Annotated in this window: 49 protein-coding genes and 1 tRNA gene (2 of these 50 cut by a window edge); 25 read left to right on the forward strand and 25 right to left on the reverse strand. The window is 43.8% G+C overall.

The window, feature by feature from the left end; genetic code table 11:
- Nucleotides 1–868 carry the 5' portion of an ABC transporter substrate-binding protein gene (locus IP510_RS01150; RefSeq protein ID WP_194362964.1) on the reverse strand. 173 nt of this gene lie to the left of the window's left edge, so only the first 868 of its 1,041 coding nucleotides appear in the window; its start codon is at nucleotides 866–868; its stop codon lies beyond the left edge, outside the window.
- 426 nt (nucleotides 869–1,294) lie between these two features.
- Between IP510_RS01150 and IP510_RS01155 the strand changes: the two genes are divergently transcribed.
- Nucleotides 1,295–1,684, forward strand: a complete 390-nt coding sequence (locus IP510_RS01155; protein WP_194362965.1) for a hypothetical protein — start codon at nucleotides 1,295–1,297, stop codon at nucleotides 1,682–1,684.
- Between the two features lie 93 nt (nucleotides 1,685–1,777).
- On the opposite strand, the gene metG is transcribed toward IP510_RS01155, so the two are convergent.
- Complete coding sequence (gene metG, locus IP510_RS01160; RefSeq protein ID WP_194362966.1) at nucleotides 1,778–3,883, reverse strand: methionine--tRNA ligase; 2,106 nt, start codon at nucleotides 3,881–3,883, stop codon at nucleotides 1,778–1,780.
- A gap of 488 nt (nucleotides 3,884–4,371) precedes the next feature.
- Nucleotides 4,372–5,787: a GntP family permease gene (locus tag IP510_RS01165; RefSeq protein WP_194362967.1), complete on the reverse strand. Its 1,416-nt coding sequence runs from the start codon at nucleotides 5,785–5,787 to the stop codon at nucleotides 4,372–4,374.
- 410 nt (nucleotides 5,788–6,197) lie between these two features.
- On the opposite strand from IP510_RS01165, the gene IP510_RS01170 reads away from it, so the two are divergent.
- The 6 genes from IP510_RS01170 to dcd all read left to right on the forward strand — a co-directional run bounded on the left by IP510_RS01170 (nucleotide 6,198) and on the right by dcd (nucleotide 12,340).
- Nucleotides 6,198–7,538 carry a short-chain fatty acid transporter gene (locus IP510_RS01170; RefSeq protein ID WP_194362968.1) on the forward strand — a complete coding sequence of 447 codons (1,341 nt, stop codon included), beginning with the start codon at nucleotides 6,198–6,200 and terminating at the stop codon, nucleotides 7,536–7,538.
- A 255-nt stretch (nucleotides 7,539–7,793) separates the two neighbouring features.
- The gene (locus IP510_RS01175) at nucleotides 7,794–8,495 is read left to right on the forward strand and encodes a CoA transferase subunit A (protein ID WP_194362969.1); all 702 of its coding nucleotides are present in this window, start codon (nucleotides 7,794–7,796) and stop codon (nucleotides 8,493–8,495) included.
- Nucleotides 8,496–8,598: 103 nt separating this feature from the next.
- Entirely contained in the window at nucleotides 8,599–9,228 is a 630-nt protein-coding gene (locus IP510_RS01180; protein WP_194362970.1) for a 3-oxoacid CoA-transferase subunit B, read from the forward strand.
- 128 nt (nucleotides 9,229–9,356) lie between these two features.
- Nucleotides 9,357–10,157, forward strand: a complete 801-nt coding sequence (locus IP510_RS01185) for a 3-hydroxybutyrate dehydrogenase (protein ID WP_194362971.1) — start codon at nucleotides 9,357–9,359, stop codon at nucleotides 10,155–10,157.
- 204 nt (nucleotides 10,158–10,361) lie between these two features.
- Nucleotides 10,362–11,588, forward strand: coding sequence for an iron-sulfur cluster carrier protein ApbC (apbC, locus tag IP510_RS01190; RefSeq protein WP_194362972.1), 1,227 nt, complete (start codon nucleotides 10,362–10,364; stop codon nucleotides 11,586–11,588).
- A gap of 176 nt (nucleotides 11,589–11,764) precedes the next feature.
- Entirely contained in the window at nucleotides 11,765–12,340 is a 576-nt protein-coding gene (gene dcd, locus IP510_RS01195; protein WP_010199897.1) for a dCTP deaminase, read from the forward strand.
- 98 nt (nucleotides 12,341–12,438) lie between these two features.
- Here dcd and IP510_RS01200 read toward each other — a convergent pair whose 3' ends face one another.
- From IP510_RS01200 to IP510_RS01225, 6 genes are all read right to left on the reverse strand, one after another.
- Nucleotides 12,439–12,876, reverse strand: a complete 438-nt coding sequence (locus IP510_RS01200; RefSeq protein ID WP_194362973.1) for a ClpXP protease specificity-enhancing factor — start codon at nucleotides 12,874–12,876, stop codon at nucleotides 12,439–12,441.
- Nucleotides 12,877–13,026: 150 nt separating this feature from the next.
- On the reverse strand, nucleotides 13,027–13,641 hold the full coding sequence (locus IP510_RS01205; RefSeq protein WP_194362974.1) for a glutathione S-transferase N-terminal domain-containing protein: 615 nt from the start codon (nucleotides 13,639–13,641) through the stop codon (nucleotides 13,027–13,029).
- A gap of 195 nt (nucleotides 13,642–13,836) precedes the next feature.
- The gene (locus IP510_RS01210; RefSeq protein ID WP_194362975.1) at nucleotides 13,837–14,553 is read right to left on the reverse strand and encodes a cytochrome c1; all 717 of its coding nucleotides are present in this window, start codon (nucleotides 14,551–14,553) and stop codon (nucleotides 13,837–13,839) included.
- Nucleotides 14,553–15,758: a cytochrome b gene (locus tag IP510_RS01215; protein WP_194363251.1), complete on the reverse strand. Its 1,206-nt coding sequence runs from the start codon at nucleotides 15,756–15,758 to the stop codon at nucleotides 14,553–14,555. Before IP510_RS01215 ends, IP510_RS01210 begins: the two co-directional genes overlap by 1 nt.
- Before the next feature lie 22 nt (nucleotides 15,759–15,780).
- Entirely contained in the window at nucleotides 15,781–16,365 is a 585-nt protein-coding gene (gene petA / locus IP510_RS01220; protein ID WP_194362976.1) for a ubiquinol-cytochrome c reductase iron-sulfur subunit, read from the reverse strand.
- 527 nt (nucleotides 16,366–16,892) lie between these two features.
- On the reverse strand, nucleotides 16,893–18,830 hold the full coding sequence (locus tag IP510_RS01225) for an ATP-binding cassette domain-containing protein (protein WP_194362977.1): 1,938 nt from the start codon (nucleotides 18,828–18,830) through the stop codon (nucleotides 16,893–16,895).
- A 250-nt stretch (nucleotides 18,831–19,080) separates the two neighbouring features.
- On the opposite strand from IP510_RS01225, the gene IP510_RS01230 reads away from it, so the two are divergent.
- From IP510_RS01230 to IP510_RS01240, 3 genes are all read left to right on the forward strand, one after another.
- Nucleotides 19,081–19,338, forward strand: a complete 258-nt coding sequence (locus tag IP510_RS01230; protein ID WP_194362978.1) for a SlyX family protein — start codon at nucleotides 19,081–19,083, stop codon at nucleotides 19,336–19,338.
- A gap of 213 nt (nucleotides 19,339–19,551) precedes the next feature.
- On the forward strand, nucleotides 19,552–21,051 hold the full coding sequence (locus IP510_RS01235) for an OmpP1/FadL family transporter (protein ID WP_194362979.1): 1,500 nt from the start codon (nucleotides 19,552–19,554) through the stop codon (nucleotides 21,049–21,051).
- A gap of 378 nt (nucleotides 21,052–21,429) precedes the next feature.
- Nucleotides 21,430–22,860 (forward strand): outer membrane protein transport protein, encoded by a 1,431-nt coding sequence (locus tag IP510_RS01240; protein WP_194362980.1) that lies wholly within the window; start codon nucleotides 21,430–21,432, stop codon nucleotides 22,858–22,860.
- An 813-nt stretch (nucleotides 22,861–23,673) separates the two neighbouring features.
- Here the strand turns inward: IP510_RS01240 and putP are convergent.
- Both putP and IP510_RS01250 read right to left on the reverse strand, forming a co-directional pair.
- Nucleotides 23,674–25,173 (reverse strand): sodium/proline symporter PutP, encoded by a 1,500-nt coding sequence (putP, locus tag IP510_RS01245; RefSeq protein WP_194362981.1) that lies wholly within the window; start codon nucleotides 25,171–25,173, stop codon nucleotides 23,674–23,676.
- 459 nt (nucleotides 25,174–25,632) lie between these two features.
- Nucleotides 25,633–26,505: a LysR family transcriptional regulator gene (locus tag IP510_RS01250; protein WP_194362982.1), complete on the reverse strand. Its 873-nt coding sequence runs from the start codon at nucleotides 26,503–26,505 to the stop codon at nucleotides 25,633–25,635.
- A 345-nt stretch (nucleotides 26,506–26,850) separates the two neighbouring features.
- Here IP510_RS01250 and leuC point away from each other — a divergent pair, with 345 nt between their 5' ends.
- The 5 genes from leuC (at nucleotide 26,851) to IP510_RS01275 (ending at nucleotide 32,684) form a co-directional block, all read left to right on the forward strand.
- Entirely contained in the window at nucleotides 26,851–28,269 is a 1,419-nt protein-coding gene (leuC, locus tag IP510_RS01255; protein ID WP_194362983.1) for a 3-isopropylmalate dehydratase large subunit, read from the forward strand.
- A 135-nt stretch (nucleotides 28,270–28,404) separates the two neighbouring features.
- Entirely contained in the window at nucleotides 28,405–29,055 is a 651-nt protein-coding gene (gene leuD / locus IP510_RS01260; RefSeq protein WP_194362984.1) for a 3-isopropylmalate dehydratase small subunit, read from the forward strand.
- Between the two features lie 133 nt (nucleotides 29,056–29,188).
- The gene (locus IP510_RS01265) at nucleotides 29,189–29,917 is read left to right on the forward strand and encodes a hypothetical protein (protein ID WP_194362985.1); all 729 of its coding nucleotides are present in this window, start codon (nucleotides 29,189–29,191) and stop codon (nucleotides 29,915–29,917) included.
- Between the two features lie 45 nt (nucleotides 29,918–29,962).
- Nucleotides 29,963–31,066 (forward strand): 3-isopropylmalate dehydrogenase, encoded by a 1,104-nt coding sequence (leuB, locus tag IP510_RS01270; protein ID WP_194362986.1) that lies wholly within the window; start codon nucleotides 29,963–29,965, stop codon nucleotides 31,064–31,066.
- A gap of 460 nt (nucleotides 31,067–31,526) precedes the next feature.
- Nucleotides 31,527–32,684 carry a L,D-transpeptidase family protein gene (locus tag IP510_RS01275; protein WP_194362987.1) on the forward strand — a complete coding sequence of 386 codons (1,158 nt, stop codon included), beginning with the start codon at nucleotides 31,527–31,529 and terminating at the stop codon, nucleotides 32,682–32,684.
- Between the two features lie 278 nt (nucleotides 32,685–32,962).
- Here the strand turns inward: IP510_RS01275 and infA are convergent, their stop codons facing one another.
- The 7 genes from infA to dinB form a co-directional block, all read right to left on the reverse strand.
- Nucleotides 32,963–33,184: a translation initiation factor IF-1 gene (infA, locus tag IP510_RS01280; protein ID WP_021814850.1), complete on the reverse strand. Its 222-nt coding sequence runs from the start codon at nucleotides 33,182–33,184 to the stop codon at nucleotides 32,963–32,965.
- Nucleotides 33,185–33,305: 121 nt separating this feature from the next.
- The gene (gene truA, locus IP510_RS01285; RefSeq protein ID WP_194362988.1) at nucleotides 33,306–34,145 is read right to left on the reverse strand and encodes a tRNA pseudouridine(38-40) synthase TruA; all 840 of its coding nucleotides are present in this window, start codon (nucleotides 34,143–34,145) and stop codon (nucleotides 33,306–33,308) included.
- Between the two features lie 42 nt (nucleotides 34,146–34,187).
- A complete protein-coding gene (locus IP510_RS01290; RefSeq protein WP_194362989.1) occupies nucleotides 34,188–35,288 on the reverse strand; it encodes an asparaginase in 1,101 nt (366 codons plus the stop codon).
- Nucleotides 35,289–35,549: 261 nt separating this feature from the next.
- Nucleotides 35,550–37,172: a FimV/HubP family polar landmark protein gene (locus IP510_RS01295; protein ID WP_194362990.1), complete on the reverse strand. Its 1,623-nt coding sequence runs from the start codon at nucleotides 37,170–37,172 to the stop codon at nucleotides 35,550–35,552.
- Nucleotides 37,173–37,223: 51 nt separating this feature from the next.
- Complete coding sequence (locus IP510_RS01300) at nucleotides 37,224–38,975, reverse strand: FimV family protein (RefSeq protein ID WP_194362991.1); 1,752 nt, start codon at nucleotides 38,973–38,975, stop codon at nucleotides 37,224–37,226.
- A gap of 110 nt (nucleotides 38,976–39,085) precedes the next feature.
- On the reverse strand, nucleotides 39,086–40,267 hold the full coding sequence (gene queA, locus IP510_RS01305) for a tRNA preQ1(34) S-adenosylmethionine ribosyltransferase-isomerase QueA (protein WP_227669406.1): 1,182 nt from the start codon (nucleotides 40,265–40,267) through the stop codon (nucleotides 39,086–39,088).
- 223 nt (nucleotides 40,268–40,490) lie between these two features.
- Complete coding sequence (gene dinB, locus IP510_RS01310) at nucleotides 40,491–41,576, reverse strand: DNA polymerase IV (RefSeq protein ID WP_194362993.1); 1,086 nt, start codon at nucleotides 41,574–41,576, stop codon at nucleotides 40,491–40,493.
- 506 nt (nucleotides 41,577–42,082) lie between these two features.
- Here dinB and IP510_RS01315 point away from each other — a divergent pair.
- Nucleotides 42,083–42,325, forward strand: a complete 243-nt coding sequence (locus IP510_RS01315) for a hypothetical protein (protein ID WP_227669407.1) — start codon at nucleotides 42,083–42,085, stop codon at nucleotides 42,323–42,325.
- 108 nt (nucleotides 42,326–42,433) lie between these two features.
- Here the strand turns inward: IP510_RS01315 and IP510_RS01320 are convergent.
- Together IP510_RS01320 and IP510_RS01325 are read right to left on the reverse strand one after the other, a co-directional pair.
- Nucleotides 42,434–42,519, reverse strand: a tRNA-Leu gene (locus IP510_RS01320).
- A gap of 146 nt (nucleotides 42,520–42,665) precedes the next feature.
- Nucleotides 42,666–43,439, reverse strand: a complete 774-nt coding sequence (locus IP510_RS01325; protein WP_194362995.1) for a ferredoxin--NADP reductase — start codon at nucleotides 43,437–43,439, stop codon at nucleotides 42,666–42,668.
- 450 nt (nucleotides 43,440–43,889) lie between these two features.
- On the opposite strand from IP510_RS01325, the gene tsaA reads away from it, so the two are divergent.
- Both tsaA and IP510_RS01335 read left to right on the forward strand, forming a co-directional pair.
- Nucleotides 43,890–44,786 (forward strand): tRNA (N6-threonylcarbamoyladenosine(37)-N6)-methyltransferase TrmO, encoded by an 897-nt coding sequence (tsaA, locus tag IP510_RS01330; protein ID WP_194362996.1) that lies wholly within the window; start codon nucleotides 43,890–43,892, stop codon nucleotides 44,784–44,786.
- 66 nt (nucleotides 44,787–44,852) lie between these two features.
- Nucleotides 44,853–46,640: a GspE/PulE family protein gene (locus IP510_RS01335; RefSeq protein WP_194362997.1), complete on the forward strand. Its 1,788-nt coding sequence runs from the start codon at nucleotides 44,853–44,855 to the stop codon at nucleotides 46,638–46,640.
- A gap of 41 nt (nucleotides 46,641–46,681) precedes the next feature.
- Here IP510_RS01335 and IP510_RS01340 read toward each other — a convergent pair whose 3' ends face one another.
- Nucleotides 46,682–47,347 (reverse strand): acyltransferase, encoded by a 666-nt coding sequence (locus IP510_RS01340; RefSeq protein WP_194362998.1) that lies wholly within the window; start codon nucleotides 47,345–47,347, stop codon nucleotides 46,682–46,684.
- A 167-nt stretch (nucleotides 47,348–47,514) separates the two neighbouring features.
- Between IP510_RS01340 and IP510_RS01345 the strand changes: the two genes are divergently transcribed.
- The 6 genes from IP510_RS01345 (at nucleotide 47,515) to gspK (ending at nucleotide 52,735) form a co-directional block, all read left to right on the forward strand.
- Nucleotides 47,515–48,303, forward strand: a complete 789-nt coding sequence (locus tag IP510_RS01345; protein WP_194362999.1) for a TatD family hydrolase — start codon at nucleotides 47,515–47,517, stop codon at nucleotides 48,301–48,303.
- 224 nt (nucleotides 48,304–48,527) lie between these two features.
- Nucleotides 48,528–49,211, forward strand: coding sequence for a TetR/AcrR family transcriptional regulator (locus tag IP510_RS01350; RefSeq protein WP_194363000.1), 684 nt, complete (start codon nucleotides 48,528–48,530; stop codon nucleotides 49,209–49,211).
- Nucleotides 49,212–49,413: 202 nt separating this feature from the next.
- Nucleotides 49,414–50,232 carry a prepilin-type N-terminal cleavage/methylation domain-containing protein gene (locus tag IP510_RS01355; RefSeq protein WP_194363001.1) on the forward strand — a complete coding sequence of 273 codons (819 nt, stop codon included), beginning with the start codon at nucleotides 49,414–49,416 and terminating at the stop codon, nucleotides 50,230–50,232.
- A 41-nt stretch (nucleotides 50,233–50,273) separates the two neighbouring features.
- Nucleotides 50,274–50,726 (forward strand): type II secretion system minor pseudopilin GspI, encoded by a 453-nt coding sequence (gene gspI, locus IP510_RS01360; protein WP_194363002.1) that lies wholly within the window; start codon nucleotides 50,274–50,276, stop codon nucleotides 50,724–50,726.
- Nucleotides 50,723–51,565 (forward strand): type II secretion system minor pseudopilin GspJ, encoded by an 843-nt coding sequence (gene gspJ, locus IP510_RS01365; protein WP_194363003.1) that lies wholly within the window; start codon nucleotides 50,723–50,725, stop codon nucleotides 51,563–51,565. Before gspI ends, gspJ begins: the two co-directional genes overlap by 4 nt.
- A 69-nt stretch (nucleotides 51,566–51,634) precedes the next feature.
- The gene (gspK, locus tag IP510_RS01370) at nucleotides 51,635–52,735 is read left to right on the forward strand and encodes a type II secretion system minor pseudopilin GspK (protein ID WP_194363004.1); all 1,101 of its coding nucleotides are present in this window, start codon (nucleotides 51,635–51,637) and stop codon (nucleotides 52,733–52,735) included.
- A gap of 71 nt (nucleotides 52,736–52,806) precedes the next feature.
- Here gspK and IP510_RS01375 read toward each other — a convergent pair whose 3' ends face one another.
- The 4 genes from IP510_RS01375 to ychF form a co-directional block, all read right to left on the reverse strand.
- Complete coding sequence (locus IP510_RS01375; protein ID WP_194363005.1) at nucleotides 52,807–53,487, reverse strand: TetR family transcriptional regulator; 681 nt, start codon at nucleotides 53,485–53,487, stop codon at nucleotides 52,807–52,809.
- A gap of 104 nt (nucleotides 53,488–53,591) precedes the next feature.
- Nucleotides 53,592–55,022 (reverse strand): deoxyguanosinetriphosphate triphosphohydrolase, encoded by a 1,431-nt coding sequence (locus IP510_RS01380; protein ID WP_194363006.1) that lies wholly within the window; start codon nucleotides 55,020–55,022, stop codon nucleotides 53,592–53,594.
- A gap of 79 nt (nucleotides 55,023–55,101) precedes the next feature.
- Nucleotides 55,102–55,584 (reverse strand): hypothetical protein, encoded by a 483-nt coding sequence (locus IP510_RS01385; protein WP_194363007.1) that lies wholly within the window; start codon nucleotides 55,582–55,584, stop codon nucleotides 55,102–55,104.
- A 130-nt stretch (nucleotides 55,585–55,714) separates the two neighbouring features.
- Entirely contained in the window at nucleotides 55,715–56,806 is a 1,092-nt protein-coding gene (gene ychF, locus IP510_RS01390) for a redox-regulated ATPase YchF (protein ID WP_194363008.1), read from the reverse strand.
- A 426-nt stretch (nucleotides 56,807–57,232) separates the two neighbouring features.
- Here ychF and IP510_RS01395 point away from each other — a divergent pair, with 426 nt between their 5' ends.
- Nucleotides 57,233–57,671, forward strand: the 5' end (the start) of a protein-coding gene (locus IP510_RS01395) for an ATP-dependent helicase (protein ID WP_194363009.1). The gene runs 1,742 nt beyond the window's last position; the window shows 439 of its 2,181 coding nt (coding positions 1–439); it begins with the start codon at nucleotides 57,233–57,235; the stop codon falls past the right edge of the window.

Consider the following 57,671-nt stretch of genomic DNA (forward strand, 5'->3'; position numbering starts at 1 on the left):
CCATTTTGCCAGTCTTGCGACCAAAGTCATAGTCATTAACGCCTAAAGCAGCCGTCGCCCCGCGTTGTACACTAAACTCATCAGAGGCCACAATCGGCATTTTTAGCTCATTTGCCGCTTGTGTCATGGCTTCAAACGCAGAGGCCACGTTATTGTCCATTGAGGTATAGATGATATCAGCGCGCCCTTGTAGACTGCGCGTTGCCATACCGATATCGGTTGGGCGATTGGCAGGTATGTCTAAAATAGACAAGCCACGCGTTGGCAACATCTCTTTTAGCCTGTCACGCAGAGCTACTGAGTTGGCTTCACCAGGGCTATACACATAACCGATGGTTTTGGCATTTGGTTTGATTTGTTGTAATAAGTCAATTTGCGGCTCTAAAGGTAACTGGCTCGACAATCCCGTCAAGTTAGCTTGAAACGGGGTGCCATCTGCATTGATGAGCTTGGCTGCGAGTGGGTCTGAAACCGCTGTATATACAATCGGCACACTCGTGGTCGACGCCACAACGGATTGTGCTGATGGGGTAGATATGGCCACGATAGCATCTGGATTGTCTCCAGCAAACTGCTTGGCAATCTGACCAGCTGTTGCAGTATTGCCTTGTGCGCTTTGGAAATTAATGGTCAGATTTTGGCCTTCAATATAACCATTGTCTGCCAACTCATCAATGATGCCGCGGCGCATGTCATCTAGTGAGGGATGCTCAACAATCTGTGTGATGGCCAGCGTTTTGGCTGGTTTATCGGTTGTTGCCGTGTTATCAGTGGTTGCCTTATCGTCAGCGCTTGAGCAGCCGATTAGGCCAAGCGTACTGATGGCAATGCTGCATAAGCTTAGGCGTATAGTAGAAGCAATGGTCATTATTAGTCTGGCTCATAGGTTAGAGAGTGCAGGTCAGCCGAATGACAGCAATATCAGTCCTGTAATGTCAGTTCTGTGATGTCAAATCTGCGATAGTAGGCTAACTTCGAGGCGATCGATTCCTTGATCATTATGGCTATATTATGACAGCAATGTAACTTATCGCAATAAAAAATTCAGTCGTGTTCGTCACAGGTGTTAATAAGGAGTAGGTTGGCTATCTTATTCAGTAAAATCGCCATCAAAAATCTTACAAGCTAGCAACGCATCTATTACGGACTGCCTTCATAATTCACGTAAGCTAATTTTTATACGAGAATCATAATGAGTCTGAAAGTCATATCATCATTATGATGACATAGTGAATGTACAACACACTCTACTGTTTATCTGATTTTTTCGAATGAATATTTTAAGGATAATATTATGAATACTGCTAATCTTAAGTTATTAACCATTGCTGGTATCACGGCTACTTCATTAGTTTGCTTGCCTGCTATGGCAAAAGACAACCATGGTAACGGGCATGGAAATGCCAAGGGTAACTCCGCTCATATTAGTAAAGATTATAAGCATAGTGGCAATGCCCACCCTAATATCAACGCTTATCGCAATGCTAGCCCTAATGCCTCGTTTAAGCGTGATCTTGATAAGTATGGTTATAGAGTAGTCGGTAAGATTGATAGAAGAGATTATGATCGTTCTGTCGTTTTAGACCGTTACGATGACCGTTACGTTCGTATTCGCACGCCAGAAAATAACATTGTGATAGTGATTAATGATACGTTGCAGATCATCGATGTTTTAACCAGATAAATATAAGATTCGATTTTTAACTGTTGTATAAATCAACCATAAAAAAGATGCCGCTAGGGCATCTTTTTTATTTTTTACTACTAAAAATAACCGTTAAGCTAGCACGTCACCAACGACACAAGCATCTGGCAAGGTAACGACCGTTAATCCTGTCTTCGGATCGCCAGTTGATAGTACCATGCCTTCTGATACGCCAAATTTCATCTTACGCGGGGCAAGGTTGGTCACACAAATGACTTTCTTATTGACCAATTGCTCAGGCTCATAGAACTTGCGAATACCGCTAAACACATTGCGCGGCTTGTCTTCACCTACATCTAAAGTAAACTGTAATAGCTTATCAGCACCTTCTACATGGTTGCAGGCAACAACGTGAGCCACTTTCATCTCAACTTTGGCAAAGTCTTCGATACCAATATAGTCAGCTTGTTCAGCATCAGTACTAGCATCTGTTGCAGATGCTTTGTCTTTTGCGGTAGGCTTACTATTATCAGTCGCAGCAGGAGCGTCTGCTTGAGTTAATGATGCTTTAGAATCTTCTACCATCGCTTCAATATCTTTTTCTTCGATACGTTGCATCAGTGGTTTGAACTTATTAATTTTATGACCAAGTAACCACTGGTTACGGCTAGCGAAGTCTAAGCTGTCAATGTTTAAGAATGCTTTGGCATTATTGGTCAGCTCAGGCAATACAGGTGCTAGATACACCATCAACTGACGGAAGATGTTAATCGCGACTGAGCAGACGTCTTGAACTTCTTGTTCAGTGCCCTCTAATTTCGCGAGTGACCATGGCTTCTTGGCATCGATATATTCATTGGCTTTATCCGCACACTGCATGATTAAACGCATAGCACGTGAGAATTCACGATTCTCATAGGCAGCAGCAATCTCATCGCCCGTTTTGGTGATGTCTTCTAAGAGCTCTGACTCGACGCAAATCTCTGACAGCATACCGTCGTACTTCTTAACCAAGAACCCAGCACTACGACTGGCGATATTGACGACTTTACCAACCAAGTCAGAGTTGACCTTTTGCATAAAGTCTTCTAAATCTAGATTAATATCTTCGACTTTGTCAGACAGTTTGCTGGCGAAATAATAACGCAGGTATTCAGGATGCAGATGCTCAGCATACGTCTCGGCCTTAATAAAAGTGCCGCGTGACTTACTCATTTTTTCGCCATTGACCATCAAGAAACCATGGGCAAAGACGCCAGTCGGCGTACGTAATTCGCTACCAGCTAGCATCGCTGGCCAAAACAGCGCATGGAAGTAAACGATGTCTTTGCCAATGAAGTGATAAACCTCAGTTTTGTGCTCGTTTTCTTGCATCCAATAACGGTCAAAATCAAGCGCGTTATCAGTCCCTGCACGCTTATCACACAGGTTTTTAAAGCTTGCCATGTAGCCGACTGGCGCATCTAGCCACACATAAAAATACTTGTCTGGCTCATCGCTTGGGGTATCTGGAATTTGGAAACCAAAATAGGGCGCATCACGTGAGATGTCCCAAGTCGCCAAACCTGCTTCAAACCACTCTTGCAATTTATTGGCGACCGACGTTTGCAAACGGTTGTCGCTGCGTGTCCAGTCTTTTAAGAACTGCTCAAACTCTGGCAAATTAAAGAAATAATGCTTGGAGGTTTTGAGTATAGGCGTTGCACCAGACAACGTAGATTGTGGATTTTTAAGTTCGGTGGCATTGTATGTGGTGCCACACACTTCGCAGTTGTCGCCGTATTGGTCGGCTGATCCACATTCAGGGCAAGTGCCTTTGACAAATCGATCGGCTAAAAATAACTGCTTTTCAGGATCAAATAACTGCTCAACATCTTTGGTACTAATATGACCTGCACTGCTTAAACGACGATAAATCAGCTCAGAAAATTCTTTGTTTTCTTCTGAATGGGTAGAATGATAGTTATCAAAATTAATCAAGAATTTGGCAAAGTCGGCTTCATGTGAGGCTTTCACTGTGGCGATTTGCTCTTCTGGTGTGATACCGTTATCTTGTGCCTTTAGCATGATGGCGGTGCCATGAGCATCATCGGCGCAGACATAAGTGACCTGATGGCCTTGCGCTTTCATCGCACGTACCCAAATGTCTGTCTGAATATACTCTACAAGATGCCCCAAATGAATGTAGCCGTTGGCGTAGGGCAAGGCACTGGTTACTAAAATCTCACGCACTTTCATCACCTATATTTTTATATGAACGGGTTGGTTATAACAGGCTTTACGCCATCAGCTGTTGTTGGCAGATGCACTATTATAAAGTCTAAACATTATGAAAATTAAAAATGGTGTCTATGATACCGTAATTCAGCCAAATTTGTGCCATTGCTTGGTAATTAACTCTGTCAGCACAGGCGTTGACCACGCACTTTTTAGCCAGCTCTACTTAGGGCGTGTCATCAATTAGCACATTAACGCATTTAGGGGCCTTAAAATGGCTAAATTTTGCTAAACATCGTCAGTAATTTTGTCAATATGTTCATATTAACGGCAATTTCTTCCTTGTTTATCTACAATTTTTCTCATTTTAAGTCTCACAATCTGATTGATGACACGCCCTAGGTCAGGGATTCACCATAAAAATGCGCCAGTAAAAACCCCACTCAGCCAGTTACTGAGTGGGGTTTTTATTTTAATATTAAAAGTAATGCTTGGATATTGTGTGTGCGTTAGAACGAGCCAAACATCGTACCCAAAATAATGACCACTGTCACAGCGACCAATGGAATAACCATTGTCACCATGGCCAAGTTCAAATAAGACTGCTTGTGTGTTAATCCGCAAATAGCGAGTAGGGTGATGACAGCACCACTGTGCGGTAGCGTATCAAGACCACCCGCTGCCATGACGGCCACGCGATGCATCAGCTCAGGGTCGATACCAGCATTGACTGCCATTCTGAGATAGTCCTCACCCAATGTCGACAGCGCAATACTCAAACCACCAGAGGATGAGCCTGTGATACCAGCCAGCGTAGTCATTGCGACTGCTTCTGATATCAAAGGGTTGTCAGGGGTTAAGTTTAGGATACTGTCACGAATGATAAGGAAGCCTGCGAGTGACGCGATAACCGCACCGTAGCCCACTTCTGATGCGGTATTAAAAATCGGCAACATAGAGTCGTAAGTACCACGGTTAATGGTTTTTTGTAGATTATTCCAATGTCCGATACGTAGCAGAATCAACACCACACAAGCCACGACCAATGAGATGATGATTGACCATAATCCGAGTGAGCCTGCGATATTTAAGTCAGGAAACTGCGCCTGTAGACTACTAAAATCTATCGATGGGAAAACCACATAGGTCAACAAAGCGTTCAAGCCAATGACCAATACGAGTGGAATCATTGCAATGGTAAACGAGGTGTGATGCGTATTTAATGCTTCAGCTTCCTGTGTGTCTGCACCAAGCCCGCCCACATCCTCTTCATCATGCTGACCATAGCCTTCGCCCGCTGCATTGGCTTTTCTGGCGCGTGATTGTAACCACATCCAACCACAAATAAACATAATCGTACCACCGATAATACCCAAAATAGGGGCGGCAAATACGTTGGTGTTGTAGTAAGGAATTGGAATAGCATTCTGAATGGCTGGCGTACCTGGTAGGGCAGTCATCGTAAACGTAAATGACCCTAGAGCAATCGCTGCTGGAATCAAACGTTTTGGGATATCTGCGGCTCTAAACAAGTCTTTGGCGATTGGATAGATAGCAAAAGCCACAACGAACAACGATACGCCGCCATAAGTCAAAATAGCACAGACCAAAATCACAGCAAGTATGGCTTTACTTGCGCCAAGCTTTTCGACGACCGTATTGGCAATGGCGGTTGCTGCGCCAGAGTCTGCCATTAAGCGTCCAAATAGGGCGCCTAGCAAGAATATTGGAAAGAATTTGAGTAAGAATCCACTTAACGCGCCCATAAAGACATCGGTATAGGCGGGAATGGTACTTAAGAAATCACCTGATAATAAGACTGCTAATGTCGCCATAATCGGTGCTAAGATCAACACAGAGTAACCGCGATAAGCGAAGAACATCAGTAATAATAGGGTAATGACAATAGCAAGCGTACTAAACATGACGGCCCTCCTTGGCAAAAAATTAAGGCAGCGAGTATGCCGTGCTTATCAATATAGGTCAATTAAATTAATCAGAATAAGCCTATTTTGTCTGTTTTACTAAACATAATTCCAGACTAATATACTGTTGGCTATCGATATTCTGTCGACCTATAGGGTGCAGGGTGTTGACTCGCATGCGCTGCTTGTTATTTTCTAGTCGCTACGAAAATAATATGTTAAGTTAGCACAACTGTTTCATGCATGATATAGCGAGATAAAATGTATTGTTATGGATAATAATGTAAAATATAATGCTTGCCATTTATCAGATGGAGTACGCAGTCGTCGCTCTCAAGTCTGATAAACATCGAATAAAGCTCTAACAATAACTCTTAAAACCAAACATCAAATTTACAAGGAATGTGAATATGTTTAGTGCCATCACTAATGCGAGCGTACAGTTAGTCAACCGCTATCTACCATCCCCATTCGTGTTTTCGATCGTTTTGACCCTCATTGCATTTGCTGTAGGACTGGCAATTACTGGCCAAGATATGATTGCGATGGCAGGGCATTGGGGCAATGGACTGTGGTCACTGCATAGCTTTGCTATGCAAATGGCATTGGTTTTAGTGACAGGCTATGCCTTTGCCAGTGCGCCATTCATTCAACGCTTATTGGACAATCTGGCTAGTCGTGTTCACTCTCCTACGACCGCCATTATCGTATCGACCTTGGTGGGATTGGTTGGTTCATGGATAAACTGGGGTTTCGGTCTGATCATCGGGGCTATCTTTGCAAAGGCACTGGCAAAAAAAGTGGCCAACGTCGACTATCCGCTATTGGTCGCTGCTGCTTACTCAGGTTTCGTGATTTGGCATGGCGGTTTTTCAGGTTCGATACCACTGACGCTCAGCTCGGGCGGTGAGACACTGTTGACGTTATCAGGCAATACCATGACGGAAGCGGTGCCTCTGTCACAGACGGTATTTGCAGGTTATAACTTACTGCTAGTGGGTCTGCTTATTGTCATTTTGCCCCTCGTCAATCGCTTTATGCATCCAAAAAATCCTACCGTCATTGATCCTAAGCTCATCAAAGAAGAGGTATACGTCGCACCTCAAAGAGATACGCCTGCACAAAAACTAGATGACAGCCGTATTATCGCTGTGATCTTGCTAGCATTGGCACTGATGTACTATATTAGCGAGTTTGGCACCAATGGGTTTAACTTGGGGCTAAATATTGTCATCGGGCTATTCTTATTCATAGGTTTGCTATCGCATGGCACGTTAGAGCGTTATTATCGCGCCGTACACTCAGGTATCGGTGGCATCACAGGTATTGTGTTATTGTTCCCATTCTATGGCGGTATCATGGGCATCATGACAGGTGCAAACGCTGATGGTATATCTATCAGTACGCAGGTTACGGAGTTTTTTGTCAATTCAGCTTCTGCCGACAGTTTTCCGATTTTTGCATTTTTGAGTGCTGGTCTGGTCAATGTCTTTGTGCCGTCAGGTGGTGGGCAGTTTGCCGTACAGGGCCCTGTTATGATTCCAGCTGGTATTGAACTGGGCGTCAATCCAGCCGTTACTGCCATGGCGATTGCATGGGGTGATGCGTGGACCAACATGATTCAGCCATTTTGGGCCTTGCCATTACTAGGTATCGCAGGTTTGGATGCGCGAGCCATCATGGGTTATTGCCTGATCGTACTAGCAGTATCTGGTGCCATTATCATGAGCGTATTTTGGCTATTGGTATAGTCATTCCACTATAAAAGTATTACTGGGCTAACCTCGCTTGAAGTATTTAATATACATCTACACTCGGTTGCCTTGTACTATTTTTAAATTGAATCGACTATATGGCGTTATAACGCTCAAAAGAAAAATAAGCATGATGAGTTTTCGTTGTTAGGTTTCATTAAAAGCAACAAGCAAATGGATAATTGAAATACTTAATTCAGCATTAGGTTATGCACGGATTAAAAATATAAATAACAGTCATAGGAGACAAGCATGAGTCAGTCAAAAGTATATAACAGTGCCGAAGAAGCGCTAAAAGGCGTCGTTAGTGATGGGCAAACGCTCGCGATCGGTGGCTTTGGTCTATGCGGCATTCCAGAGGCGCTAATTGGAGCATTACGCGATAGCAAGGTTAAAGGCTTGACCTGTATCAGTAATAACGCGGGCGTGGATGACTTCGGTCTTGGCCTGTTACTGCAGACTCGCCAGATCAAAAAAATGATTTCATCATACGTGGGTGAAAATAAAGAGTTTGAGCGCCAGTACTTGGCAGGCGAGTTAGAAGTTGAGTTGACGCCGCAAGGGACATTGGCTGAAAAACTGCGCTCAGGCGGTGCTGGTATTCCTGCATTTTATACCGCAACGGGCGTAGGTACGTTGGTTGCTGAAGGCAAAGAGACTCGTGATTTTGATGGGCGTACTTATGTGTTGGAGCATACACTACGTGCTGATGTCGCCTTAATCAAAGCGCAAAAAGCAGATAAAGCGGGCAATCTAATCTTTAACAAGACTGCTCGCAATTTTAATCCAGACTGTGCAATGGCGGGTAAAATCACCATCGTCGAAGTCGAAGAAATCGTTGAGACAGGCACCTTTGATCCAGATGAAGTGCATCTACCGGGTATTTTTGTTCAGCGTATTGTATTGAATAATAGCCCTGAAAAACGTATCGAAAAAACCACGACTAAAGCTTAATTGTGTTTGAAACTAATAATCAGTTTTTATATTCATGACAGTTTAGATAGCTCATCGTTTAGATAAGTAAAAATAGAATATCGTAAAAAATAAGGAAATCAGCATGGCATGGACAAGAGAGCAAATGGCGCAACGCGCCGCACAGGAATTACAAGACGGCTATTACGTAAACTTAGGCATTGGCCTGCCAACGTTAGTCGCCAACTATATTCCTGAAGGCGTGGATGTGTGGTTACAATCAGAGAACGGCTTACTAGGGATTGGCGAGTTTCCAACAGTAGATAAAGTCGATGCTGACTTGATTAATGCTGGCAAGCAAACGGTCACAGCAGCGCCAGGCTCCAGCTATTTTAGCAGCTCAGAGTCTTTTGCGATGATTCGTGGCGGTCATGTTAATTTGGCAATATTGGGCGCGATGGAAGTATCAGAAAATGGTGATTTAGCCAACTGGATGATTCCTAAAAAGATGGTCAAAGGTATGGGCGGGGCGATGGATTTGGTCGCAGGCGTACAGCGCGTGATTGTCCTAATGGAACAAGTCAATAAACACGGCGAACCAAAAATTCTGGCCAATTGCGAATTACCACTGACGGGCAAAGGCGTGGTCGATCGTATCATTACTGAGCTTGCCGTATTAGACGTTACTGATAATGGTCTAAAATTGGTTGAGCTGGCAGATGGTGTGAGCTTTGACGAGTTACAAGAAAAAACGCCCGTCAACATTATCCAGTAATGTGATTGTCTTAAAATCAATGAGCTTTATCCCGCAGATAAATACGCCACTATGATTATAGTGGCGTATTCATTCAGTTCTATTTTTATAAAAACTAATAATATTTTAGACCATGATAAGGAATATGTATGGCGACCCAATTACAACAAGATTTGACAGGCAAAGTAGCATTGGTCACTGGCTCTGCAAGTGGTATCGGACGTGACATCGCTGAGACTTATGCAAAAGCAGGGGCAGCGGTTGGTATTGCCGATATCAATCTTGAAGCAGCACAGAAAACCGTTGATGCGATTGAAGCTGCTGGTGGGCGTGCTCTGGCGATTGCCATGGATGTTACGTCAGAAGATGCGGTAAATGACGGTATACAGCAGCTAGTTGATACTTTTGGTGGCATTGATATTTTGGTTTCGAATGCTGGTATTCAGATCATCGATCCTATCGATAAAATGGCTTTTAGCGATTGGAAAAAAATGCTCAACATTCACTTGGATGGTGCATTTTTGACCACTAAAGCCGCGATTAAGCATATGTATAAAGGCGATAAAGGTGGCACGGTCATTTATATGGGCTCTGCTCATTCGCATGAGGCTTCACTATATAAAGCCCCTTATGTGACCGCGAAGCATGGTCTACTAGGACTGTGCCGTGTACTCGCTAAAGAAGGTGCAGCACATAAAGTACGTTCGCATGTGATTTGTCCAGGCTTTGTTAAAACACCTTTGGTCGAAAAACAAATCCCCGAGCAAGCGGCTGAAAAGGGCATCAGTGAAGAGTCAGTTATTAACGATATCATGCTAGTGAACACAGTAGATAAAGAATTTACGACGGTAGAAGACATTGCCCAATTGGCACTATTTTTAGCCGCTTTTCCAACCAACGTATTTACAGGACAGTCTATCGTGGCCAGCCATGGTTGGTTTATGAATTAAGCGATATATGTAAATGCTAAAAACCACAAGGACGGTCATACTGGCGTTGTGGTTTTTTTATGCTTGTAATTCAGCTACACTATCACGATAAAAGGTTTGGCTAAACGGCTCTATCGGCTCACCACCAGCATGTGTTAGATATGCTGCGATATGCCTTAAGCAGTTTGCCACACCTATCCACTTGTATAGGCAACAATAGTCGCTATGTTTAATTTTATGAAAAAAAAGCCCACAGAAGAAACGCCGCAGTTGCAAGCGGAACGAGACAGCGCTGTCGATAAGGTATTGCTGGGTTACGAGATAAACTCGGTCAGTATTGCCACCATGGTCACCGGCCTTGAGCGTAAAGGCGATGCACTCACGTTAGACTTGCGTCTGCCGAAAGATAGTAATCCTGAAGCCATTCAGCAAGAGCTGGGACAGTTGCTACATCCGCATGGCATTACCACGATTCATATGAATGTGCGTCTGCCTGCGCCAGAAAAAGGCTCAGGTTCAAGCTTACCAAAGGCAATGCCAAAAACGACTGACGCGATGGTGTCTCAATCTAAACCATCATCGAACGTTGATAGCAGTGCTAACAATACCGATGCTGAGCCAACAATCACTAAAGCAGCACCAACACAAGCCTCATTAGCAGCGCATCCTCGTATTCGTCATATCATCGTGGTAGCATCAGGCAAAGGCGGTGTTGGTAAATCGACAACGACAGTCAATATCGCGTTGGCATTGCAAAAGCTTGGTAATCGTGTTGGTGTGCTTGATGCTGACATTTACGGCCCTAGTATGCCAACCATGTTAGGCGTTGCTGACGTAAAACCGCAGTTAGAGAACGAGCAGTTCGTGCCAGTTGATGCGCATGGTATGGCAATGCTCTCTATCGGTAGCTTGCTTGATGGGGACAATACACCTGTTGCATGGCGTGGACCTAAAGCGACCGGGGCATTGATGCAGTTATACAATCAAACCAACTGGCCGCAGCTAGACTATCTAGTAATTGATATGCCACCCGGTACGGGTGATATACAGCTGACATTGGCGCAGCGTATTCCAGTCACGGGTGCTGTCATTGTCACGACTCCGCAGCATGTTGCCTTACTCGATGCGCAAAAAGGCATTGAGATGTTTAACAAAACCAACATTCCGGTGCTGGGTGTGGTTGAAAACATGGCGCTACATACCTGTAGCAACTGTAACCACACCGAAGCGATCTTTGGGTCTGGCGGCGGTGAGTTTATCGCTGAGCAGTATCAGGTGCCATTACTGGGTCAGTTGCCACTTGCGAGTGGTATTCGTGCACAAGTAGATAAAGGCATACCGAGTGTCTTGGCTGATGATGAGTTTGCGAGCTACTATGTGAGCATTGCAAAAAATATCGAAGCCAATATCAACAAATTTGCCAAACCTATTGATGACAAGCGGATTTTTTAGCGAGTATTGATAACAATAGCTGTAAAGAATAAAAATGATATAAGGTGATGGTGGTTTGAATATCCTGAAGTCAATGTGGGATAAAAAAGCAAGTAGGATAAAACAGCCATCACGCTATAAATTTTGCCATCACTTCCGTATAATCGTCGCTATTAAATATTTGCTAAGGAACAAAAATGTCTATTAAGTCTGACCGCTGGATTCGTAAAATGGCTGAAGAGCATGGCATGATTGAGCCATTTGAAGCCGGTCAAGTACGTTTCAATGATGCAGGCGAGCGTTTGGTGAGCTATGGCACCTCAAGCTATGGTTATGACGTGCGCTGTGCACCTGAGTTTAAAGTTTTTACCAATGTACATTCAGTCGTGGTTGATCCTAAAAACTTCGATGAAAAAAGCTTTATCGATATCGTTGGTGATGAGTGTATCATTCCACCAAACTCATTCGCACTCGCTCGTACGATGGAATATTTCCGTATTCCACGTGATGTATTGACCATCTGCCTTGGCAAATCAACTTACGCGCGCTGCGGTATCATCGTCAACGTGACGCCGCTTGAGCCTGAATGGGAAGGGCACGTCACGCTAGAGTTTAGTAATACCACCAATTTGCCAGCACGTATCTATGCAGGTGAAGGGGTCGCGCAAATGCTGTTTTTCCAAAGCGATGCTGATGATGTCTGCGAGACCAGCTATAAAGATCGTGGTGGTAAATACCAAGGTCAGCGCGGTGTCACACTACCGCGGACGTAATGATATTAAAGATATAAGCATTGAGTAATGTATAAAAAGGCCTGTCATATTAAATAATGACGGGCCTTTTTTTATAGCTGATGGCTTTATAGATTTGGTTATTTTAATACCTTGAGACCCGCTTTGTTATCACGCTTTGGTTTAGGCGCTGGCGCAGTAGACTTGTTAGACATAGGCGCTGAATCATCTGCTGGCTCGTAGTTTTTATACTCATTAGGATCAAAAAACATGCCTTGTTGGTTTTCTTTGGCATAGATGCCTAAAACAGCCGTAATGGGCACCCAAATCTCTTGTGAGACACCACCAAAGCGCGCACTGAAGTTGATATACTCATTCCCCATAATCATGTTACCGGTCGCACGACTGGCGATATTGAGTATGATACGCCCATCTTGTACGTGTTCAGTCGGTATCTGCACGTTGTCAGCAGTCGCATCCACCATCAAATATGGCGTTAGGGCATTGTCTTCTATCCATTCATAGAGTGCGCGCACCATGTATGGACGGGTCGGGGTAATAGAGGTGGTTTCGCTCATCGAATGACTTCCTATACTCATGATTTTTAATGATTGAGAGTTCTTTTATTTAGCCATTTATTACGTAATAAATGCAAATGGACTTTTGTCTTATTTATACTTATTTTAGGATTGGTATTTATTCTAAGACAGCTTTTTGTATTTGTCTAATTAACGCACGCTTTTTTGAAAGCTCTTGCGCTCAAATACTCTCGTCTGGTATTCAAACAACGGACGACTAATCGCACGTGGTAGCTCGATATCCATCTCGTCTAATCGCCACAATAGTGGTGCTAATAGCACATCACACCAACCAAATTCATCCGCCATAAAATAAGGCTTGTGAGCGAACAGCGGAGACAAAGTAATCAATGAGTCACTCAGCTGTTTTTTGGCCAACGCAGCCTGTGCTTTGTTAAAGCTGTCTGGATGCATGAGTAGACGCTTACCGAGGACCAGCCAGTCCCGCTGAATGCGCCATGCCAATTGACGAAACTGTGCACGTTCCTGCGGTGTCTCAGGGAGCAATTTATTGGTATGGTAGCGCTCTTCGAGATACTCAAAAATGACGTTAATCTCATAAAGCGCAATCTCACGCTGCTGTAATACTGGCAAAGTATGATAGGGGTTTAGCTCAGTCAGATCTTCAGGACGCTCAGAGTGCAAACGTGACAAATAATAATCAAGTTTTTTTTCTTCAAGTAATAGGCGTACCACATGACTGTCGTAACCGTCATCAGCGTACAAAATCAGCTGACTACTTGGAATATCGTTTGCGTCAATCATGAAAACCTAATGTTAAGAGTGAAGACTGCCATCGTAAACAAAGTTGCCATGATTATCAAGGCAACGTACGTAAACATTAGCGCTGAGCGACTTATTTCCAACTTATTTAATAAATATAGCCAGTATCAGCACATAAAAAAAGGCACTACTGAAGTAGTGCCTTTTTTATTTCTAAAACTATCTGCTAACCATTACTTACTTAACATCTTTCCAGAATTCTTTGTTCAATAAGTAAACTGGGATGAGTAATACCAATAAGAACAGAATGACAAAGAAACCAATCACTTGACGATCGTGACGAGCAGGTTCACCCATCCACGCCATAAAGTTAACCAAGTCACCAACCTCAGATTCAAACTCTTCTTGGCTCAACTCTTCTTGCATATTATGCAATACATGAGGCATTGCTGCATTGGCCAGTACTAAGTTATTAGCACCCCAAGGGCGGCTTGGATCTTCGTAGAACGACAACAGATAAGTATATACCCAGTCATCGCCGCGCAGACGTGTCTCAAGTGATAAATCAGGCGGCGCTGCACCAAACCAAGAAGCTTGGATATCAGGGTCAATCTCAGCAGTAATGTGGTCACCGATTTGATCGGTAGTAACCATCAGATACTTTTCAACCAACTCAGGCGGTATCTCTAAATCTTTGGCGATACGCGAGTGACGAACGTACTTGGCTGAGTGACACCCAGCACAGTAGTTCATAAAAGTCTTTGCGCCGTTTTGTAGCGAGCCCTTATTGGTAAAATCAATAGGGGCAGTGCTACAAGCCAAATGCTCTTCAACACCTTCAGCATTGGTAAATGTACCACATCCATGACCGCCAGCTGCAAATGCCGTACCAGCCGTCAAGGTCAATGCTGCGCCTAAGCCTAGACCTGCTAGGGATTTAATTAGCGTGCTCATCAGTGACCTCCGGTAACGCGTTCTGGTGGCTGTTTACACTTCTCAATGGCAGTGTAGAACGGCATTAGTAAGAAGAACAAGAAATATAGAATCGTGAACACACGTGCCATGATAGTTGCTGTCGGCGTCGTTGGCGTTGCACCCAAGTAACCTAGTACGACAAAACTGATAGCAAACACAGTCAATGCAATCTTAGACAAGATGCCTTTATAACGTATAGAACGTACAGGCGATCTATCAAGCCATGGGATCAAGAACAATACAGCAATAGCAGCACCCATCGCGACAACACCACCAAGCTTATCAGGAACCGCACGTAAGATGGCGTAGAACGGTGTGTAGTACCATACTGGTGCAATATGCGCTGGTGTTTTCAGTGAGTTCGCTGTCTCAAAGTTTGGTGGCTCAAGGAAGAAACCGCCCCCTTCTGGGAAGAAGAATACCACTGCAAAGAAACAGATAAAGAATACAACGATACCAACCATGTCATGCACAGTGTAGTACGGATGGAATTCGATACCATCTAATGGCACGCCATTTTTGTCTTTTAGCTTCTTGATATCGATACCATCAGGGTTGTTCGAACCCACATGATGCAGTGCCACGATATGCATGAATACTAAGCCCACAAGTACGAGTGGAATAGCAACCACATGCAGAGCAAAGAAGCGGTTTAGCGTGATACCTGAGATAATATAATCACCACGTACCCATTCAGCCAGACCATCACCAATGACTGGTAATGCTGCAGGTAAGTTCAAGATAACCTGAGCACCCCAAAACGACATGTTGCCCCAAGGTAGGAGGTATCCGAAGAAACCTTCTGCCATCAGCGCTAGGTAGATACCCATACCGATGAGCCAAATAAGCTCACGCGGTTTTTGGTATGAACCGTAAAGCAGAGCTCTAAACATGTGCAGGTATACCACAACGAAAAACGCTGATGCGCCAGTCGAGTGCATATATCGGATGAGCCAGCCGCCTTTTACATCACGCATGATGTATTCAACAGAGGCAAAGGCCCCTTCAGCGCTTGGGTTATACATCATTGTCAGCCATATACCAGTCACCAATTGGTTGACCAATACAATCATTGACAGCACACCAAAGAAGTACCAAAAGTTAAAGTTTTTTGGTGCATAGTACTTTGACATATGGTATTCATAGGTTTCAGTCGCTGGAAAACGCGCGTCCACCCAGTGCATTAACTTTTTGCCAATACTCATATTAAGCCTCCCCAACGGTCAAGATGGTACCATCCATACCATAGTCTGGGACGGGTAAGTTAAGTGGTGCAGGGACGCCGCTATAAACGCGACCTGCTAGGTCATATTTTGACCCATGACACGGGCAGAAAAATCCGCCGTACCAGTCGTTACCACCCAAATCAACCGCGCCCACATCAGGACGGTAGTTTGGTGCACAGCCCAAATGCGTACAAACGCCTTCAACTACCAATACGGTAGGATCTAAAGAGCGGGTAGGATTTTTGCAATATTCAGGCTGTAGAGATGCATCTGACTCAGGATCAGACAGTAAAGGTTTGACTGACTCAAGTCCTGCAACCATGTCTTCTGTGCGTTTGACGACATAAATAGGTTTGCCACGGTATTTGACAACAATCATTTGTCCATCTTCGATAGAACCAATATCTTGGGTTACTGCAGCCCCTGCAGCCTCAGCTTTAGCGCTTGGGTACCAAGAACGGACAAAAGGTGTCGCCACGGCAGCTACACCAGCTGCCCCGATTGCGGCAGTTGAGGCAATAAGAACTCTACGGCGTTGTACATTAACGCCTTCGGCTTGGCTCATTAATACTTCCTCCAGGTGAATGAAATGGGATTATCCCACACTGGGTTTGTGGCTTAGAAAATATACAATATCAAGCCACTTTGGCTGTGCCTAATTTTGCTAATTGTTGCTATTCTAAGCTATTTCGGTGATAAAATAAATTATTGCGTTAAAAATAAAGCAACCTTGATAGGACATATTATAAGGTTGAATAGGGCAATCAAGCCAAAAGAGCTAGATTATCAGTGTTTAACGGCAGTTTTGTTTTAACAAGGATTGTAAGCGTGATGACCTTAAAATTAATAAGGGTTTTTAGCAATAGCGAATGATACTTGAAATTAAGGTAATGTTCACTAACTTTCACTATCTAATCACTATGTAAGCAGCTGTAAAACAAATATCACCACTTTATACAATAAAGTGGTGATATTTTCATAATAAGCAATGGCGTTTTTATCTGGCTATCAGGTACTTGCTTACTGAGATGCATACTAAAAAATGCGTATGCCACTCTCAATAAACTTAGCTCGCGAATCGCGAATATAATGTTAGCCTTCTAAAACGCTCCAACGTTCAAGCTTAGTCATCATTTCATCTTCAATCGTTAGCAGACGTTCGCTTGCGGCAGTGGCTGCAGTGATGTCAGTCGTGAACCATGAGCCATCAGCCAGTTTCTCTTGTAGTTGAGCTTGTTCTGCTTCTAGTGCAGCGATTTCTTTTGGCAAATTGTCCAGTTCGCGCTGCTCATTGAAGTTAAGCTTTTTGGCAGCTTTGCTAGGCTTTGCTGCAGTTGGTTTACTGGCTACCTTACTTGCTGCATTATTGGCTGGTGCTCTAGCAGCGTGTGCAGCTTCTTCACGGGTTTTTTGTACCAGATACTCTTGATAACCGCCAACGTATTCGCTAACAGTGCCTTTGCCATCTTCATCTTCGCCGAACACCCATGTTGAGGTGACGACATTGTCCATAAATGAGCGATCATGACTGATGAGCAAAATCGTACCACCAAAGCTTGCGACTGATTCTTCTAATAGCTCAAGTGTCGCCATATCCAAGTCGTTGGTAGGCTCATCGAGTACGAGGATGTTGGCAGGCTTTAGTAGCTGCTTGGCAAGTAGGACGCGGTTACGCTCACCACCTGATAATGCTTTGACTGGGGTACGCGCGCGCTCTGGGGCAAATAAGAAATCTTGCAAGTAGCTCATGATGTGTGTCTTACGACCACCCACTTCTACAAAGTCTGAGCCTTCTGAGACGTTTTGCGCCACGCTCGCTTCAAGGTCTAACTGATCACGTAGCTGATCAAAGAAAGCGATTTTTAGGTTAGTCCCTAATTCGACGTTACCAGACTTGGTGACTTCGTCATCAGACATATCGAGTAGGGCTTTAATAAGAGTGGTTTTACCCGCACCGTTGGGTCCGACAATACCGATTTTATCGCCGCGCATGATAGTGGTCGTAAAGTTATCGACCAATACGTTGCCATCATACTCAAGATGTAAGTTTTTGACTTTACAGACAAGCTTACCGCTTTTCTCGCCTTGACCCATGGTGATATTGACATTACCGACTTGCTCACGGCGGTCACTACGCTCTTCACGCAGTGCTTTTAGCTCACGCACACGGCCTTCGTTACGGGTACGACGGGCTTTGATACCTTGGCGAATCCAAACTTCTTCTTGAGCCAGTTTTTTATCAAAGTTGGCGTTGTTTTTCTCTTCAGCCAGTAACTGTAGCTCTTTGAGCTCTTGATAGCGTGCATAGCCGCCTTCGCCTTGAGTCACGTCATAGCTGGTCAATTGACCACGATCCAGCTCAATGATGCGCGTCGAGAGCTTATTTACGAATGCTCTATCATGGGTGACGAATAGTAGGGTCAGACCTTGCCAATCTAATAAGAAGCGCTCTAACCACTCAATACTATCAACGTCCAAATGGTTGGTTGGTTCATCGAGCAGCAGTACATCAGGCTTGGTAACCAATGAGCGTGCTAGTAGCACACGGCGCTTACGACCACCAGATAGTGAAGACAAATCATCGTCTGGATTAAGCCCCATGGTTTTGATCAGACGGGTGGCTTCGCGCTCTAAGTCCCAACCATGTACGGCATCGATATCATGCTGCAAATCAGCCATACGCTCGCAAGCATCCATGTCGCCATTGGCGCATAAATCGGTTTGAGCGTTGTAATTGATTAGCAGATCAGCGGTGCGGCGGCTACCACCCATGACGATGTCTAGGATACGTCCACTTGTCTCAGGAACGTCTTGCTCCAGCATCGCAACACTTACGCTACTATTAATAATGACTTCGCCGCTATCAGGCTGTAAGGTGCCGTTAATCAGTTTAAACAAGGTTGATTTGCCTTCGCCATTACGGCCAATCAGACAAACGCGTTCGCCAGCTTCAATCGCAAAATCAATGCCATCAAGAACAGGGGCCACGCCAAAGGCTAGGTGGATATCTTTTAAATGTATCAGTGCCATAGAGTATCTTAAGCTTATATAATAGTGAGGTAAGGGTTGTTGCAAAATTGCCAGCAGTATAACATGCCACCACGAGACTGTAGTGCGAGTAAATGGTTTTATCAGTACTATTTATTGCTTTTATCATTTGTGACCATTGTCTAATTATTATCACAATTTTTTAGCGATTGTTTCGCACTGACCATTCGACTTTCATCGCTCTCATGAGCGCGTATGCTTATTGTCTACCTATTATAATTAAGAGAAGAATATGAACCAATTCAGCGATATAAATGAGACTTCTACGAGCCAAGTTGATTTGCAAGCACAGCTTATTGACTTACAAACCAACTTCTCGCATCTTGAGATGACAGTAGAGCGTCTTGATGAGGTGATTGCACGTCAGGATAGAGATCTGCAAACACTACAGCGTCAACTACAGCTGATATACAAGCAAGTTGAAAATCAAGACACAGACAGTGGCATCGCGCCATTTGATGTCATGGCAGACAGACCACCACATTATTAAAAAATAGAAAAATCTATTCATTATAGACTGGCTAATACGCAGTAATATATTCATATTTAAACATAAAGATACTGTCTAGTCATAAGGCAGATATAATGTATTTTTATAGTTGTTTTCATGTTAAAAAATCTTTAATATCTCCCACCTAGGATGCTGCTCATTACTAAAAATAGTGTCGAGCAGTAAAACAATGCGGATGTTTGGAGATATACAATGCGGGCCACCTTTCACTTAAAAACTCTTACAGTTGCTGTTGCAGCGCTTTCTGTTGCTAGCATGGCTAACGCTGCCGGTCTTGATCGTTCAGGCCAAGATGTCACCGCATTTTTACAAGACGGCACTTACGCTGAAGCGGTCTACACTTATATTGATGCTGACGTCACAGGTAAAGACACTTCAGATAATAAGATAGGCGACATTGCAGAATCATATGACTTCTTTCGCTATGGCGTAAAAGCAGACGTTAATGATACTTTTAGTATTGGTATCTTATATGATGAACCGTTTGGTGCAGCAGCTGACTATACTGGCACCAACAATTTTGTAGGTGCGCCAACTGATGCAGTCAATAATATTATTGCTTCAAGTTTAACTGGCACAGGTGTTACTGATATTCAAGGGTTGAAAGCTTTGGTTGAAGGAACTCAAACCCAACTAAGTGCTGCTGAAAACCGTTTAGATGCAGCGAGAGCACAGGTTGGACAAGCTCAAGCAGCTGTTAGCCAAAACCCAGCGCTTGAATCAGTGCTTCGTCCGCAGATCGAAGCTGGTTTAGCGGGTATTGCTGCTGGTGAGACGCAGTTAGCTGCAGGTCAAGCGCAGTTGAATCAACTTGAGCGGTTAGAAGGCTTTGCAGATGAACGTCTTTCTAATGACGAAAGCACCAATGTTGAGGTTCGTACAGAGAGCTTAACGGGTATTTTGGGCGCCAAGTTTGGTACAAATAAAGAGTTCCAAGTCTATGGTGGTCCTGTTGTTCAGCGTGTAAAAGCTGATATTAAGCTACGCGGTAGTGCTTATGGTGCTGCGACTGGTTATACCGCTCATCTTAGCACAGATCAAGATTATGGTTATCTAGCGGGTATCTCTTATAGCAAACCTGAAATTGCTTTAAAAGCTGCGTTGACATATCGTTCAGAAATTGATCACAGCATGAATATCGACGAAAACTATCCAGTGGTTGCTGCTTTAGGCGGAGATGCAACTCAAGGCGGCACAATAGATATCACCACACCTGAGTCAGTTAACTTTGACTTCCAAACAGGTATCAACCCAACCACGCTAGCGACTGCAAAAGTACGCTGGGTACCATGGAGTGATTTCTCAATTGTACCGCCGCTCTATAACGAAGTGAGTAAGCGAGCCACTCTTGATGATAAAGGATTGTCATTGGTCAGCTACGACGATGACCAATGGGTAGTTGAACTAGGTCTTGCGAAACGTCTGACGCCTGCGTTAGCGGTCAGTGGTAACGTTGGTTGGGATAGTGGCGCAGGCAATCCAGTTACCTCTTTAGGTCCTATCGAAGGCTATTACAGTGCAGGTCTTGGTGCCAAATACAATGTTACTGAAAACTGGGCGATCTCAGCAGGTGGTAAGTACCTATGGTTCGGTGATGCTGAAGGTCAAATCCCAACGAAAACGATTGTTAGTGACTTCGAAAGCAATGATGGTTATGTTGTTGGTGTAAAGGTTTCTTACCAAGCTCAGTAAACTATAATTAGCTATATGATGTTTGTTATTTAATAACGAAAAAAGCGATCCTTTATGGGTCGCTTTTTTGTGATCTGATGTTTGCAAAATGATATTTAAGTGTGTGTGAGTTAGCGTGCCATTTTGTCCAAAGATTACATTTGTTTGTTAAGATATAACACATGATATTTCAAATATTACTATTAATGAACGTCTAATATCTTATTTGTACTGTTCAGTCATATTTGGGAAATAAAGCACTTTAATTGTTGTTTTAGTGTCAAAAAGGCATTAGTATTCAACTTAGGACACGACTTTGATAATTCAAATGTTAAGCAGAGTAACGCTAACTATTGGATATTGAAGTAATAATACAACAAGGACCGTTGGAGATACACAATGCGCACTACTTTTCATTTGAAAACCCTTGCAGTAGCGATCGCTACTCTTTCTGTTGCTAGCGTGGCTAGCGCTGCTGGTCTGGATCGCTCAGGCCAAGATGTCACTGCTTTCTTCCAAGACGGTACCTACGCAGAAGCTGTCTATACGTATATCGATGCCGATGTAAGTGGCTACGATAGCGCTAACGGTAACCCTTCTAGTAATACCTATGTTAAAGGAGACTCTACTGGTGATATCGCTGAATCTTATGACTTTTTCCGTTATGGCGTAAAAGCAGATATTAACGATACTTTTAGTGTTGGTATCTTATACGACGAGCCTTTTGGCGCTGCTGCTGGATACACTCAAAGCAACTTTGTATCGGAAGGAGATCTTGACGCTTCCATTTCTTCTATTACTAACGGCGCCGCTCCGAGCCTAGCAGCAGCACAGGCTGGAATTGGTGCACTGGCTGCAGGAGAAACAGCTGGTGTGTTAACCACAGCACAGCAAGCTCAATTAGATGGGTTGCGTGGGGCAGTAGCAGTAGCGCAAGCCGAAGCCAGTACCGCAGGTGAAGAAACCAATGTAGAGGTTCGTAGCCAAAGCCTAACGGGTATTCTTGGTATGAAGTTCGGCGCCAACAAAAACTTCCAGATTTATGGTGGGCCAGTCGCGCAGCGTATTCAGGCCGAAACCAAATTACGTGGCCTAGCGTATGGTCCTGCTACCGGTTATACCTCAACCAGTAACCCTGATATGGATTATGGTTATATCGCAGGTCTTGCCTATTACAAGCCTGAGATTGCGTTAAAAGCAGCGTTGACTTATCGTTCTGAGATTGATCATGACACACAAATCTCTGAATATTATCCGCTAGTAGCTATTAGAGCTGCAGCAGCAGGGGCTACGCCAGAGCAAGCAGCGGCAGCAGCGAATAGAAACAGCAAGTACGAAATTAGTACGCCTAAATCAGTCAACTTTGATTTCCAAACTGGTATTAATCCAACGACGCTAGCTACGGCAAAAGTACGCTGGGTACCATGGAGTGATTTTGTTATCACGCCGCCACTGTATAATGCTACTAGTAAACTTAATCCTTTATACGCAGATGACGGACTAAATTTGGTCGAGTATGATGATGACCAATGGCAGGTGGAGCTAGGCTTAGCGAAACGTGTGGCACCAGCACTTGCTATTAGTGGTACGGTTGGTTGGGACAGTGGCGCTGGTAATCCAACGACCTCACTAGGTCCAGTCGAAGGCTATTATAGTGTCGGTCTAGGTGCTAAATACAACGTGACTGAGAACTGGGCAGTATCTGCCGGCGGCAAATACTTGTGGTTCGGTGATGCTCAAGGTGCGCTACCAACAGACAAAATCGTTGCTGATTTTGAAGACAATGACGGCTTTATCGCTGGTGTGAAGCTATCTTATCAAGCGAGATAATTTGACTTTATAATAGCAACCTAACAAAGAGCGACCTATCATAGGTCGCTTTTTTATGGCTATGACATTGTTGCATCATCGAGGTCTGTCAAGGCCAACATCATGAGCGTAGAATGAATTTTTCTTAGTCTCTGAGCTGGCTCACAAGCAGTTACCATTGATACCAGTCGCACGAGTTCATTAATACAGTGGCTTTACGTCTAGCGACCTCAGATTGGCACAAAGCACGTCAATTACGATTGAGTGTATACCTTGAAAAACGTTAATCAAGTACTAGGGCGTTTCTGCAGTCTAAGTATCACGTTTTAGACGGCTTAAAAGCGGCCAAAGCTGCGCCAAACTTTGTCAGAAGCTTTATCAATACGCGCATATCTGCGACGAGTCCCTACCAGTTTAGCGGTCACTTCCCTCCTTTAAAGCCTCGTAATTTGAATAATGACATGTCTCAAAGGCTAACATAATCAGCTGATAGAGCGCTTTAAACATCACTATTATCATATCGTTCTACAGCCACTGAGAGTGACATTAATACTGTACCCATTCATTTTTTGGTGTATTAGGATATATAGTCAGTTTAAGAGTATTTGGATACAGGGAAACCGAGTGCAGATGTGTACGTAATACTTCAAGCGAGGTTTACGCGGTAACGCTTTTATAGAGGATTGACCATAGAGTGAGTGATGGAGCATTGATGGTTGGTGATAGTTTGCTATCACTGCAATAAGCAATAAGCAATAAGCAATAAGCCATAAAAAAACCTCGCCATTATTGGCGAGGTTTTCTATAGCGTTACAATTATAGTATTACCTAAACTTATTTGTTTAGATTTAATTCCATTTCTTTGTACTTAGCAGATACTGAAGGTTTTGGACCACCAGTCATGATACTAACGGCGAAGATTGCAATAGTACTGAGTACAAAGCCCGGTACAATAGCATATAACCAGCTATTTAATGCCATACCATTCATTTGGAAAGGACCATAGATCCATAGGATGACTGTCAATGCACCAATGACCATACCAGCGACAGCGCCGTTACGGTTCATACCGCGCCATGTCAGACTGAAGATAACCAATGGACCAAATGCAGCACCAAAACCTGCCCAAGCATTAGAAACCAAGTTCAATACTGAGCTTTCTGGATTAGAAGCAAGCATGATAGATACGAGAGCAACCGCTACTACAGAAATACGGCCAACCAATACCTGACGAGCTTCTGGCGCATCTTTATCAAAGAATAGCTTATAGACATCTTTAGTCAGTGAGCTTGATACAACGAGTAGCTGTGAAGAAATCGTACTCATGATGGCTGCTAAAATGGCTGCCAACAAGAAACCTGATACGAGTGGGTGGAACAAGAATTGAGTGAATACCAAAAAGATGGTTTCAGGGTCATCTAGTGTCATTGCTGTTTTTTGTACATAGGCACGACCAGCAAAACCAGTCATCAACGAACCAATAAGACTGACAACCATCCAGCTCATACCGATATTACGTGCAGTAGGTACGTCTTTAACTGAACGGATCGCCATAAAGCGAACGATAATATGTGGCTGACCAAAATAGCCCAAACCCCATGCCATTAGCGAAATAATACCAATAACAGTCATACCACTAGTGATATCTAGCAAACTCGGATCAATATTTCTAACGGCTTCCGTAGTGGCTGAAATACCACCAAGATCGGTAAAGGCGACGACAGGCACGATTACCATCGCAAACAGCATGATTACACCCTGTACGAAATCGGTCATCGATACGGCTAAGAATCCGCCAAATAGAGTGTATGCAACGACTACGCCTGCAGTGACCCAAAGGCCTGTGCCATAAGATAAGTTAAGCGAGCTTTCAAACAGTTTACCACCACCCACCAGACTGGCAGCAGTATAAACGGTAAAGAATAGAATGATAACCACTGCTGAGATGACACGTAGCATGTGCGACTTGTCTTCAAAGCGGTTGGCGAAATAATCGGGTAGGGTGATGGCATTATCAGCCACTTCGGTATAAACACGAAGACGCGGTGCCACGATGATATAGTTTAATAACGCACCCAGCGTTAGACCAAGCGCAATCCAAATACTGACGACACCATCGGCAAACATATAACCAGGTAGACCAAGTAATAGCCAACCTGACATATCTGACGCACCTGCTGACAATGCAGTAACTGCTGGTCCTAAATTACGACCACCCAGCATATAGCCCTCAGTATCATTGGACTGCTTAAAATAAGCATAAACACCGATACCCAGCATGACTAAGAAATAAGCGCCTAACGATATAAGCACACCACCTGAAACTCCGTTCATAAAAATTGTCCTTAACCAACATTGTTGGCTGTAATTATTTTTAACTATCAAATTTTATATTTACAAGACAAGGTCTGAAACAAAAATCAAAGACAAAAAAAGCCATTAATTAAGACATAATGGCTTCTTTCAGTACGTGCTTTTAGTGATATATAATCGGTGCTATTCTATGGCTAGCACTCATATAGAGATAGAGAACAATGGAAAACGCGCATTTCGCTTTTCTGTTTTTATTGCTCGCATCTACTATTTATATATGAGTATTAGCAACCTATGTAACCAATCATATAAGACTATAAAACTTACTGTTAACCATCATATCTTACTGAAAAGATTCAATATATGACTACCAGTGTCCTTGTAGTAAATTTTTGTTATAAAAACAACGTCAAGCGTATTATAACGCATGATAGATACAAATGCGAACAGGTTCAATTTATATATTATCGCAGGCGACTTTTACTCGATAGGTGAGAGCAAATCGAGCAGAGCAGTCACACTGCTAGACTGAGTCAGTTTTGGATTGATGACCACCCCAAGATAACGCTGAAGCTCGATATTGTCTGCCATGTCAATACGTTCTAAATCTTGACTGACCATCGTTTGAGGTAGTACCGACCAACCAAGACCGACAGACACTAGCATACGAATCGATTCAAGTGGGTTGGTGCTCATCGTGGCATAGGGTTTGAGGTTGTGCTTGGCAAATTCTGCCAAAGTAATTTGACTGGTAAAAGTATTGGCAGACGGTAAAATAGCGGGATAGCGTGCCAATTGCTCCAATGTCACATTGGATTTGCTAGCAAGTGCGGATAAGGTGCCTGTCATAAAATAGAGCGGATCTGACCATAGGGTGTGATACGTTAAACGCTTATCATAGACAGGTGGCAACGTCACAAATGCCAGTGACAAATCACCATCCAATACGGCTTTGTGCGCTTTTTCTGAATCAACAAAATGTACTTCTAACTGCACAGCAGGATAGGCTTGAATGAAGTGTTTGAGTACAGGTGCTAGATGATGCAAACCAATATGATGGCTTGTGCCAATGACCAACTTACCTGACACTATATGCTGAGAATGCTGCAGATTTATCTTAAAATTCTCATAGTCTTCTAACCAGCGCTTGGCATGTGGTAGCATCTCGCTCGCCGCTTGGGTTGGTACAATGCCGCGTCCAACGGTATCAAACAGCGTAATATTGAATTCATCTTCAAGGTTTTTGATGCGTTTACTGACAGCAGGCTGGGTGATAAACAGTTTTTCTGCCGCCCCTGAGATACTGCCGGTGTGCATGACGGTGACGAATGTGGTTAAGTTTGTGGTATTCAAACGAATGTCCTTAGCTGCTTTATGAGCTATAAATAAAAGTTGGCTGACCCAATCACAATGTATTAGAAATAAAAGTTTGCGTCTGGCTAAAAATCATCAATTATTATTATAGGATTAGCCTGCTATAATCACAAGACATCAAGACGTATTGTGACATATTTATTATAGGTATTTGATGATATACCGCATAAAACAAGCGCTAAGAGTGGCATGGCTGTAAAATACACAGTAATAAGTATTAAAAATATCTCATTTAAAAATCGCTAGCTGAAAAATATAGAAGCACATAAAGCTATATAAGCAAGCTGAGAACAACGCAATTAGCAACTAATAAAGGATAGCAACATGGCTGGTCAAACGTTATATGACAAACTTTGGAACGCTCACGAAGTCACCAAGCGTGACGATGGTTCAAGCCTGATTTACATCGACCGCCATCTGTTGCATGAAGTGACGAGCCCGCAAGCATTTGAAGGATTGGAGCTGGCCAATAGAGCACCGTGGCGCCTATCTGCCAATATCGCAAGCCCTGATCATAATGTGCCAACGGTTACCAAAGAGCGCCTAGAGGGTGTGCCTGGTATCAAGGACAAGGTATCACGTCTACAAGTTGTCACTTTGGATGAGAACTGCACCAAATTTGATATCGCTGAATTTACGATCAATGACGCACGCCAAGGCATCTTGCATGTCGTTGGCCCTGAGCAAGGCTTGGTATTACCTGGCATGACGGTAGTATGTGGTGATTCACATACGGCGACCCATGGTGCGCTTGGTTGCCTAGCACATGGTATCGGCACCTCAGAAGTCGAGCATGTATTGGCAACCCAGTGTTTGATTCAAAAGAAATCAAAAAATATGCAAATCCGTGTCACCGGTCAGCTAGGCGCCGGCGTGACATCAAAAGACGTGGTACTGGCCATTATCGCCAAGATCGGTACGGCAGGTGGCACAGGTCATGCCATTGAGTTTGCAGGACAAGTGTTTGAAGACATGAGTATGGAAGGTCGCATGACCGTCTGCAACATGGCGATTGAAGCGGGCGCTCGTGTGGGTATGGTGGCTGTCGATAGCACAACGATCGACTATGTAAAAGGTCGCCCTTATGCACCAACAGAATCACAGTGGGCACAAGCGGAAGAATACTGGCGTACGCTGTATTCAGATGATGACGCGGTATTTGATACTGTGGTTGAGATTGATGGCAGCCAGATAGCACCGCAAGTGTCTTGGGGCACATCCCCTGAGATGGTCGTTGATATCACGCAGTCCGTACCGACACCTGATCAAGCCATTGACGATGCTCAAGAAGAAGGCTGGTTACGCGCTTATACTTATATGGGTTTAGAGGCAGGTCAAAAGATCACTGATATTCAGCTTGATCGTATCTTTATTGGGTCGTGCACTAACTCGCGTATCGAAGACTTACGTGATGCGGCAGCCGTTATTAAAGGGCGTAAGGTTGCCACCAATATCAAAGAAGCGATCGTGGTCGCAGGCTCTGGTCAAGTAAAGCTACAAGCAGAGGCAGAAGGTCTGAACACTTTGTTCACTGACGCAGGTTTTGAATGGCGTGAGCCAGGTTGTTCAATGTGTCTAGCCATGAATGCTGACAAGCTTGAGCCACAAGAGCATTGCGCCTCAACCTCTAACCGTAATTTTGAAGGTCGTCAGGGTAATGGTGGTCGTACGCATTTGGTAAGTCCGGCAATGGCTGCTGCTGCTGCGCTGGCAGGGCATTTCGTCGATGTGCGCACGTTTTAAAAACAATGATGGATAGCTGATACTAGATAGCCGTTCTCTGCTACCTGTCAGTAGCTGATGAGCAATATCGAGGTGTTAGCTATGACTCATTTGGATGATAAACCATCATAAAGAACATAATTGATAGGAAATTTTATGCAAGCTTATAACACCCAAACTGGTATCGTTTGCCCCCTTGACCGCGCCAACGTCGATACCGATCAAATTATTGCAAAACAGTTTTTAAAATCGATCAAGCGCACAGGGTTCGGCGTGAACTTGTTTGACGACTGGCGTTATCTGGATGAAGGGTATCCTGGTCAAGACAACAGCACGCGAGTGATTAATCCTGACTTTGTCTTGAATAAGCCGCGTTATCAAGGCGCGACCATATTACTAGCACGTAGAAACTTTGGTTGTGGTTCTAGCCGTGAACATGCGCCTTGGGCATTGTCTGAATACGGTTTTCGTACCGTTATCGCCCCAAGCTTTGCAGATATTTTTTATAATAACTGCTTCAAAAACGGCATGCTACCGATTGTCTTGGATGAGGCGATTGTTGACACATTGATGAAAGCCACGCTTGCTAATGAAGGCTATGGGCTAACGGCTGATCTTGAGCGTCAAGTAGTCATCACAACAACTGGCGAAGAGTATCCTTTTGAAGTGGATGCTTTTCGCAAGCATTGCTTATTAAATGGCCTTGATGATATTGGCTTAACCCTACAGCAGAGCGATGCTATCAAAGACTATGAGCTTAATATGATGCAAAAAACACCGTGGATATTCAACGATGTGCGTGCATAAATAACCACGCGATAAGCGACTGCTCATTAAACTGCTGAACAGTCGTAAAGCAGCGTTGAGTTATGGCGGGGAACTGGCTAAAATAAAGAATAATCTTATTATATTCTTCTTTTTCTTATGAGTAGCTGCCCTTATGAATAAACACCGTTATGCTCTATCGACAAGCACAATTGTCGCTGCAAGTTTATTATTGTCAGGCTGTCAGTTACTGACGGGTTACCAAAAAATAGATGAAGCAGAAAACGCAGCGGCAGTGGTAGGTAAAATACAACCGATTGCTGGCGAGGTGAATATTGCCTGTCTGGGTACCTATCACTGTGAAATCATGCAAATAGACAAAACGCTGATTATTGCACCTGATAAGCATGAGCCAATTCATGCTCAAATGGTGGCGACTTTGCCACGTGATAAAAGTGTCAAATATCCATCAAAAGCCCAACTCAGCATGGACATGACGCCGCTCACCAATAAAAGTGCCATAAAAATAGTGCCACTGGCTGCATCTGGTATGGCAGGGCTGACCAACTATTATGCAAGGGTGCTGCCTGCAAAGCGTGAAGTACATGTTAATTTTTATCCAGAAAATAATATGGGCTATGTTGAGCGTTTTGCGATGATTCATGATTTTGTGGAAGCGGGCACTTATCAGTTGCGTGCTTATCAAAAAAAATCTAGCCAAAATTCAGGCAGCTTGCTGGAGACGGCATCGCCTGCGCCCTTGTGTATTGAGCTATTGCAGGACAACACTGTACAGCGCCGATTCTGTAAGCAGATGGATGCAGAACGTCAAGGAGAGTTTGTGGAGACGGGTATGATTAAAGCAGTATCATCAGCCCCTAAAGCTAAGAAAACCACAGCGTAATAAGAAAATTAATTCACCAATAAAAATATATCCAAAAGGATTAGTATGGCGACGATTTTAACATTAGCAGGCGATGGTATCGGCCCTGAGATTATGACCCAAGCCATTGATGTGCTGCATGCAGTCAATGAGAAGTTTGCACTAGGTTTGACACTTGAGTCGGGATTGATTGGCGGCGTGGCTATCGATGCGACGGGCGAGCCTTTGCCTGATGAAACACTAGCACGTGCACGTGCTGCAGATGCCGTATTACTAGGTGCTGTTGGTGGACCTAAATGGGACGCTATTGAGCGTAGCAAACGTCCTGAACGTGGCCTACTTAAGATTCGCGGTGAGCTAGGTCTATTTGCTAACTTGCGTGTGGCCAAGCTCTATCCGCAGCTCGCAAACGCCTCAAGTATCAAGCCTGAGATTATCTCAGGTTTAGATTTGCTTATCGTTCGTGAGCTGACTGGTGGTATTTATTTTGGCGAACCACGTGGCATCCGCACATTAGAGAATGGTGAGCTGCAAGGCTATAACACGATGGTGTATAGCACCAGCGAGATTCAGCGCATTGGTAAAGTGGCTTTTGAGTTGGCAAAAACGCGTGCTGAGGCTGCAGGCACTGCGCCAAAGGTATGCTCGGTAGACAAAGCCAATGTCCTGGAAGTTACTGAACTGTGGAAACAGACGATGACCCAGATGCAGCAAGCAGAGTATACCGATGTGGCATTGTCACACATGTATGCGGACAATGCCTGCATGCAATTGATCAAAGACCCCAAGCAGTTCGATGTCATGGTAACGGGCAATATGTTCGGTGATATCTTGTCCGATGAAGCCGCGATGCTGACAGGTTCTATTGGTATGCTGCCATCTGCTAGCCTAGATAAGGATGGCAAAGGTATGTATGAGCCATGTCATGGCTCAGCACCTGATATAGCAGGTCAAGATAAAGCCAATCCATTAGCTACCATTTTATCTGTTGCCATGATGCTGCGTTATACCTTTAAGCAAGAAGCCGCTGCACAGGCGATCGAGCAAGCAGTCAGCGATGTACTTGATGATGGCTTACGTACGCTTGATATCTTGGATACTAGTGAAGAAGGTCTGAAAACAGTAGGCTGTAAAGAGATGGGTCAAGCAGTATTGGCTAAGTTGGTATAAGCTTCGATTGACTGCTTAATCAAGTCTAGATGGCCATGATTACGCTAATATAGCGTGCTTGATAGAATTATTTCACACATTAAATACCCATAAATTGCTTAGCGATTTATGGGTATTTTTGGTTAATATTGTAATAAAACTTACCAATCAGCATGGCATTAACAGAGAGACTGCACAACTAGAGCCTATTTAACATAAAGCTGTTATATGATCACAAGGGAATATGGCAATATCTGTTATTTACGAATGAGCTATTTGTTAATCGTTGGAGATGTCGTTTATTGATAGGGACTATCACAAAGATGGAGTGAGCCCTGTTATTTCGACAATATCAAGCGAATGATAAATAACCGAATGAATGGCAAAGGATTAATAGCATATTGAAGCATGATTGAAAAACTAAAACTACATAATAAAAACTGTACCAATCACTTAATAATTAAAAACTGAGGAGTGTTTCATGTACCAATTAACGAAAATAAGTAAAGCAATGGCTGTCATCGGTCTATCTACAGCAGTGTTTATGGGTCAAAGTATCGCAGCGACGACTGATAGCATGAGTATGGATAATGGCAGTGATAGTGATGTAAGTAGTGATAGTGAGGCAAGTTCTGTCAATGAGGAGGTCAGTCCAGTAACCAGTGGCTCTGGCATGAGCCAAAAACTCACAGGCGATACTAAAACTACTGTGTCACGTAACAGGTTTTTGCCTACCATAAAATATACGACTGAGGATTTATCGACGACAGCCAAAAAGGTCAATGAAGCAAACTGGACAGAGGGTGCCAGTATAGATCGCAATACGGGTACAAAGCTGCAAGCGTTATTGAATTGGCATCATAATGGTGTGGGCGCTGTCGATGGCTATTGGGGGGAAAATACCCGTAAAGCCATGCAAGCGTTTCAACAAGCAAATGATCTAGCAGTGACTGAGACCTTAAACGACGAAACATGGCAGGCGCTCACCAAAAATGAAAAGCTTATGACGCAGCCAGTTTTGATCAGCTATCAGCTAAATGAGGCCGATATCAATGTCAAAACCACCACCATACCTACTGAGACAGCAGCAAAGGCCAAGCTGGAAGGGATGTACTACGAAAGCCTAACAGAAGCGCTCGCCGAAAAATTTCACATCAGTGAAAAATATCTAAAATCGCTCAACCCTAATGCTCAGTTTACTGTTGATGAGACGATTACTGTCTATAATCCGGGCAACCCTAATACCAAGCCTGTCAGCCGCGTTGTTGCTGATAAAACTACAGAAACGCTTTATGCTTACGATGAAAAAAATAATCTGATAGCCAGCTATCCAACGACGGTGGGAAGTACAGCGACGCCGTCGCCAACAGGTACGCATACGGTAAAAGTGAAAGTGCATGAACCTAACTATACCTATACTGCTGAAGATGGTAGCAAGTTAATCATTCCACCAGGACCCAACAACCCAGTGGGATCGGTATGGATTGGACTCAGTAAACCCACATATGGCATTCATGGTTCACCAGATCCTGCACGTATAAGCCGTCAAGCATCGGCAGGTTGTATTCGTCTGACCAATTGGGATGCACTCAGTCTGTTAGGGGTTATACAAAATGGTGCAACTGTAGAGTTTAGCTAAATCATAACGGTCAACGACTGGCTATCATGATTGGCAGACAAAAAAATACCGCTGATATTTAGCGGTATTTTTTTGTAAAACAAACAGCGAATACTAAATAACTAAAACATTGATAGGCAATAATGAGTAGGTTAGCAATGTCATTATTATTATCAGTTAAACCACCCAAGCGTCTATATCAGCTATCAGCGATAAAGTAGCTATTCGGTTATTGGCTGTATTTTTACAAATACGTTGATAACCATCTTAGTTAGCAATGATTCTGATTTAACTATGATTTAGTTTTTACCACGGTAAGTGATACGACCTTTAGATAGATCATAAGGGGTCATCTCGACCTTAACTTTATCACCTGTCAAGATACGAATATAATGCTTACGCATCTTACCAGAGATGTGCGCAATGATTTCGTGTCCGTTTTCTAAACGAACTTTGAACAAAGTGTTAGGAAGGGTGTCAATGACTTCGCCTTCAAATTCGATAATATCGTCTTTTGCCATAATTTATATCAATCAATTAAAAATAAGCCGATATTATACGTAAGTTAATGGATTAAAGCAATACGAAACCCGGTTTTCACTTGACAGCATGTAAGTGATATGTATGCTAATTTACATGAATTTAGTCAGGTAAGTTCAACCAAATAGGTGTTAATGGTGCATCCGGCAACAGACGCTGGAGACGCTCAGGATAATAGGCATTAATAAAGTATAAGCCATCTCCTGAAGCGGTAGGCGGTGCAATTGTCCTGTCTTTTTTATTAAGGATAGTTAAAAAATCTGCTGGTTCTAACTCATGCTTACCAATCGCGTATAGCGTGCCCATTAGGTTACGTACCATGTGGTGCAAAAAACCATCTGCTTGAATATCAAACACAATAAACTGACCATGTTCAAAAAGCTTAGCATGGCTGATAGTACGCACTGGCTGATTGGACTGACAGGCAGCAGCGCGGTAGCTACTAAAATCATGCGTGCCAACGATATCGGCAGCTGCTTGCTGCATGGCTGCTAGGTCAAGAGGCTCGTAAATATGGGTCACCTGATGATTGAGTATCGCAGGCCGCTGCGGTTGATTGAGCGTGACATAACGATAACGGCGAGCAATCGCCCCAAAGCGCGCATGGAAATCATCGGGCATCGGTTGAATCCAGCGCAAAGCAATGTCATCGGGTAAGAGGCTATTGACCCCGCGTAACCAGTTATTAGCAGGACGATAGGCGTGCGTGGTGAAGTGAGCAATCATATTGCTGGCATGCACACTCGCATCAGTACGGCCTGCTGCGATGACCTCAACAGGTTCATTGGCCACTTTTCCAATAGCCTTCTCCAAAGCTTCTTGGACGCCAAGCACTTCGCGTTGACGCTGCCAGCCGTGATAATGGGTACCCAAAAACTCAATGGCAATTGCTAAGGTATACGTCGGTAAAGATTTAGATTCGATAGAGACAGTTTCAGACATGGTGTTTTTGAGCTTATAAAAATAGAGATAGTTAAGAGTGACTTAGCGTTTTTTGATGGTTGTGCCGGTTTTACTGACGGTGTTGATCCAACGCTGTTTGCGTCTGGCAGGACTATCGTAACGTAACAGGAGCCATAATAACCGTGCATAAATAGCAGATATGGTTAAGCGACCACCTGCAATCACATGATGGTCATACTGCCAACTGCCTGCCGCATAGCTATCACTAACCCCGCCAAATGGACACTGACTGGCGCATATAACGATATGTCCTTTTTTATGAATCAGCTCTAATGTTTCTGCTAGTGCCTCTGAATAAGGGACATTGCCAGCACCAAATCCCAATAGGATAATGCCGCATGGTGGCTCTAATAAGAGAGCCAGTAGCTGATTATTTATCACTGAGACATCATTAGGCAGACAATATAGAGCGTGAATACTGGCATGTTCAGCACGCATTTTGACAGTAGCGAGGGTCTCTTGCTGATCATCAAGCCAATGTTGTCTGCGAGTGTCAGGTAAATGTTTGATATAGCTGTTGGCAGGATATGCTGCCCGAGAATGACCTGTAAAGGCCATCAGGTCGTGACTGTGAATTTTTTGTACAGTTTGGGCAGGCCATGATTCACCGCCAAAACTAATCTTGACACCCGATTCGCCTGCAGCGGCCAGTTTCAATGAGTCACTTAAGTTGCTCCACGCATCACTATGGGCATCGATATTATAAGAATGCAGCATGTCACTATCTAATAGGGGGCGCATACTGGCAGTCAAAACCACACAGATATCGCTACCTGCAAACGCCTCTGCCAAAAATGCCCCTAGATAGCTCAATGTATCCGTACCAGTGATGAGCAAAAAACGTCTGTCACCTTGCGAATAGGCATTGAGCAATAATTGATAAAAATGCACGAAGTCATGCGGGGTCAACTGGCTACTGTCTTTAATCAGCGTGTTCTCTAACCATGATATTTTTGGCAGAGTTGCTGCTGTATCTTGAGCGATAAGCAGCTCTTTTAAGGTAGGTAAAAACACCTCTGCTGATAGTGGCGCTAGAGGACGCCCGTAGCTACCAAAGGTGCCACCCGCATAAATCAGTTGGATAGGGTCAGAGAATGTTTTAGTCAGAGCTGAAGAAGGCATAGTATCAACACAGTAAATAAGTTTGAATGAGAGGCGGCTTTAAATGGTCTTGCAATGCGTTAAACAGTTTTAGAACGATGATAAGAGGGATCAATAATAGACAGTATTAGTGCCAAATGCAAAAAATCAGCAATTATTCTAAGCGTATAGAATAATTGCTGATAAGTATCTAGAGGTTTATGTTGAATTAATATGCTGACTTGAATTGGCAGAGCATTGAATCGATTACGCATTGTAAAACGACCATGCATAGCAAAGCGATTATGCAGTGCGTCCAAGTAGCATTTTAGCTTTGCTCTTTTGCTCACTATTGCCTTGAGTAATCACTTCATTCAGCAAACGTTTGGCGCTATCGTACTCGCCCAATTGTAGGTACTGATCAGCCAACTCTAGAGTCACTTGATTACTATCAAGTGATTTAACGAAGTCAAAGTCTGCTGCGAAACGCGATGAAAAATCTGCTGCTGATTCAACACCATCAGCATACGTGTTGTCTTCAACAGGCGCATCAGCAGTTGATGATAGAGCCGTACTATCGTCAGTATCAAAGCCATCATCGTCTATCAACGTGTTGTCATCGAACCTTAACGGCGTGTTCGATTCGGCACTAGACGTGTCTAATCGATTGACCTCAACATCATCATTTAAAAACTGTTCTTCAAAGTTAAAATCAGCGAAACTATCGATTGCCGCAGTCGACGCTGCAGCCGTGTCATTTTCAAGAGGAGTATTCTCAAGAGTAAAGGCGCTCATATCGTCATCTGCTTCGATGACAAAAGACTCACTATTGAATGCAGTCTCAAAATCATCTGAGGTATCGAGACTGTCCAAAGATAGTGCAAAATCATCCTCGCCGTTTTGGAGATGAGCAATGGAGGTTTCGTCTATATCGTTAACGGCATCAGACGCGACGGCAGTACCTTTATCCGTATCAGCTGCTAAATCATCGAAATCTAAGATAAAGTCTTCATTTTCTAATGAGGCTTCGTGGTCTTGTATCTCTGAGTTTGAAGTGGTAGGCGTCGTCTCTTCAATAGGTGAATCAAAATCGAATTCAAAGTCACTGAAATCACCATCTTCGTTAGCGTTAGAGCTATCGTTAGTCACTGTGTCGAGGGCGTTGTCATCTGCCGTTGATATCGGCGCGACAGGCGTCTCGCTAGTAGCGGCTGGCGTATCAAACCCATTTTCTAAATCGCTAAGTGTTAAATCAAAGCTATCGTCTACATTTTCAGCAGTAGAATTAGTATTTTCAAATTCATCTGAAAATGCCAAAGGATTGGTGGTGTCGTCAAGAGTAATCGCAGAATCACTCTCAATGACTGGAGCATCAGCTATCACATTTGTCGTATTGGCTTGGCTGGTAGGTAAGTCGAAATCTAAACCGCCAAAACTATCGTTAGTATCCGCTGTTACTGTAGACATAGACTGTGTGGCTACTGGAGCTGTTGACTCTCCAACATATGAAACCTTTAGCTCCTCAGCGAGGGTAATGGTGTGTGCATCCTGCTGCATTTTGATGCGATCATAAAGGGTATTGAAGTTCTCTGGTTGATCCATCGTCGCGTATATACTGAGTAGCTTGAGAGACAGTGGCCCGTCATTGGGTTTCTCACTTAGACCGCGATTGACCGTTTCCATTGCTTTATCATAGCGCTGCTGATCCATGAAGCGCTGCGCAATCATAATATGATCGAACCTATTGGTTTCAGTGCTTTGCGTTGGTGTGCCATAATCCGTTTTTGCCGTCGCAGTAAAAGCATTTCTTGCTGAACTTGTAGACGGCCTTATAGCAGATTTTTGCGCTTTATTTTTGCGCAATACCAAAACGGCCCCTAACAATATAAGTACTAGCCCAGCGATGATATATAGCATATTGTCCATGAGTTACTCCACACCTGTGATCACAGCCTATCGTATTGATTCAGTAGGCGGTTATTGATTGCGTAATTTTTTAAGACGAGCTTGTAGCTCAGCCAGTTTTTGATTTTGTAATTGAATCTTTCTTGTATAGTCACTGAGTGCACTGCTAGTCTTCGTCAACTGCTGTGCTTGTGAGGCAGTGCTTTGTCTTGATGCTTTGAGTGTGGCCAATATATCAGTACTGATGCCGTTACCATTGTCAGCTGCGGCTTTTGCCTGTGTACCATCAGCATTCCCATCGCGTCCAGGAGCGAGTACAGAAAACTGTGCTTTGGGTAGCGTTCGTGTTTTGGTGGTTACAGGCTTTTCGGAGCGTTTGGCTGCAGTAGCTATCTCAGAAGTCGGCTTGGATGATTTTGGCACAGGCGTCATTGCAGTAGAGGTATTCACTCTGCGGCGATATTGTCTTTGAGCATTAATGGCCGCTTCTAGGTTTCGCTGTGAGGGTATGACATCGTAACTGGGTAGGCTGAGCTTGGCATTGGCTTTTAATTGATCGGCATCTTTATTGATAAAGGCATCAGGATTCTGTGATTGGATTTGTTTCATCACCGTTTGAACATTTAGATTGTTTTCTTGTGCAATCTGCTGCGCAATCATCCATAAGCTGTCGTTATTTTGTACTTGATACTGATGAGTGGTATTAGGTATCACACTGCTATCAGAAGGCGTCACGCGATTATTAAGTGCGACGGTATGAGATGTGGTGCTAGTATCGCCACTGTCTGTTGGTACATTTTTCACATTGTTGTTTGGCGTTGGCGCAGCGTTTTCTGTGACCAAGGTTGCAGCATTTAGCGTATCGTTTATTTTACTACTTGGTTGTATTTGGCGTGTGACCTGAATACTTAATGTATCAAGTGACTTATTTGTCAGTAACGGATCAGCTGTCTTTGCATTTTCGCTCGCATTGACCTCGTTACTACTGCTATTCGTGACGGTAGACTTATCACTATTTTTGCCATTTAAAGGCTGATTGCTTAAACTCAGCGCAGAAATGCGTTTGTCATCAGTAGTACCCAAGTTATTAACAGCAGCACTAGCGTTTAAAGGCGTTTGATTTGGGCGAGAGGGCGTATAGGTACGGCCACTACTCTGTGTGGTAGTGGTTAGTAATGGTGCTTGGATACGAGATACTGGTAATCTAGACATGTCTAGATCAGTTGTTGGCGCTGTCATTAGTGAGGTTTTCGGTTGTGTTAGCGTGGATGACATAGCCGACATGGACCCCAGTGGCGGCGGCGCGCCTTTTCGTAGCATCAAGGGTTTTGCCATACTGGGAGAAACGCTTGGCAGGTTTGGTTTTTTGGCACCAGTGACGATATTCTTGGCCGTATTAATAGGTAGGCTATTACTCAGTGGCATCAGCAATGTTTTTGGCACCATGTTGCGCTGGCCGTTGTCATTGATCGCTAAGACTACATCAGCAAAAGGCTTAAATACTGGCTGTGAAGTGGTGATGAATACCTCACCACTAGTGGCTGAAGTCGGTTGAAAGCGCACCGATATAGAGTCAGTCGGCGTCAAGCCCATCTGTTGATAGATGATAGGATTGGCCAGACTGGCAGAAAAATCAGCAGCTCTGATATTACTAATGCTAATACTGGCGACTAAAGGCTCGTGCTGTGCTGAGGTAACCACTGTTTTACCAATGGTTGCAGCCTGTACACTTGATATGAGAGATACATAGCTCACAGAACATAGCAATGCCATCGATACCGCGCGATGTATAGTAGTCAAGCGACGAGAAAGATGACAAGACATGAGCAGTCCTTTAGAGTATAAGTTGTCTATGCTTTTATAACAAAATACCAGTTAGTTTACCAGTTTATTTCAGAACTGTTGTGACTAATGAAAAAGTGTCTATTTATTGTTTACTGTGTTTTTTTATCGAGTAGCATCGCATCACCATAACTAAAGAAGCGATATTGTTGTTCAATAGCATGTTGATAGGCATGCTCAATAGCGGCTTTGCCGGAGAACGCCGACACGAGCATAAGTAGGGTTGATTTTGGCAAATGAAAGTTGGTTAGCAGTCTGTCTATCACACCGAATTTAAACCCTGGATAAATAAATATATCGGTATCGCCCGACCAACTAGACAGTACTTGTCCATCGATTGCCGTCTTTTGATAGGCCGTTTCAAGGACTCGCGTTACTGTCGTCCCAATAGCAATGACTTGATGGCCATTTGCATGGGTTTGATTAATCATATCAGCAGTAGTTTGTGGCAAGTGCGCATATTCACTATGCATGGTATGGTTGAGTAAGTTATCTGTTTTTACTGGTGCAAAGGTGCCTGCGCCAACATGCAGCGTCACAAACGCTGTATTAATGCCTTTTTCAGCAAGTTTGCTGAGCACTGAATCATCAAAGTGTAAACTTGCGGTAGGCGCAGCCACGCTGGCAAGTTTGGCAGGGTCATGGAACACTGTTTGATAACGTGTATTGTCAGTATCATCAGCATGACGTTCAAAATAGGGCGGAATAGGCAGTTCACCATATAGCTCTAAATGTGGCAGAATAGGCGCATCAAATGCCAAAATAAACAAGTTATCTTGACGTCCAATCATTGCAGCATTCATATTGCCATCCGCCAGTTGCAAGCGTTGACCGAGCTTAAGTGCTTTACTCGCCTTTACATGACACAGGGCAATATGCTCTTGGCTGATTGACTTGCCATTATTATCTTCTAAATGCAATGTGAGACTCTCTAAATCAGACATACTCACCAAGCGTTCAATCAGCACCTCAAGTTTACCACCAGTATCCTTTTGCCCAAATAAGCGCGCTTTCATCACCTTAGTGTCGTTGAACACAATTAAGTCACCCTTACTCAATAAATCTGGCAACTCAGAAAACAAGCGGTCTTGTGCCTGTGCTGCCTCTGTTTGTGTATGAGCAGGTAAATAGAGAAGCTTTGAGGCAGAACGCTGCGCCAATGGATAACGCGCAATTAAGATATCTGGTAGCTCATAATCATAATCTTCCACGCTTAGGTAATCTAAGACATCAGGGTTTTTATCGGTATCAAGTAGGGTAGTAGAGTCAGTCATAATCAGTCTTTCGGTAGATAAGAATTTTGGCATGATTGTAGCAGAAATGGCTATATAGGAGGGTCTTTTACTTCAGGATTATCATACATAAAATATGATTAAAGCAGATGAATAGCCTAAGCATAAAAGTAATTAATCTCTATCGATATCATGGTTAAGGATGCAACACACTCTAATACGGTCAATTAAAGATAAAAGTAAAAAATGAGGACTGGTCTAATATTTACTCAAATAAAGTAAGCTGAGGTAACAACTGGCTGGCAGGTGTTAAGGAAGAAAAAGTCACACCGACCAGACGAATAGGTAGATGACGCGGAACGCTCGAAAATAGCTTGTCTAACCAGTAATGTGCAGATTCAGCAGTGTCAAAGGATGTTGAGAGCGTATGCGAACGTGTGATTTGAGTGAAGTCAGAGTATTTAATTTTCAGGGTAATAGTATGAGCGATAAGCTGTTTCTTGTGCATCTGATTAAAGGCATCGCTATTTTGTTCATAGATCTGTACACGCAATTCATCGTCATTGCTCAAATTGTCCGTAAACGTGGTCTCTGAACCAACGGATTTATGAGTACGTTCAGATTTGACAGGACGCTCATCGCGGCCATGAGCGATATCATGATAGAACTGACCGCGTTTGCCAAATTCCTGAACCAGTGTCTTAGCTGGCACACCTCGAAGATCTGCGCCATTACTCACACCCATTGCATACAAGCGCTTTGCCGTTGCTTTACCGATACCATGAAAGCGTTCAATAGGTAGTGTACTGATAAAAGCCTCAGCCTCTTTTGGAGTAATAATGGCAGTGCCATTGGGCTTGTTAATATCAGAGGCAATTTTGGCTAGCATTTTATTGAATGAGACCCCAGCAGATGCTGTCAGTCCTGTTTGCTCTAAGATTTGCGCTCTTAACCAGTTTGCCATTAATGTCGCTGAGCCTTTGTGCACCAATAAGCCTGTGACATCGAGATAGGCTTCATCCAACGATAATGGTTCAACATGAGGCGTCAAGCTATACATAATACGTCTTATGTCGTCACTCACAGACCGATATACCTCAAAACGAGGCCTGACAAATATCACATCTGGGCATCGCTTACGCGCCTCATAACATGACATTGCAGAACGTACACCAAACGCCCGCACCTCATAACTGGCTGCTGCAACGACACCGCGGCCATTTGGATCGCCACCGACTACTAAGGGCTTGCCACGTAATTCAGGGAAGTCACGCTGTTCCACACTGGCATAAAAAGCATCCATGTCTATGTGAATAATCTTGCGAGGGCTGGCATGTATAGAGGTCATCATAGCTATCATTTTACCCCATATAACGACCATGCTTTGGTATCGATTATTAGACTCTAAAATACATTTTTGTATACATCACTGTTAACTAACAATAGTGTAAGAATATTTTTATATATCAAAAAATAAATATAGTGTAAAATTAGTTATCTAGGAATAAGGAGGCTTATATATACTGATCGGGGGGAATAAAAGGTAAATTACTGTTCTGTATATGTTTTTATGTAGATATACAATAAGACGCATTACTTTTCTATACCGTTTGTCTTAAAAGTCTTACCACTTGTCATAAAAAATAAATTGATTGTTACAGTCATGATGCTATTACTTTACAATAAATTATCGATAGTAACAAATTGCTATGAAGAGTGAACGCTGACTTTTGTCATGCTCTATCAGCTAAAAGGATAATACTGATAGCTCATACCAAAATGATAAGTCAGAGACGGGTATATTGTTTCTCTAAGGACGTCATTTATAGAGAACAAAGGATAATTAAGGAGCTGATGATGAGTAAGTTAGAAGGAAGTGACTTGACCCGAGCAATGCTCGAACATGATGCTCAAGAAATATGGTGTGCAGTTTGTGATGAGAGTGATGAGCGTGCCATGACAGAGCTTTGTGGTAATGACTTTACCGCTTATATTGTCTCATTTCATGATGGGTACTTTTATTGTACGGGCGGTATGCCTTGGAAGTACGCTGTACCAATAAAGATAAGTGCTGTCATGCAATGTGAAGTAGCAGTATAGACATATATGTAATAGTAATATGAGTGGCATAGAACACACTGCCATCATAAGCAATAATAAATAGGCACAAAAAAACCTCCGAATAGGAGGCTTGTTTGTACTAAATATTGGTACCAGTGGTCGGACTCGAACCGACACGCTTATTAGGCAACGGATTTTGAATCCGTCATGTCTACCAATTCCATCACACTGGCATGTTACAAGATAATGTTTATTAAATAAATATTATCGAATTGGGCTACAGGGTTAACTCTGTATAGGCTGGGTATTATATCAGCATATATTTTAGCGTCAAGGATTATTTTCTATAAAATCGAAAATAATCCTTTTTTATGCTTATCTATCCCACAAAAGCACGTTCGACAGCATAATCAGCTTGAACGCCCATACGTGGAGATACCGTCAATCCGAAATCATCTAGAATGGCTGATACTTCAGCATTAAATGGCATGCTGCCACAAATCATGACACGGTCATCTTCTTTATTGATTGGCGGTAGACCGATATCTTCAAACAGCTTACCTGATTTCATCAAGTCGGTGACACGGCCTTGGTTTTTGAATTCTTCACGTGTAACGGTTGGGTAGTAGATGAATTTTTCGCGATACCATTCACCAAAGATTTCATCGTTAGGCAACTCATTTTCGAACATGTCGCGATAGGCCAAATCATGGGCATGACGTACGCCATGAACTAGGATGATTTTATCAAAGCGCTCATATACTTCAGGATCGCGTGCCAATGACAAGAAAGGCGCAAGTCCTGTACCTGTCGAGAGCATGTATAGGTGTTTACCTGGTAGTAGATCGTCTAGTACCAAAGTACCGGTCGGTTTTTTGCTGACCAATAACTCGTCACCCACTTTGATATGCTGCAAGCGTGAGGTCAATGGACCGTCTTGAACCTTAATAGAAAAGAACTCTAACTGGTCTTCATAGTTCGGACTGGCAATCGAGTAAGCACGCAATAGAGGTTTGCCATCGACGACGAGTCCAATCATCGCAAATTCGCCATTACGAAAGCGTAGGCCATCGTCACGAGTGGTTTTGATACTAAATAGAGAGTCATTCCAGTGATGAACCTCTGTGACCGTTTCGGTGCGAAGTTTTGACATAAAGTCCTCGTTAATAGGTTGTTATCAGTATGGTTGAATATAAATGCGTATTAAATAAGAATTTTCAACGACGAGCAATAGACCCATCGGTATTTTAATATTTGTAAAATCAGTTATCTTTTGCAATATGCGTGAGAGATATGCCCAATTATGCGTTGGTTTATTCGTCTATTTAGCATGCATACCATACTATCTTCGACAGTATATTGATGCAGTAGCGACACTCACAGTGTCTATAAATAGTAATAAACAGTCAGAATAAGCCACCAACATAAGGGGCTGATATCAAATTTCTCGCTCATAATACCAAACTTTAAAACAAAAAACCGTCCAGCAGTGCGTCTTGAGCATGATAAAATGGAATATCGTTAGTGAGTAATTTTGTATCATTTGACAAAGTTGTCCGGTAAAAGCAGTTTGTCCTTATCGGCAGATTTTTGGAGAGGTTTTATGTCGGGCGATATTTTTGATGGCACAGCAGCATCAGATGGCGATCATTGTGCACCAATCATAGGCTATCATCGTGCGCCGTTATCACAAAAGTTCGGGGCACCGCGCCAGCCAAATTTGGTGGCATTAACTAGCGTGATTGAGATGTTACCGCCTTACGATACACCTGCAGCCTTCGAAGGACTAGAGACTTTCAGTGATATATGGGTCAGTTGGCAATTTCATCATAACTATCGAAAAAAAGACACGAATCAGACAGATAGCAGCTTTCGCGCACAAGTGCGGCCACCAAGGTTAGGTGGCAATCAAAAGATAGGGGTATTCGCCAGTCGCAGTATGTATCGGCCATCAGGATTGGGGTTGTCTGTGGTGACGCTTGATCGGATTGAAATAGTAGAAGGCCGCGTATTATTGATCATCAAGGGCGCCGATATGATAGATGGCACACCTATTATCGATATAAAGCCTTATGTGGCCTACAGTGATGCGATTATGCACGGAGAAAGTGGCTTTGCGCCAACTGCGCCAGCGCTGCTAGAGGTGACGATGACTGCACTAGCTTATGAGCAGTTTATGACAGTAGTAAATGCAAGTCAGACTGGTGAGATTGATAGCAATAACTGCGATAACGTCAATAATTGCGATGCCATAAATAATCGAGATGCTAGCCAAGCGTTAAAAAACGCGACGATTGTATCGAGTATCTATAAAGTACAGAGTCAATTGCTTATCTCTGACATGGCAATCATTCAAGCACTCATCGCGCAAGACCCAAGGCCTGCCTATCGCCGTACTGAGCTCGACAAGTCTTTTGTGATGCGTTATAAATCGATTGACGTGAGCTTTCAATTGATAGACTCAGGGCAACTACAGATAACGGCTGTAGTGGCAGTATAAGTGATACTATCCTTGATGATAAGTTTGCAATAACCATAGGTTTTCACTTAATAGAAGAAGAGATGTATGTCTGCCCAAAAATATTCGCTTGTGATTGATTTGCGCTGGTGCTTAGACGAATTACTGGCGGACAAGGTAATTGATCAGCGCGGCTATAACTTAGTGATTACTAGCCGCCGTAATCAAGCACAGCATCCACTGCTGACGATTAGTGAGTTCGGCTTGCCTAATGGTCATGCTAGTGATGGCAACGGTGATAATAAACTGACGCTGGCATGGCTAAATCAATGGCTCGCGGCCAAAGCAGACATGCCACTCGTTCGGATTGATCCATTAAAGATTGATGTTCCTGCAGTGACTCAGCTCATGTCATTTGAATATGCGCGTTCACAGCACATCTTGCCAATCGAAGTTGGCTTAGCTGAAGTCATTATCGGGACAGATCAGCCTTTTTATACGGATTGGCACTCAAGTATCGAAAAGTTGATTAAATCAAAAACTTACCGTACGGTCTACATTAATCCTGAGCAAATCAACCGCTATCGTCAAGAGTTTTATCAAGTCACGCAAGCGATAGCAGGGGCAAACAGCGTACATAAGCGTGCAGCAGCTGATGTTACCAATGTCGAGGCGTTGCTACAACTGGGCGACAATACCAACCCAGATGCGAACGATCAGCACATCGTGAGGGTCGTTGATTGGCTGTTGCAATATGCGTTTGAGCAGCGTGCCAGTGATATTCATTTAGAGCCTCGCCGCGAGACGGGTAAGGTGCGTTTTCGTATCGATGGCGTACTACATACCGTGTATGAGATGCCGCTTGCTATCATAGTAGCAGTGACCGCACGTATCAAAATTTTGGGACGGTTAAATGTCGCAGAAAAACGCAGACCACAGGACGGCCGCCTAAAGACGCGAACGCCAAAGGGATTAGAGACTGAGCTGCGTCTCTCTACCATGCCCACCGCTTTTGGTGAAAAATTGGTCATGCGCGTCTTCGATCCTGAAGTGTTGGTGCGCTCGTTTGCTCAGCTCGGTCTATCGGGTAAGCAGCTTGAAACGTGGCATGAGATGACCGCACATCCCAACGGCATTATCTTAGTCACAGGGCCTACAGGATCAGGTAAAACCACGACGTTATACAGCACGCTCAAGCAGCTGGCAACCGAGCAGGTGAATGTTTGTACGATTGAAGATCCGATTGAAATGATCGAGCCTGCTTTCAACCAAATGCAGGTCAATCCAGGCGTCGATTTGCACTTCGCTGATGGTATTCGCTCGTTGATGCGTCAAGATCCAGATATCATTATGGTCGGAGAAATTCGAGATGCAGAAACGGCGAACATGGCGGTACAAGCCTCACTGACAGGGCATCTGGTACTCTCGACATTGCATACCAACGATGCCCCAAGCTCACTCACTCGTTTGCACGATTTGGGTATTCAGCCGTTTTTGACGTCAGCGACCATACTAGGTGTGATGGCCCAGCGTTTGCTACGTACGCTATGTCCGCATTGCAAAAAAGCCATGGACGTGATACCAGACAGCGAGATAGCCATTCAGTGGCAAGAGCTGGTACAACCTTGGCGTGCGCCAGTACCCGCGCAGATTTATACGGCGCAGGGCTGTGAGCACTGTCGACATACGGGCTATCAGGGTCGCATCGGTCTCTACGAGATCATGCCGTTATCCAATGAGCTAAAAAAACTCGTGGCAGCAGATGCAAATTTAGATGTGCTCAAGCAGCAAGCGTATCGCGAAGGGGTACAGCCACTACGTCTATCAGGTGCAAAGCGTATTAGCGAAGGGCTAACGACAATCGAAGAGGTGATGCGCGTGGTGCCTTTACACTAAAAGATAAAGCGAGAAAACGCAGTTGCCAATTTCATATTTGCTTAACGCTCCCAGCGTACGTTTTGGCGAATAATTTTTGCTGGCGTGCCTGCAATCATGCAGTTCGGCGTTGTGACTGGTTTATTGACAAATGAGCCAGCGGCGATGATACAGCCACTAGCAATAGAGACGTTTTTGGAAATGGTCACATTGGCGGCAATCCAAATATGATCTCCCAAAATAACGTCTGAATGTGCTTTGTTTATTCGTACATCGGATGCTATATCGTATACTTTATGCACGTCAGTGGCGCGAATTTCGATACCACGAGATATCATGCAAGCTTTACCAATGCTCACGCTTTTGTCACGTGCCAAAATATAGCAGTCAATCGCGGTAGTGCGTTCACCGATATGAATGTGCAGATAATTACCAACGATTAATAGTTGCCCAGAGAATTTGACCCGTTCTCCGATAGTGATATGATTGTGGCTGCCATTGATGTCAATTTTTAGCTTGTTGAATTTACCATGCTCACCGATGGTAATTTGATTGTCATGACCTTTACGAATAGTAATGGTTGAATTGCCGATAATCTGTGCCTCTTTAGCAATATCAATACAGTTGCTATGGCCTTTATCTTGTAATAAAAACTGTTGTTTATACAGTTGCTTGGGCAAGATAGCTTTTATAATCGGTGGCAGGCTAAGGATTTTTTTATGGTTCATAATAGAGGGCTTATGGGAATCAGTAAAATGCTCAAGGTATTTGTTAGTAAAGCAGTCCTAGTAGTGTACCGTCAAACCGTCCTTGAAAACAGCACCCTTTAGAGCAATCAACACAGCCTAGCGACTCTTAATTTTTTACAGATAATGTTCCAATAACGAGATTATTTATGTTTACAGATACTCATTGCCATCTTAATCGTTTAGATTTAACCAAATATGATGGTCAGCTGTCCGGTGCAATTGACGCGATGAAAGCTGCTAATGTCACCCGTGCCATGGCCATCATGTGTGATTTTGCCGAATATGATGATATCGTCAATATTGTTAGCACTTATAGTGATGACACCTTAAATTTAGGCATGAGCGTGGGCATTCATCCTTGTGAGGACATGAGTGTCTTGCAGTCAGCGACAGTAGAGCGTCTGATAGAGACTGCCAAGGCTGATTATGTATGGGCGATAGGCGAGACGGGGCTTGATTATTACTGGTCAACAGAAAACAAAAAAGAGCAGCAGGACAGTCTTGCCCGTCATATTCATGCCAGTCAACACTTAAAAAAACCACTCGTCATTCACATGCGCGATGCCAAAGAAGACACAATCGATATCTTAAAAAGTGAAGGTGCTGAGCATGGCATCATTCACTGCTTTACAGAAGACTGGGAAACGGCGAAGCATGCTTTAGATTTGGGCTTTTATATCTCATTTTCGGGAATCGTCAGTTTTAAAAGTGCACAACAAATCAAAGATGCCGCAAAAAACATGCCTAGAGACCGACTGCTTATCGAAACCGATAGCCCTTATCTAGCACCTGTACCGAAGCGCGGTCGACCCAATGAGCCAGCCTATGTACCTTACGTGGCAAGTTGTATCGCAGACATGTATGGGTGCAGCAGCCAAGAGGTCGGTGCACTCACCGCAAAAAACTTTGAGAATTTACTGGCACAGTATCATTAAAATGGTTATGCTATGACCAACCAGTCATTTAACTGATAATCTCATGGTTTCATTCTTTTTAGTATGCATAATACTGAATGCAACCATATGATTATTTAGAAAACATAAGCATATTTCCTATTGTGGTCCTTGAGCAGTCTTTGTATAAAATCATACTCTTATTGCCAATATACTGACATAAACGATGGTCGTATGCTTAATCTTGTCATGTTTTAGGAGAGATTATGAGTCGTCAGCATCAGTTTAAGGCACGAGAAGAGAACATTTTAGCGATGGCAGAGCAATTGCTACTTGAGTCAGGTGATGGTGATATTACTTTAGACAGTTTGGCAGACCAGCTTGATTTGGCTAAAGGCACACTATACAAGCATTTCTCCAGTAAAGATGAGCTATACCTGCGTATTATCATTCGTTATGAAGAGCAATTGTTTGATATCAACCGTATTGATGACTGCCCATCGGCAGGCGTTGCTCGTATGATTTTTCAACAATTGTTTAATCCGCAAAAAGCCATGCTGCTCAATCAAATCGAAGAGCGTTTGGCGGCATCGGTCACTGGACTGAACCGTCTGTTTGGCGAGCTGTATGATATCCGCCGTCAGCGTATGAAGCGTTTGATTGATATCATCAGTGCCTATCTAAAAGATGAGCACAGTAGTTTGAGCACGCGCGATTATTTATCGTCTATCTGGGCGATGGGTCAGGGCGGTGCAGGGCTGTTGAATTCAAGTTTTTATCAGCGTTATCTGGGTCGCCGTGATACCTTGCGTTATGCGTTCGTCCAACAGATGCTTGAGTTGCCAAGTCATTACCCTGCTGCTGATGATGAAGTGATGGATGAGGATATGCAGGAGTTGGTCGAGCAGATCGATACAGAATCAGAAGAGCATCGCAATACCAATTATTAATATGCTTATCACATGGCAGATAATACAATAAAATTTTTAAGTGTCCGTGCTGTCATATCTATTGTGGCAGTACGTTAAATGCTACTTGTCCACAATCGGCACATGCCTATTAGTTTCATGTCTATTAGTATCATGACTGTTGTAGCCACTCTCAGTTAATCATTTTATATACCACCGCCTCACTTAGGCTTATAGGTGCAATATGCCGGTCACTGTCAAAAATCAGTCCAGCTCAGTGATCAATCGCTCTGTACCCTTAATCAATCAGTTCTCACGTATTGATACCTTAAGCACCCTATCACCATGCCATGATGGTGACTTATCTTTCATACCAAATAACACTCGCAGTCGCTCGTCTAGGCTACCAAACCACACACAGTCGCAATCAGGTTTTACCTTGGTCGAGCTCGTGGTGGTTGTGGTGATCTTGTCTATCTTTGCAGGTATGATGAGTTTGTCTGTCGGAAGCAGTGAGTCCCGAAAAAACCGCGCATTTTATGAGCATCTGACCGACTCGTTGAATTATGTGCGTTTGCTATCCGCTGAACGTATGCAGCCGATGGGCTTGAGTTTGCAAGCAAATAAACAGGGTCAAGTGTCGCCTGTTATTGTCACCCTATCAAATCCTTATATTGCTTATCAAATTGCTGATATCGCATCAGGTAGTACGGACAGTCAACCCAAAAACTCAATGGAGCTGTCTGCAGATTTGAGCGGTATATCAGGCTCTACTGGAGAGCCGAAGCCAACACCGAGCTGGGAGGTTGAGCCAGAGGTGAGCTTGCCTGAACTGCCTGATGGCGTCAGTATCAGAGTTCAGAGTTTGGATGCTAGCAATCAATCAAGCACAGGACAGACGCTACAACCTTGGTTCAGCAATCAAACCGTACCGCAGATATTGTGGTTTGGCACAGGCCAAGCAACGCCTGTGACTATTGAGGTGCTTCATAACTCGCGACTGGTAGGGGACGTCATTACGATAATGCCTGATGGTAGTATGATGATGGGACAGGGATTATAGTGGATAAGTTTTCTAAAAATGCTAAGCTGACGAATAAGCCTATGTCTCTGAAATCTAAGCGTGAGAGTGGCTTTACCTTGATTGAGGTAATGGTCGCTCTAGCTATTTTGGCAGTGGTGGCAGTCGCTGCTAGCCGTGCCAGTAGCGCTTATCTACGCTCGGTTGATATCTTGCGCACCCGTACACTTGCACACTTTGTCGCACAAAATGCAGCAGCCGACCTGCGCATTCAAGATACCTGGCTGACAGCCAATCGTACTCAAAAGCTCAACGCTCAAGGTCGTGATTGGCAAGTAACTATGACGGTTGGTGATGCGATTACACCCGCATTAAAAGAAGTCAATATCGCCGTGGCGCCTATCATAGATGGCCAGACAGGCAATTCCGTCACCGATATTAGTGTGATGCTAAGTAATGCTGAGCAAGATATGGGTAGCTTAGACTTGAGTGGGCGGGCTCAGGGCAGTGCTGGACAATTGGGGTCTGGCCTATGAGATCTCAGCGAGGATTTACACTACTTGAGCTGATGGTTTCTATGGCGATATTCGCCATGCTAGCCGTTGCAGGCTGGCAAGTATTTGATGGCGTCAATCGCGCACGTGAGCGCGCACAGGTTCACGCTGACCATTTGGCTGTCCTACAGTATGCCTATTTACAATTACAGCAAGACATGGCACAAGTGATACCTTATCAGGCATCTAGTTCTCAGAACATCAGTGCGACAAATAACAATACAAATGCTAGTGACAGCACTAATGGCAATACCCAAGCAAAGGAGATAGCACCTGAGCCATTTATGAGCTTAGATGGTGAGCACGTCAGCTTTGTACGTTTTGCCGATCCTGATCCACGCTACCAAAGCAGTACCAGCGTCCAACGCATCGAATATATATTCATTGATGAACGTCTGATTCGTCGCCAATATACTGGCCTTGAGGGCGATAGTGTCAGTTTGGACAGTGTGTTATTGAACGGCATGACAGCTGGGCGTTGGCAAGCTTATATGCCAGAGCCGAGTGCTGAGTTTCCCACTAATGATAGTGTCAATAGTAGCAGTGCAAATATTGCATTGGGACAGATGGTAAACGGCGCGAGCACCGCGCCAGATGAGGTTATGCTACCGAAGGGTGTCGCAGTCAGCTTTACCTACCAAGATATGCCGCTCACTTGGCAATGGGCGCTTGCACCGCAACCGATATCACAGCGTCCTCCAAATATGAATGGTCGCCCAAATAGCACGGATACCAAGGAGGGCAATAATAGTGGTAATAGTAATGACGCCAATAACAACAGCGACACAAGCAATGGCAGTGTGGAAAATGCTAACCAATAAGACAATATCTAAGAGGAGAGTCGGATTTAACATGCCTCAGGTATCTAATAATAAAAGCCGTATATGTCGATGACAGGTCACTCTCAGCGCGGCGTCGCACTGCTCACTATCTTATTATTGGTCGTGAGTATTACTGTGGTGGCAGGATCGATGCTTGCCAGTCAAAAGGTCGCCATCAGACGCAGTGGCCTATTGTTTGATCAAAACCAATTGCTACAAGACATCAATGCAGGTCAGCAGTTAGCAATCACGATGATTCGTGCTGATAGCAAGCTCAATGATACTGATAGCGAGCAAGATATTTGGGCGCAGCCGATACCTCCTTATGCATTGGCAAACCATAGCATCAGTATTGAATTGCGCGATGAGTCTGGTCGTTTTAATCTTAATAATTTATATCAAAATGGTGCCGCTGATCCTGTTGCTTTGGCTATATTTCAGCGACTGCTGACACAATTAAATCTAGAGGTAGATATCGCAGTTGCTGTATTGGACTATCAAGATACAGACAGTGATGTCTATCAAGATGGCGGTGATGAGAGTGCGGTGTATGCGCAGCAGTCAAATGGTACAGCACAGCAAAAGCTACCAAATCAGCCCTTTGTTAGTGTTGATCAACTGCAGGAAGTTCGAGGGGTGAGTGCTGAGGTATTAGCGGCCTTGCGGCCTTACGTTACAGCGGTGCCTTACTACGTGCCTATCAATGTGAATACGGCCAGTCCTGTATTGCTAGCAGCATTGGTTGACGGTGCTACTAGTCAGCAGATGCAAGGGTTGGTTGATATGCGTGAAACCCAAGCACTGACGGCTATCGATGAGTTATGGCAGCTACCAAGTTTGAGTGGTTTGGATGAAGCGCAGCGTACAGCGCTTGCACCATTATTAGCAGTTGATAGCTCAGCCTTTTTGGCATTGGTCACCGCGTCTGATAATGTCAATAATACCGGTCAGACCAGACAGCGGTTTGCCACTATATTGATTAGTAAAATGGCGGCTGATAATGGTCGGGCTAATAATACTGGCAGCAACAGTGGTAATAGTAACAATAACAGCAGTACCAATAATAATGCCGTCAATAGTAGTGCTATTGACGGCAAAGTGTCTGAAGAGGTGAAGAAAGAGGTGAAGATAGTCACACAGCGACTATGGGCATTTCGACCCAGTTTTTAATCAATTATTGTCAGCGGTCTATAGTTAAGCTCAAATAATTGATATAGCGGATTTATAGGGGTTTAACGATATCAGTCTCTCAGGCGTGTTTCTTCGGTAGATTTCCAGTTATAAGCACCATAGAACAACATCTGTGCTTGGCGTGTACAGTTGTGTAGCATCAGCTGTTTGTTCTCTTCGATCTCTTCCAAATCGATCTCATCATCATGGTCTTCTGTATAAGTCAGCTCCAACCAATCAATAATCCAAGAAAAGAACATGTTGACGCCAGCCTCGGCCAATAGACGACGATCATAGGCATTGATATGCGTAAAGGCTGGTTGTAATGCCAGATCGTCAGCCAAACTCTGAGCGTGCTTCTTAACCAATTCGTTGATGGCTTTTCGCACCGCTTCTGAGCCACCATAGCGTTCACTGACCAAAAACTGCCAGTAATAAGGCTGGTCGCTGACCATATGTAAAAACAATTGAATGCTTTTGGCGATTTGGCGATCAAAGCTACGCTTGCGTCCAATTTGTAGACTATCGCTCAAAGCCGCTAGCGTACCGCCCAATTCCTCAATGACCAGCGCGCGACCAAGCGATTCCATGTCATCGAAATGTCGATAAAACGCAGTCGGCACTACGCCAACCTCGCGCGTGACTTGCCTGAGGCTAATGGAGCTAAAGGATTGTCCTGTCATACATAAATCAAGCACGGCATTAAAAAAGGCGTGCCGAGTTTGAAGCTTTTTCTGTTCGCGACTGCTCATAATATTTCAAAATTGTCCGATAGGTGTTTATCATACTCATTTCGACGCATAAATACGACTGAAATACGCAACTTGTGTTAATTTCTCAAACTTACACTGTTTTTTTAAACCATTGTGCCCCAGTGACCTTGCAATTCCTGCGCCAATCGATAGGCTTCATGGTCATTCATACCAGTGATAAAATCTAAGATATTTAAAATATTGTGATAGATATTATCCGATAAATCGCGGCGATGCTCATTCAGATGTGGCTGTAGCAAGCTGAGCAGACGCTGCTGTTCAAAAGACATCGATGCGGTGGCTATCGTTTGCGTACCTGCCCAAGCCAGTGGCATGAAAGCATCTAATAGACGATGCAAGCATTGATTAGCCATCAGCTCCATTCGGACTTTACTTGGATGATTAAATATCTTTTCGCGTGCCAGCTGTTTGGCTTGTTTGATGCCACTTTGTACGCTGATATCACAATGGTCAAATAGACTGCCCTGCAACGTGCCTGCTAGCAGCTCTTTATTATTGACCACAAAAGCATCGGTCACTGTGTTGACCAAACGCATCATGGCACGTGCCCGTAGTGAAGCAAGACTCTGCCTAACGGACATGTGTATTGGCAGGCTAATACTATGAGGACGCTCACCAATCAGCTCATAAAATATCGTGGCGACCTCCTGATAAGTGAGCATGTTTAGATTAATGCCATCCTCTAAATCTATGAGCGCATAGCAAATATCATCGGCTGCTTCTAGCAGATACGCCAGTGGATGTCTGGCAAAGCCATCGTGTTGCTCAGAGCGCGGCAAATTTAAGCACGCTGCCAGCTCTTCTAGCTGAGCCGCCTCACTATAAAAACAGCCGAATTTTTGCACGTTGGTCGCGATGCCGCCTAGATTTGTGCTTTGAGAGATATCGTTACTATGTGTCGCTAACCAAGGGTATTTCATAAAGGCACCTAAGGTCGCACAAGTGAGGCGCATGCCACCTTTATCTGGATGATGCTCGTTATTGACGAGCAATCTAAACCCTTGCGCATTACCTTCGTATGCCAGTAGGTCTAGCTGCTCATGGTGGCTCAAAGTTTGCAAAATCTTCTGCGGCTCAGGCAACCTGAACCAGTCCCGAATGGCGTATTCTCCTGCATGACCAAAAGGCGGGTTGCCAATATCATGAGCGAGGCAGGCAGCTTGTACAATAACGCCGACATCCGCTGGTGAGATACCTGCTGGTAGGCCATTGCCTAATTTATCATGGAGCTTCTCTGCTGCCATCATGGCTAAAGAGCGTCCAATACATGAGACCTCAAGCGAATGTGTTAGGCGAGTATGAATGCCGAGCTGATTGGTCAACGGATGGACTTGAGTTTTTTGATTGAGTTGTCTGAAGGAGTGCGAAAATACCAGTCTGTCGTAGTCTTTATGAAAATGAGAACGAGTGCTAGTATTGGCATTAAATTTTTTGGCAGCGCCAAGACGCTGCGAGTTGAGCAGATGAGACCATTGTGTGGTAGGAGACGGCAAAGAGGTTGGTGTACTTAGCATATTAAATATCCGAAACCAAGGGAGTCTCTAGCATAGCAAAATAGCGCCCTTGGTACAGATATATAGTCAGAGAACTACATTAAGATTTCTGGCAGTTAAAAAGGACGTCTTCCTTTTCGATAGCCACATTGCTGTCCAATGTTTTATTGAGCAAGGTTGCTTTGTCACCATTTACTTGCCAGATGATGCCATGAGTATCATCTAGGCCGATATCACTCATATAGATGGCCTTATCAGCGTCACTATCAACAGCAGCTGTTAAGTCGTACTCTAGACCGTCGATGAGTAGGGTCGCTGTCTGTGGTGTGCTGTCATTATGGTAAGAAACATCAATAGTAGCAGTAGGCTCACAAGAAAATGGCGCACCTGCACTGGCATGGTCATGACCCTCATGTTCTTCGTGACCTTCGTGCTCATCATGGCCTTCGTGACCTTCGTGATCCTCTACGGCGGTTACTACCTCAGTGTCAGTACTAGGTTGACAGCCCAATAGTGAGCCTGTCACTACGCTTCCTATTAGTGCAGCACTTGCAAGTTTAGAAAAAGAGAAATAAGCAGCCATAATATACGTCCTCAAATAAGCAAAAATAAAGATATGTTATAATATAACAATTAATTTACAAAATAAAGCCGATGCTAGAGATTCTCCAACATCGGCTTTATTAGTTTTAAATATTATCTACCGCTTAACGTTACACGTTAAAGCGGAAATGCATCACATCACCATCTTGCACGATGTATGTTTTGCCTTCTAGACGCGATTTACCAGCAGCGCCTGCGCCTTTTTCACCGTTGTGTTCGATGAAATCATCATAAGCGATGACTTCGGCACGAATGAAACCGCGCTCAAAATCAGTATGAATCACGCCAGCAGCTTGCGGGGCAGTTGCACCAACAGCGACGGTCCAAGCACGCACTTCTTTTACACCAGCGGTAAAGTAGGTCTGCATATCCAGTAAGTCATAACCACCGCGAATGACTTGATCAAGACCGGCCTCTTCCATATCCATCTCAGCTAGGAAGTCTTTTTTGTCGTCTTCATCAAGCTGAGCGATTTCAGATTCAATCTGGTTGCATAGCGCGATGACGATAGAGTCTTCACCAGTGGCGTAGTTGCGAACGGCATCAAGGTAAGGATTGTTTTCAAAGCCATCCTCAGAGACGTTAGCGATATACATGGTTGGCTTTAGCGTGATTAAACCATAGCTTCTGATGAGTTTTTTCTCATCTGAATCAAGATTGGCGGCACGTGCTGCCTGACCATCTGCTAATAAGGGCTCAATTTTTTTGAAGATATCAAGCATAGCACCAGCGTCTTTGTCACCGCCTTTGGCCTTTTTGGTCAAGTTGAGTATAGCGCGCTCAACGGCCTCTAAATCTGCCAATGCGAGCTCAGTATTGATGGTTTCGATGTCATCAATTGGGCTGACGCGGCCATCGACGTGGACGACGTTGTCATCATCAAAACAGCGCACGACATGAGCAATCGCATCAGTCTCACGGATGTTGGCTAGAAATTGGTTGCCCATGCCTTCGCCTTTTGATGCGCCTGCGACTAGACCTGCGATATCAACAAACTCCATGGTCGTTGGTAGTACGCGTTCAGGATTGACGATGTCAGCCAATTTCTTTAGGCGTGGGTCTGGTACTGGTACGATACCGGTGTTGGGATCTTTGGTACAAAATGGAAAGTTTTCAGCGGCGATACCCGCTTTGGTCAACGCATTAAACAAGGTGGATTTACCCACGTTTGGTAGGCCGACGATGCCGCAATTAAAACCCATAACATTCTCTCAATGTATTAATAAAATCAGTTGGTATAAAGTTTGGTTAAATGATAAATCAAAATTGGGCACATTGTAGCAAATTTACCGGAATAGGGGTGAGGTTGTTACGGTATATGCTCAGGTTTTTACCTGATAATGATAAGCAGGTTGATGATAAAAGCAGGCTATATTTGAGGCTTGAAAATGAACAAGGTTAATCAATACGAGTGACACATAGTTTATGTGAGCTAATAAACCCTATTTTTTAATATGGTAAACTGTCACGTATAGATAACGGCTTAAATTTCACGAAAATTCAGCACATATATTCTGCTAGGTTTAGCAAATCATACTTATTCTAAAGCTATAAACAGTCAGGTATAAATGATAAATGCGCCGTATTGATAAAGGCCGCTAAAATAAAATGAAAGGCAAAATCCTATAATGACTACCACTATCTTTGACACGCGCCACTATAATTATCCGCAGAATTTCATGGAGATTAAGCCCAAGCTGGCACGTCTGGAAAAGGCGATTAAAAAGCTAGAGGCAAATTTAATCGATGCTAATGACGATGCCAATATTGAGTTACTAAATCAAAAGTTGAGTGGTGAATTAGGATTGAAAGTAGACTATGCCCGCGAGTTAAATCCTGACCAATTATTAGCTGCCACAACTATCGAAGGCAAGGTGCTAGTGATTGCTGGTGCAGGCTCAGGTAAGACTAAAACGCTAACGTATCGCACCAGTTATTTGTTAGAGAACGGAGTTAAGCCCAAAAGCATCTTGCTACTGACCTTTACGCGTAAAGCCGCCAATGAAATAAAAGATAGAGCTAAGTTCTTGCTGGCAAGCAGCTTGTCTAATGATGAGTTGGCTGAAG

It is taken from the genome of Psychrobacter sp. NG254 (assembly GCF_015277735.1).
GTDB lineage: Bacteria > Pseudomonadota > Gammaproteobacteria > Pseudomonadales > Moraxellaceae > Psychrobacter.

Coding starts and splice junctions, on each gene's coding strand:
- IP510_RS01155 (WP_194362965.1), top strand. CDS start 1,295: ATGAATACTGCTAATCTTAAGTTATTAACCATTGCTGGTATCACGGCT.
- metG (WP_194362966.1), bottom strand. CDS start 3,883: ATGAAAGTGCGTGAGATTTTAGTAACCAGTGCCTTGCCCTACGCCAAC.
- IP510_RS01165 (WP_194362967.1), bottom strand. CDS start 5,787: ATGTTTAGTACGCTTGCTATTGTCATTACCCTATTATTACTGATGTTC.
- IP510_RS01170 (WP_194362968.1), top strand. CDS start 6,198: ATGTTTAGTGCCATCACTAATGCGAGCGTACAGTTAGTCAACCGCTAT.
- IP510_RS01175 (WP_194362969.1), top strand. CDS start 7,794: ATGAGTCAGTCAAAAGTATATAACAGTGCCGAAGAAGCGCTAAAAGGC.
- IP510_RS01180 (WP_194362970.1), top strand. CDS start 8,599: ATGGCATGGACAAGAGAGCAAATGGCGCAACGCGCCGCACAGGAATTA.
- IP510_RS01185 (WP_194362971.1), top strand. CDS start 9,357: ATGGCGACCCAATTACAACAAGATTTGACAGGCAAAGTAGCATTGGTC.
- apbC (WP_194362972.1), top strand. CDS start 10,362: ATGTTTAATTTTATGAAAAAAAAGCCCACAGAAGAAACGCCGCAGTTG.
- dcd (WP_010199897.1), top strand. CDS start 11,765: ATGTCTATTAAGTCTGACCGCTGGATTCGTAAAATGGCTGAAGAGCAT.
- IP510_RS01200 (WP_194362973.1), bottom strand. CDS start 12,876: ATGAGCGAAACCACCTCTATTACCCCGACCCGTCCATACATGGTGCGC.
- IP510_RS01205 (WP_194362974.1), bottom strand. CDS start 13,641: ATGATTGACGCAAACGATATTCCAAGTAGTCAGCTGATTTTGTACGCT.
- IP510_RS01210 (WP_194362975.1), bottom strand. CDS start 14,553: ATGAGCACGCTAATTAAATCCCTAGCAGGTCTAGGCTTAGGCGCAGCA.
- IP510_RS01215 (WP_194363251.1), bottom strand. CDS start 15,758: ATGCACTGGGTGGACGCGCGTTTTCCAGCGACTGAAACCTATGAATAC.
- petA (WP_194362976.1), bottom strand. CDS start 16,365: ATGAGCCAAGCCGAAGGCGTTAATGTACAACGCCGTAGAGTTCTTATT.
- IP510_RS01225 (WP_194362977.1), bottom strand. CDS start 18,830: ATGGCACTGATACATTTAAAAGATATCCACCTAGCCTTTGGCGTGGCC.
- IP510_RS01230 (WP_194362978.1), top strand. CDS start 19,081: ATGAACCAATTCAGCGATATAAATGAGACTTCTACGAGCCAAGTTGAT.
- IP510_RS01235 (WP_194362979.1), top strand. CDS start 19,552: ATGCGGGCCACCTTTCACTTAAAAACTCTTACAGTTGCTGTTGCAGCG.
- IP510_RS01240 (WP_194362980.1), top strand. CDS start 21,430: ATGCGCACTACTTTTCATTTGAAAACCCTTGCAGTAGCGATCGCTACT.
- putP (WP_194362981.1), bottom strand. CDS start 25,173: ATGAACGGAGTTTCAGGTGGTGTGCTTATATCGTTAGGCGCTTATTTC.
- leuC (WP_194362983.1), top strand. CDS start 26,851: ATGGCTGGTCAAACGTTATATGACAAACTTTGGAACGCTCACGAAGTC.
- leuD (WP_194362984.1), top strand. CDS start 28,405: ATGCAAGCTTATAACACCCAAACTGGTATCGTTTGCCCCCTTGACCGC.
- IP510_RS01265 (WP_194362985.1), top strand. CDS start 29,189: ATGAATAAACACCGTTATGCTCTATCGACAAGCACAATTGTCGCTGCA.
- leuB (WP_194362986.1), top strand. CDS start 29,963: ATGGCGACGATTTTAACATTAGCAGGCGATGGTATCGGCCCTGAGATT.
- IP510_RS01275 (WP_194362987.1), top strand. CDS start 31,527: ATGTACCAATTAACGAAAATAAGTAAAGCAATGGCTGTCATCGGTCTA.
- infA (WP_021814850.1), bottom strand. CDS start 33,184: ATGGCAAAAGACGATATTATCGAATTTGAAGGCGAAGTCATTGACACC.
- truA (WP_194362988.1), bottom strand. CDS start 34,145: ATGTCTGAAACTGTCTCTATCGAATCTAAATCTTTACCGACGTATACC.
- IP510_RS01290 (WP_194362989.1), bottom strand. CDS start 35,288: ATGCCTTCTTCAGCTCTGACTAAAACATTCTCTGACCCTATCCAACTG.
- IP510_RS01295 (WP_194362990.1), bottom strand. CDS start 37,172: ATGGACAATATGCTATATATCATCGCTGGGCTAGTACTTATATTGTTA.
- IP510_RS01300 (WP_194362991.1), bottom strand. CDS start 38,975: ATGTCTTGTCATCTTTCTCGTCGCTTGACTACTATACATCGCGCGGTA.
- queA (WP_227669406.1), bottom strand. CDS start 40,267: ATGACTGACTCTACTACCCTACTTGATACCGATAAAAACCCTGATGTC.
- dinB (WP_194362993.1), bottom strand. CDS start 41,576: ATGATGACCTCTATACATGCCAGCCCTCGCAAGATTATTCACATAGAC.
- IP510_RS01315 (WP_227669407.1), top strand. CDS start 42,083: ATGAGTAAGTTAGAAGGAAGTGACTTGACCCGAGCAATGCTCGAACAT.
- IP510_RS01325 (WP_194362995.1), bottom strand. CDS start 43,439: ATGTCAAAACTTCGCACCGAAACGGTCACAGAGGTTCATCACTGGAAT.
- tsaA (WP_194362996.1), top strand. CDS start 43,890: ATGTCGGGCGATATTTTTGATGGCACAGCAGCATCAGATGGCGATCAT.
- IP510_RS01335 (WP_194362997.1), top strand. CDS start 44,853: ATGTCTGCCCAAAAATATTCGCTTGTGATTGATTTGCGCTGGTGCTTA.
- IP510_RS01340 (WP_194362998.1), bottom strand. CDS start 47,347: ATGAACCATAAAAAAATCCTTAGCCTGCCACCGATTATAAAAGCTATC.
- IP510_RS01345 (WP_194362999.1), top strand. CDS start 47,515: ATGTTTACAGATACTCATTGCCATCTTAATCGTTTAGATTTAACCAAA.
- IP510_RS01350 (WP_194363000.1), top strand. CDS start 48,528: ATGAGTCGTCAGCATCAGTTTAAGGCACGAGAAGAGAACATTTTAGCG.
- IP510_RS01355 (WP_194363001.1), top strand. CDS start 49,414: ATGCCGGTCACTGTCAAAAATCAGTCCAGCTCAGTGATCAATCGCTCT.
- gspI (WP_194363002.1), top strand. CDS start 50,274: ATGTCTCTGAAATCTAAGCGTGAGAGTGGCTTTACCTTGATTGAGGTA.
- gspJ (WP_194363003.1), top strand. CDS start 50,723: ATGAGATCTCAGCGAGGATTTACACTACTTGAGCTGATGGTTTCTATG.
- gspK (WP_194363004.1), top strand. CDS start 51,635: ATGACAGGTCACTCTCAGCGCGGCGTCGCACTGCTCACTATCTTATTA.
- IP510_RS01375 (WP_194363005.1), bottom strand. CDS start 53,487: ATGAGCAGTCGCGAACAGAAAAAGCTTCAAACTCGGCACGCCTTTTTT.
- IP510_RS01380 (WP_194363006.1), bottom strand. CDS start 55,022: ATGCTAAGTACACCAACCTCTTTGCCGTCTCCTACCACACAATGGTCT.
- IP510_RS01385 (WP_194363007.1), bottom strand. CDS start 55,584: ATGGCTGCTTATTTCTCTTTTTCTAAACTTGCAAGTGCTGCACTAATA.
- ychF (WP_194363008.1), bottom strand. CDS start 56,806: ATGGGTTTTAATTGCGGCATCGTCGGCCTACCAAACGTGGGTAAATCC.